This window comes from Staphylococcus sp. MSU001, assembly GCF_052976705.1.
In genome coordinates this window covers 57,672-115,342 of the sequence record NZ_JBRIKK010000004.1, presented here as the reverse complement: position 1 = coordinate 115,342, position 57,671 = coordinate 57,672, and the positions used below count along the sequence as shown (strand labels likewise).

General features: G+C 32.8%; 51 protein-coding genes, 1 pseudogene and 1 riboswitch (1 of these 53 only partly in view). Of the genes and pseudogenes, 23 read left to right on the top strand and 29 right to left on the bottom strand.

All coding sequences use genetic code 11. The features are described from left to right. From ACVBFA_RS03195 to lrgB, 4 genes are all read left to right on the top strand, one after another. A protein-coding gene (locus ACVBFA_RS03195) for a sensor histidine kinase (protein ID WP_002495949.1) crosses the window boundary here: on the top strand, positions 1–321 show its final stretch. Its footprint begins 1,455 nt before the window's first position; only the last 321 of its 1,776 coding nucleotides appear in the window; the start codon falls outside the window, past its left edge; it ends in the stop codon at positions 319–321. Beyond that, on the top strand, positions 302–1,060 hold the full coding sequence (locus ACVBFA_RS03190; RefSeq protein ID WP_002447167.1) for a response regulator transcription factor LytR: 759 nt from the start codon (positions 302–304) through the stop codon (positions 1,058–1,060). The genes ACVBFA_RS03195 and ACVBFA_RS03190 overlap by 20 nt, the downstream gene beginning before the upstream one ends. Positions 1,061–1,203: 143 nt before the next feature. Further along, the gene (gene lrgA, locus ACVBFA_RS03185; protein WP_001831627.1) at positions 1,204–1,653 is read left to right on the top strand and encodes an antiholin-like murein hydrolase modulator LrgA; all 450 of its coding nucleotides are present in this window, start codon (positions 1,204–1,206) and stop codon (positions 1,651–1,653) included. Between the two features lie 3 nt (positions 1,654–1,656). Beyond that, entirely contained in the window at positions 1,657–2,358 is a 702-nt protein-coding gene (lrgB, locus tag ACVBFA_RS03180; protein WP_001831408.1) for an antiholin-like protein LrgB, read from the top strand. Between the two features lie 181 nt (positions 2,359–2,539). Here the strand turns inward: lrgB and ACVBFA_RS03175 are convergent, their stop codons facing one another. Genes ACVBFA_RS03175 through ACVBFA_RS03160 form a run of 4 tightly spaced genes read right to left on the bottom strand, consistent with a single transcriptional unit; the run spans position 2,540 to position 6,090 of the window. Next, the gene (locus ACVBFA_RS03175; protein WP_002447165.1) at positions 2,540–3,235 is read right to left on the bottom strand and encodes an ABC transporter permease; all 696 of its coding nucleotides are present in this window, start codon (positions 3,233–3,235) and stop codon (positions 2,540–2,542) included. Continuing rightward, a complete protein-coding gene (locus ACVBFA_RS03170) occupies positions 3,235–4,179 on the bottom strand; it encodes an osmoprotectant ABC transporter substrate-binding protein (protein ID WP_002496295.1) in 945 nt (314 codons plus the stop codon). Before ACVBFA_RS03170 ends, ACVBFA_RS03175 begins: the two co-directional genes overlap by 1 nt. A 16-nt stretch (positions 4,180–4,195) precedes the next feature. Beyond that, a complete protein-coding gene (locus ACVBFA_RS03165) occupies positions 4,196–4,831 on the bottom strand; it encodes an ABC transporter permease (RefSeq protein WP_001831629.1) in 636 nt (211 codons plus the stop codon). A 2-nt stretch (positions 4,832–4,833) separates the two neighbouring features. Beyond that, on the bottom strand, positions 4,834–6,090 hold the full coding sequence (locus ACVBFA_RS03160) for a betaine/proline/choline family ABC transporter ATP-binding protein (RefSeq protein WP_002447162.1): 1,257 nt from the start codon (positions 6,088–6,090) through the stop codon (positions 4,834–4,836). A gap of 488 nt (positions 6,091–6,578) precedes the next feature. Between ACVBFA_RS03160 and ACVBFA_RS03155 the strand changes: the two genes are divergently transcribed. Next, positions 6,579–7,631, top strand: a complete 1,053-nt coding sequence (locus tag ACVBFA_RS03155) for a 2,3-butanediol dehydrogenase (protein WP_002447161.1) — start codon at positions 6,579–6,581, stop codon at positions 7,629–7,631. 62 nt (positions 7,632–7,693) lie between these two features. On the opposite strand, the gene ACVBFA_RS03150 is transcribed toward ACVBFA_RS03155, so the two are convergent. After that, the gene (locus ACVBFA_RS03150) at positions 7,694–8,290 is read right to left on the bottom strand and encodes a YdeI/OmpD-associated family protein (protein ID WP_070593088.1); all 597 of its coding nucleotides are present in this window, start codon (positions 8,288–8,290) and stop codon (positions 7,694–7,696) included. A gap of 183 nt (positions 8,291–8,473) precedes the next feature. Between ACVBFA_RS03150 and ACVBFA_RS03145 the strand changes: the two genes are divergently transcribed. Both ACVBFA_RS03145 and ACVBFA_RS03140 read left to right on the top strand, forming a co-directional pair. After that, complete coding sequence (locus ACVBFA_RS03145) at positions 8,474–10,156, top strand: APC family permease (RefSeq protein ID WP_002499888.1); 1,683 nt, start codon at positions 8,474–8,476, stop codon at positions 10,154–10,156. A 315-nt stretch (positions 10,157–10,471) separates the two neighbouring features. Further along, positions 10,472–11,827 carry a carboxylesterase family protein gene (locus ACVBFA_RS03140; protein ID WP_447158779.1) on the top strand — a complete coding sequence of 452 codons (1,356 nt, stop codon included), beginning with the start codon at positions 10,472–10,474 and terminating at the stop codon, positions 11,825–11,827. An 82-nt stretch (positions 11,828–11,909) separates the two neighbouring features. Here ACVBFA_RS03140 and ACVBFA_RS03135 read toward each other — a convergent pair whose 3' ends face one another. The 5 genes from ACVBFA_RS03135 to lnsB all read right to left on the bottom strand — a co-directional run bounded on the left by ACVBFA_RS03135 (position 11,910) and on the right by lnsB (position 16,535). Next, on the bottom strand, positions 11,910–13,088 hold the full coding sequence (locus ACVBFA_RS03135; protein ID WP_046044377.1) for an MFS transporter: 1,179 nt from the start codon (positions 13,086–13,088) through the stop codon (positions 11,910–11,912). A 138-nt stretch (positions 13,089–13,226) separates the two neighbouring features. Further along, positions 13,227–14,003, bottom strand: coding sequence for an ABC transporter permease (locus ACVBFA_RS03130; RefSeq protein WP_002458165.1), 777 nt, complete (start codon positions 14,001–14,003; stop codon positions 13,227–13,229). Beyond that, the gene (locus ACVBFA_RS03125) at positions 13,996–14,658 is read right to left on the bottom strand and encodes an ABC transporter ATP-binding protein (RefSeq protein WP_164539699.1); all 663 of its coding nucleotides are present in this window, start codon (positions 14,656–14,658) and stop codon (positions 13,996–13,998) included. The genes ACVBFA_RS03130 and ACVBFA_RS03125 overlap by 8 nt, the downstream gene beginning before the upstream one ends. A 295-nt stretch (positions 14,659–14,953) precedes the next feature. Continuing rightward, positions 14,954–15,724 (bottom strand): CPBP family intramembrane glutamic endopeptidase, encoded by a 771-nt coding sequence (locus tag ACVBFA_RS03120; RefSeq protein WP_046044375.1) that lies wholly within the window; start codon positions 15,722–15,724, stop codon positions 14,954–14,956. 28 nt (positions 15,725–15,752) lie between these two features. Then, positions 15,753–16,535, bottom strand: a complete 783-nt coding sequence (gene lnsB, locus ACVBFA_RS03115; RefSeq protein WP_046044374.1) for a CPBP family lipoprotein N-acylation protein LnsB — start codon at positions 16,533–16,535, stop codon at positions 15,753–15,755. Positions 16,536–16,679: 144 nt separating this feature from the next. Here lnsB and ACVBFA_RS03110 point away from each other — a divergent pair, with 144 nt between their 5' ends. Beyond that, positions 16,680–18,257, top strand: a complete 1,578-nt coding sequence (locus ACVBFA_RS03110) for an FMN-binding glutamate synthase family protein (protein ID WP_046044373.1) — start codon at positions 16,680–16,682, stop codon at positions 18,255–18,257. Between the two features lie 52 nt (positions 18,258–18,309). On the opposite strand, the gene ACVBFA_RS03105 is transcribed toward ACVBFA_RS03110, so the two are convergent. Then, positions 18,310–18,777: a YehR family lipoprotein gene (locus tag ACVBFA_RS03105; protein ID WP_002447151.1), complete on the bottom strand. Its 468-nt coding sequence runs from the start codon at positions 18,775–18,777 to the stop codon at positions 18,310–18,312. A gap of 183 nt (positions 18,778–18,960) precedes the next feature. On the opposite strand from ACVBFA_RS03105, the gene ACVBFA_RS03100 reads away from it, so the two are divergent. Next, positions 18,961–20,037 (top strand): M42 family metallopeptidase, encoded by a 1,077-nt coding sequence (locus ACVBFA_RS03100; protein WP_126122623.1) that lies wholly within the window; start codon positions 18,961–18,963, stop codon positions 20,035–20,037. A gap of 16 nt (positions 20,038–20,053) precedes the next feature. Then, the gene (locus ACVBFA_RS03095; RefSeq protein WP_002447149.1) at positions 20,054–20,242 is read left to right on the top strand and encodes a hypothetical protein; all 189 of its coding nucleotides are present in this window, start codon (positions 20,054–20,056) and stop codon (positions 20,240–20,242) included. A gap of 191 nt (positions 20,243–20,433) precedes the next feature. On the opposite strand, the gene ACVBFA_RS03090 is transcribed toward ACVBFA_RS03095, so the two are convergent. Then, positions 20,434–21,252 carry an SDR family oxidoreductase gene (locus ACVBFA_RS03090; RefSeq protein ID WP_002447148.1) on the bottom strand — a complete coding sequence of 273 codons (819 nt, stop codon included), beginning with the start codon at positions 21,250–21,252 and terminating at the stop codon, positions 20,434–20,436. A gap of 318 nt (positions 21,253–21,570) precedes the next feature. Here ACVBFA_RS03090 and ppx point away from each other — a divergent pair, with 318 nt between their 5' ends. Both ppx and ACVBFA_RS03080 read left to right on the top strand, forming a co-directional pair. Then, the gene (gene ppx, locus ACVBFA_RS03085) at positions 21,571–23,103 is read left to right on the top strand and encodes an exopolyphosphatase (protein WP_126122624.1); all 1,533 of its coding nucleotides are present in this window, start codon (positions 21,571–21,573) and stop codon (positions 23,101–23,103) included. A 62-nt stretch (positions 23,104–23,165) separates the two neighbouring features. Further along, positions 23,166–25,331, top strand: coding sequence for an RNA degradosome polyphosphate kinase (locus ACVBFA_RS03080; protein WP_049386239.1), 2,166 nt, complete (start codon positions 23,166–23,168; stop codon positions 25,329–25,331). Between the two features lie 166 nt (positions 25,332–25,497). On the opposite strand, the gene ACVBFA_RS03075 is transcribed toward ACVBFA_RS03080, so the two are convergent. Both ACVBFA_RS03075 and ACVBFA_RS03070 read right to left on the bottom strand, forming a co-directional pair. Continuing rightward, positions 25,498–26,754 carry an acetylornithine deacetylase gene (locus ACVBFA_RS03075; RefSeq protein ID WP_126122625.1) on the bottom strand — a complete coding sequence of 419 codons (1,257 nt, stop codon included), beginning with the start codon at positions 26,752–26,754 and terminating at the stop codon, positions 25,498–25,500. A gap of 88 nt (positions 26,755–26,842) precedes the next feature. Next, on the bottom strand, positions 26,843–27,535 hold the full coding sequence (locus tag ACVBFA_RS03070; RefSeq protein WP_447158778.1) for an SDR family oxidoreductase: 693 nt from the start codon (positions 27,533–27,535) through the stop codon (positions 26,843–26,845). Between the two features lie 212 nt (positions 27,536–27,747). Here ACVBFA_RS03070 and ACVBFA_RS03065 point away from each other — a divergent pair, with 212 nt between their 5' ends. After that, positions 27,748–28,047 carry a DUF1413 domain-containing protein gene (locus tag ACVBFA_RS03065; RefSeq protein WP_002447143.1) on the top strand — a complete coding sequence of 100 codons (300 nt, stop codon included), beginning with the start codon at positions 27,748–27,750 and terminating at the stop codon, positions 28,045–28,047. Positions 28,048–28,329: 282 nt separating this feature from the next. On the opposite strand, the gene ACVBFA_RS03060 is transcribed toward ACVBFA_RS03065, so the two are convergent. The 4 genes from ACVBFA_RS03060 to ACVBFA_RS03045 form a co-directional block, all read right to left on the bottom strand. Next, on the bottom strand, positions 28,330–28,521 hold the full coding sequence (locus ACVBFA_RS03060; RefSeq protein ID WP_001831457.1) for a hypothetical protein: 192 nt from the start codon (positions 28,519–28,521) through the stop codon (positions 28,330–28,332). Between the two features lie 271 nt (positions 28,522–28,792). Continuing rightward, positions 28,793–30,031, bottom strand: coding sequence for a DNA (cytosine-5-)-methyltransferase (gene dcm, locus ACVBFA_RS03055; RefSeq protein ID WP_126122627.1), 1,239 nt, complete (start codon positions 30,029–30,031; stop codon positions 28,793–28,795). A gap of 98 nt (positions 30,032–30,129) precedes the next feature. Beyond that, positions 30,130–31,596 carry a Sau3AI family type II restriction endonuclease gene (locus tag ACVBFA_RS03050; protein WP_002489488.1) on the bottom strand — a complete coding sequence of 489 codons (1,467 nt, stop codon included), beginning with the start codon at positions 31,594–31,596 and terminating at the stop codon, positions 30,130–30,132. Positions 31,597–31,954: 358 nt separating this feature from the next. After that, entirely contained in the window at positions 31,955–33,445 is a 1,491-nt protein-coding gene (locus ACVBFA_RS03045; RefSeq protein ID WP_049386236.1) for a glycosyltransferase, read from the bottom strand. Between the two features lie 217 nt (positions 33,446–33,662). Here ACVBFA_RS03045 and ACVBFA_RS03040 point away from each other — a divergent pair, with 217 nt between their 5' ends. Then, on the top strand, positions 33,663–35,303 hold the full coding sequence (locus tag ACVBFA_RS03040; protein ID WP_002490683.1) for a phospho-sugar mutase: 1,641 nt from the start codon (positions 33,663–33,665) through the stop codon (positions 35,301–35,303). A 213-nt stretch (positions 35,304–35,516) separates the two neighbouring features. On the opposite strand, the gene galU is transcribed toward ACVBFA_RS03040, so the two are convergent. The 4 genes from galU to ACVBFA_RS03020 form a co-directional block, all read right to left on the bottom strand. Further along, positions 35,517–36,383 (bottom strand): UTP--glucose-1-phosphate uridylyltransferase GalU, encoded by an 867-nt coding sequence (galU, locus tag ACVBFA_RS03035; RefSeq protein WP_126122248.1) that lies wholly within the window; start codon positions 36,381–36,383, stop codon positions 35,517–35,519. A 248-nt stretch (positions 36,384–36,631) separates the two neighbouring features. Further along, complete coding sequence (locus ACVBFA_RS03030) at positions 36,632–37,990, bottom strand: gluconate:H+ symporter (protein WP_002486442.1); 1,359 nt, start codon at positions 37,988–37,990, stop codon at positions 36,632–36,634. A gap of 49 nt (positions 37,991–38,039) precedes the next feature. Then, entirely contained in the window at positions 38,040–39,581 is a 1,542-nt protein-coding gene (gene gntK, locus ACVBFA_RS03025; RefSeq protein ID WP_126122249.1) for a gluconokinase, read from the bottom strand. A gap of 22 nt (positions 39,582–39,603) precedes the next feature. After that, positions 39,604–40,284, bottom strand: a complete 681-nt coding sequence (locus ACVBFA_RS03020) for a GntR family transcriptional regulator (protein ID WP_126122250.1) — start codon at positions 40,282–40,284, stop codon at positions 39,604–39,606. Positions 40,285–40,651: 367 nt separating this feature from the next. Between ACVBFA_RS03020 and glpT the strand changes: the two genes are divergently transcribed. Then, entirely contained in the window at positions 40,652–42,010 is a 1,359-nt protein-coding gene (glpT, locus tag ACVBFA_RS03015; RefSeq protein WP_002477035.1) for a glycerol-3-phosphate transporter, read from the top strand. Between the two features lie 157 nt (positions 42,011–42,167). Here the strand turns inward: glpT and ACVBFA_RS03010 are convergent. Further along, positions 42,168–42,884 (bottom strand): annotated as a pseudogene (locus tag ACVBFA_RS03010) (MerR family transcriptional regulator). Positions 42,885–42,969: 85 nt separating this feature from the next. After that, positions 42,970–43,845: an alpha/beta fold hydrolase gene (locus ACVBFA_RS03005; RefSeq protein ID WP_046044367.1), complete on the bottom strand. Its 876-nt coding sequence runs from the start codon at positions 43,843–43,845 to the stop codon at positions 42,970–42,972. A gap of 310 nt (positions 43,846–44,155) precedes the next feature. Between ACVBFA_RS03005 and ACVBFA_RS03000 the strand changes: the two genes are divergently transcribed. Then, positions 44,156–45,073, top strand: coding sequence for a phosphatase PAP2 family protein (locus tag ACVBFA_RS03000; protein WP_126122251.1), 918 nt, complete (start codon positions 44,156–44,158; stop codon positions 45,071–45,073). A gap of 119 nt (positions 45,074–45,192) precedes the next feature. Here ACVBFA_RS03000 and ACVBFA_RS02995 read toward each other — a convergent pair whose 3' ends face one another. The 5 genes from ACVBFA_RS02995 to ACVBFA_RS02975 all read right to left on the bottom strand — a co-directional run bounded on the left by ACVBFA_RS02995 (position 45,193) and on the right by ACVBFA_RS02975 (position 50,442). Beyond that, entirely contained in the window at positions 45,193–45,894 is a 702-nt protein-coding gene (locus ACVBFA_RS02995; RefSeq protein WP_002438184.1) for a GTP pyrophosphokinase, read from the bottom strand. Between the two features lie 263 nt (positions 45,895–46,157). Beyond that, positions 46,158–46,571 carry a DUF2188 domain-containing protein gene (locus ACVBFA_RS02990; protein ID WP_002458190.1) on the bottom strand — a complete coding sequence of 138 codons (414 nt, stop codon included), beginning with the start codon at positions 46,569–46,571 and terminating at the stop codon, positions 46,158–46,160. Between the two features lie 77 nt (positions 46,572–46,648). Further along, the gene (locus ACVBFA_RS02985) at positions 46,649–48,562 is read right to left on the bottom strand and encodes an FUSC family protein (RefSeq protein ID WP_164539700.1); all 1,914 of its coding nucleotides are present in this window, start codon (positions 48,560–48,562) and stop codon (positions 46,649–46,651) included. Between the two features lie 161 nt (positions 48,563–48,723). Continuing rightward, entirely contained in the window at positions 48,724–49,014 is a 291-nt protein-coding gene (locus ACVBFA_RS02980; RefSeq protein WP_002458192.1) for a putative quinol monooxygenase, read from the bottom strand. A 153-nt stretch (positions 49,015–49,167) separates the two neighbouring features. Then, positions 49,168–50,442 carry an MFS transporter gene (locus ACVBFA_RS02975; RefSeq protein WP_002458193.1) on the bottom strand — a complete coding sequence of 425 codons (1,275 nt, stop codon included), beginning with the start codon at positions 50,440–50,442 and terminating at the stop codon, positions 49,168–49,170. A gap of 492 nt (positions 50,443–50,934) precedes the next feature. After that, positions 50,935–51,044: riboswitch (TPP riboswitch) on the top strand. Between the two features lie 69 nt (positions 51,045–51,113). Here ACVBFA_RS02975 and ACVBFA_RS02970 point away from each other — a divergent pair. The 7 genes from ACVBFA_RS02970 (at position 51,114) to ACVBFA_RS02940 (ending at position 57,637) form a co-directional block, all read left to right on the top strand. After that, positions 51,114–51,713: a thiamine phosphate synthase gene (locus ACVBFA_RS02970; RefSeq protein ID WP_126122252.1), complete on the top strand. Its 600-nt coding sequence runs from the start codon at positions 51,114–51,116 to the stop codon at positions 51,711–51,713. Then, positions 51,706–52,824, top strand: a complete 1,119-nt coding sequence (gene thiO, locus ACVBFA_RS02965) for a glycine oxidase ThiO (RefSeq protein ID WP_002486460.1) — start codon at positions 51,706–51,708, stop codon at positions 52,822–52,824. The genes ACVBFA_RS02970 and thiO overlap by 8 nt, the downstream gene beginning before the upstream one ends. Next, positions 52,808–53,008, top strand: a complete 201-nt coding sequence (gene thiS, locus ACVBFA_RS02960) for a sulfur carrier protein ThiS (RefSeq protein ID WP_058649726.1) — start codon at positions 52,808–52,810, stop codon at positions 53,006–53,008. Before thiO ends, thiS begins: the two co-directional genes overlap by 17 nt. A 1-nt stretch (position 53,009) precedes the next feature. Continuing rightward, positions 53,010–53,777 (top strand): thiazole synthase, encoded by a 768-nt coding sequence (locus tag ACVBFA_RS02955; protein ID WP_002447124.1) that lies wholly within the window; start codon positions 53,010–53,012, stop codon positions 53,775–53,777. 1 nt (position 53,778) lies between these two features. After that, positions 53,779–54,777, top strand: a complete 999-nt coding sequence (gene thiF, locus ACVBFA_RS02950; RefSeq protein WP_126122253.1) for a thiazole biosynthesis adenylyltransferase ThiF — start codon at positions 53,779–53,781, stop codon at positions 54,775–54,777. Positions 54,778–54,884: 107 nt separating this feature from the next. Further along, positions 54,885–55,499, top strand: coding sequence for a DedA family protein (locus ACVBFA_RS02945; RefSeq protein WP_447158777.1), 615 nt, complete (start codon positions 54,885–54,887; stop codon positions 55,497–55,499). 173 nt (positions 55,500–55,672) lie between these two features. Then, the gene (locus ACVBFA_RS02940; protein ID WP_126122255.1) at positions 55,673–57,637 is read left to right on the top strand and encodes a fructose-1,6-bisphosphatase; all 1,965 of its coding nucleotides are present in this window, start codon (positions 55,673–55,675) and stop codon (positions 57,635–57,637) included. Positions 57,638–57,671: the final 34 nt, after the last annotated feature.

Genomic DNA, 57,671 nt, shown 5'->3' with positions numbered 1-57,671 from the left:
AAACATGCATTTAAAAATCGTAAAGTGAATAATCATATTGATGTGAATGTTAGCATGAAACAAGACTACTTAAGTATATCTGTTCAAGATAATGGGCAAGGCATACCAGCTGATCAATTAGATATCATTGGATATACGACAGTGACGTCTACCACTGGTACTGGTAATGCCTTAGTCAATCTTAATAAAAGACTTACTGGACTATTTGGAACAACATCGGCACTAAACATTCAATCTTCTCAATCAGGCACGACTGTAAGTTGTTTAATTCCGTATAAATCTTCTAAGGAGGAACACTTTAATGAAAGCGTTAATCGTTGATGATGAGCCACTTGCAAGAAATGAATTACAATATCTTTTAAATCTTAATGATGCTATAGATGAAATTGAAGAAGCAGAAAACATAGAAGAAACATTGGAGAAGTTACTCTACAACACATTTGACTTAATATTCTTAGATATAAATTTAATGGATGAAAGTGGTATTGATTTAGCTCAAAAAATTAATAAAATGAAGCAATCACCACATATTATCTTTGCAACCGCTCACGAGAAATTCGCAGTCAAAGCTTTTGAATTAAATGCAACCGATTATATACTAAAACCTTTTGAAAAAGATCGTATTAATCAAGCTGTAAATAAAGTTGGCATGGCTAAAGATAAATCAAAAAACAAAGATAAAACTATCACACCTAAATATATTGATTATAGTGATGATGAGCACGCTCAAACACATGTACTACCAATTGAAGTGGATGAACGTATTCACATCTTAAATTTCACAGACATTATCGCATTATCTGTTAATAATGGGATTACTACGATAGATACAACAAAACAAAGTTATGAAACGACCGAAACACTTAATCATTACGAGAAAAAACTACCTTCCTCACTATTTATTAAAATACATCGCGCTACTATCGTTAATAAAGAACATATCCAAACAATAGAACATTGGTTTAATTATACATATCAGCTGACGTTAACCCATGAATTTAAATATCAAGTTAGTCGTTCTTATATGAAGACTTTTAAACAACAACTCGGTCTTCAATAAAATTTAAATCATGCTTTATGAATTTCACCTTTAAAATGGTGCACCTCACCCTAAAATATTTGTAAGTGAGCTATGAAACTACATATAGTAAACGCTTTCATTCTATAATATAACCATGAAGAAAACAGAGGGGAATGGTTATTTTGGAACAAACGCATCTCGTTAAAAACAAAGCGGTTGATAACAAGAAGTCAATGAAATACAGTATTTTTCAACAAGCATTAACGATTGCAGTGATTTTACTTATATCAAAAATTATTGAATCATTTATGCCTATACCAATGCCAGCTTCAGTCATTGGACTCGTACTATTATTTATCGCATTGTGTACAGGCATTGTGAAATTAGGTCAAGTTGAGACTGTGGGAACTGCATTAACCAATAATATTGGATTCCTATTCGTACCAGCTGGTATTTCAGTCATTAACTCTTTACCAATCCTTAAGCAAAGCCCTATTTTAATTATTTTACTTATTATTATTTCAACACTTTTATTATTAATTTGTACTGGCTTTGCGTCACAATTATTAGTGACGAAATCACTTTTCCCTTCTAAAGAGAAAAATGAAGAAACAAGTCACATAGGAGGGTAATCAATGATTGAACATTTAGGAATCAATACACCTTATTTTGGGATATTAGTATCATTAATACCATTTGTCATAGCGACTTATTTTTATAAAAAAACGAATGGTTTCTTTTTACTAGCACCTTTATTCGTAAGTATGGTTGCAGGTATTGCTTTTTTGAAATTGACAGGAATTAGTTATGAGAATTATAAAATCGGTGGCGACATTATTAATTTCTTTCTAGAACCAGCTACAATATGCTTTGCGATTCCTTTATATCGCAAGCGCGAAGTATTAAAAAGATATTGGTTACAAATATTTGGTGGTATAGCTGTTGGTACAATTATTGCCTTGTTATTAATTTATCTTGTTGCAATAACATTCCAATTTGGCAATCAAATTATAGCATCTATGCTACCTCAAGCTGCAACGACAGCAATTGCATTACCTGTATCTGACGGTATCGGTGGTGTCAAAGAATTAACCTCACTCGCAGTTATTTTAAATGCAGTTGTCATTTCTGCTTTAGGTGCTAAAATAGTTAAATTATTTAAAATATCTAACCCTATTGCCAGAGGACTTGCACTAGGGACAAGTGGACACACTTTAGGTGTCGCGGCAGCTAAAGAATTGGGTGAGACTGAAGAATCAATGGGAAGTATTGCAGTTGTCATCGTTGGCGTTATTGTTGTAGCAGTAGTTCCTATCCTTGCTCCAATCTTATTATAATTACCCAAAACTATAAATATATCTAAAATACCCCTGAAAACTAAATATATTAAACAAACAATGCCTGGAACATTATTTTGTGTTCCAGGCATTGTTAATGTATAAGCAACTGTTGACTAAAATAATCTCTGTTTCAGTCACTGTCTATGCTTTTTATATTAATTAAGTTTATTGATATCTATTAACGTAATTTTTGTACTTGATGTTTTTGCATTGAATCTTTTTTGTTTTTACGAGTAGGATCTAAACGTTTTTCTAGATAACGTAATCCTATATCTATAATAATTGCTATTAAAGCAATTGGTATGGCACCTGCTAAGATGAATGTTGTTCCATCTGTTGAATTTGTACCACGAATAATAATATCACCTAGTGTTGGAGCACCGATAAATGACCCAATCGCTACTATTCCGATAGCAACAACAAGTGCAATTCTAACACCACCAATAATAACAGATAAAGATAATGGTAACTCTATCATTCTTAATATTTGATTCCCCGTCATTCCCATACCTTTACCAGCATCTTTAATATTTTCATCAACTTCTACAATACCAGTATAAGTATTTTTAATAATAGGTAATAACGAATACAGGAATACAGTTACAACAACAGTTGTTGGTCCTAATCCCATAGCCAACATAAGTATGGCCAACATAGCGATTGCTGGAACAGTTTGTATAATATTTGCAATTGTAATCACCGGCCACGATAAACGTCTATACTTAGCTATGAAAATACCAATAGGAATTCCAATTATACAAGCAAACAACACACCATATACCGACATTAATAGATGTTTGAAGAACAGTTCTAGAAGAAAGGCCCAGTTCAGTGAGTAATATTCGATGATTGAATGTAACAAATTACCTTTCATTACTTATGACCACCTTTCTTTTCTTCAAAGTAATGATGTTTCTTTAAATATTCTTCAGCTATCACTGCAGGTTCCTTACCTTTTCCATCCGCTTCATAATTTAACTTCTGCATTTCTTCTGTTGAGATTTTACCTTCTAATTTTTTTAGTGCCTTATCGATTTCTGGATTATCCTTTATTAATTGTTCATTTGCAAGTGGACTACCGTCATAAGGCGGGAAGAATTTACGATCATCTTCCAATATTTTCAAATCATAAGCTGCAATACGTCCATCTGTTGAATACCCAACTGCTACATCTAATTTATTATTTTTTAATGCATCATATACTAAACCAATTTGCATTGGACGCGCACTATCAAATTTAAATCCATAATCTTTAACAAAAGCTGGATATCCATCACCTGCACGGTTCATCCATTGGGTATCCATTCCAAGACGTAGTTCATCTTTATATTTCTCTAAATCTGATACTTTTTCTAAGTGATACTTTTTAGCCGTTTCTTTTGTCACCATGAATGCGTATGTATTCGCAAACCCAAGTGAATGATAAAACTTTTCATCATATTTCTTTTTAAATAAGCGTTGTGTTTCAGACATGGCTTTTTCAGGATCTTTAGTAGGTTTAGCTGCTAATACACTCGTCAATTCAGTACCTGTGTATCGTACAGCTGACATATTTGCATCTCCTCGTTGTAACGCATTATGTTGAATAATGCTAGAACCTAGGTTCCCAATCAACGTCGGTTTGATTTTTCCATCAGTTTCATGTTCAATTAATAATTTTTCCATATGACCTATAATCTTAGTTTCACTTGTTTCAGTCGTTGTAATTTTCACATCATCTTTTGCATTTCCATCACCTAAGCCTGGTAAACTGCATCCAGATAACACGATGAGAGATAATGCAATCAGAATCAGTGTATAGTTAAGATACTTCTTCAATGTCAATTCCTCCCATTTATCTAGATACTTTTAATCCTTTAGGTACAACCCATTTTTCAACTAATGAAAGTATAAAGTCAATAACTAATGCTAATAAAGTAACAACAATCGCTGCACTAATAATCATAGGTGGTTGATAGAGATTTAATCCATTAAATACAAGATCCCCAAGTCCACCCGCACCTACATAACTTGCGAGAGTTGCCCAACTAATGACGTATACACTTGATAGACGAATACCACTAATAATAAGTGGTAAAGCTAAAGGCATCTCAACATCTTTCATTAATTGAAATTTAGTCATTCCCATACTTTGACCAGCTTGAATAACATTTTTATCGATATTTTTAACACCTAATACTGTATTATTTAAAATTGGTAATAATACATAGATAAATAATGCAACAATAGCTGGTGTTTTTCCTACTCCAAATATTGGAATCATGATGGCTAGCACAGCCAAAGTAGGAATGGTTTGAAGCACGCCAGCAACTGTTAATACCACATTAGCAGTGCGTTGCGTTTTTGATAATAAAATACCTAAAGGGACAGCTACTACAATCGCTAACAATAATGCAAACATAGAAATATAAAAATGTTCTACCGCTTTCGATAAAAGTTGGCTACCGTATTCTTGTAAGAATGCTTTCATTATTAATCCTCACCTCTATGTTGGGCATCATGATAATCATTCACATCTTCATTTACGTTTGTTCGTGCATCAGTTTGATTTTGCGGTAAATCATGATTATTTTCATCTGAGCTTTCAATTGGGCTCTCATGACTATCAGAATCTTCTTCGCCCCAAATTGAGTCATACACAATATCGACTAAGTTTGCACGCGTAATTAAACCAATGAGATGTTCATCATTATCGACGACAGGTACATTTCTAACATTACGTTTTAGAATTGTACGCACAGAGTCTTGTAATTTTGAATTGATATGTACTTTGTAAACATCCCTTTGCATGGTATCAATTAATTCTTTACGCGCACGTAATCCTTGATTGATATCTTCAATATCTAAAAATCCTAATAATTTATTTTGATTATTGACTACAAAAATAGTATCTACACGACGTGTTCTCATAATATCTACAGCATCATTCAATGAATCATCTGCTTTAACAGTGACGGGTTTGATCATAGCACTTTCTACAGATTTCATATTAGGACGATCCTGAATCAAGCGATTTTGCCCAATAAAATCTCTAACAAAGTCATTTGCTGGATATCGTAAAATATTGTCAGGTGTATCGTATTGAACGACTTTTCCCTTAGACATAATACATATTTTGTCTGCTAATTTGATGGCCTCATCCATATCATGAGTGACAAAAATAAATGTTTTTCCTAATTTTTGTTGTAATTCCTTTACTAAATCTTGTAATGTATCGCGTGTAATAGGGTCTAATGCACCGAAAGGTTCATCCATTAATATAATATCTTGTTCAGCTGCTAAAGCGCGTACAACACCAATTCGTTGTTGTTGCCCTCCTGATAATTCAGCTGGATAACGATCTAAATATTCTTCAGGTAAATCTACCAGTTTAATAAGTTCTTTAGCTTTTTCATCTTTCTTCTCTTTAGACCATTTTAAAAGTTTAGGTACTAAAACAATATTTTCTCGAATAGTCATATGTGGCATCAAACCAATTTGTTGAATGACATAACCGATACTTCTCCGCAATTCAACAGGATTCATATTACGGACATCTTTTCCATTCATCATAATCTGGCCATCTGTCGCCTCAATCATACGATTAATCATGCGTAGTGCAGTTGTTTTACCACTACCACTCGTCCCAATAAAAGCGATAAATTCACCAGATTGAATATCCAAAGAAATATTATCTACCGCTTTTTTATTCCCTGAATAAATCTTGGTTAAGTTTTTAATACTTAACATAATTGTCTTCCCCTTCCTATATAAAGAATGTCTTGTTCCATGACCTAAAAAAGACCTCTGATGCAATTGTTAAACAAATAATGACTAAAGTTAAACAAAAGACAAAGGCCTTTGCTTATATATTTTTACGTTAAATTAATAGTCTTAAACATTAACCATTAATATGCTATACATGAAAACAGAGACAGATACTAATATATACCCAATGAGTTGAAAATAAACACTTTTCACAGAATTTTTATAATTATTTCTATGTTAAAAAAATTATAAATTAAGAAATCTACGGTTGTTTATGTAAATGATTCACTATCTACGAATTAAAAGTTTAATTTTTATAATATTGTGAAAAATATCACATTATATGTCGGTGTTCTCTTGAAAACAGAGCATTTTAGTATTATGCTCAAAATGTAATAAGAATTATTACATCACATTAAAGACTGATATTCATATTTTGCAGTCAAATTTATATTTAAGGGGTTTTTATTATGAAAGCAGCAGTATGGTATGGACAAAAGGATGTACGCGTTGAAGATCGCGAACCCAAAGTAATAAAAGACAATGAAGTTCAAGTTAAAGTCTCTTGGGCTGGTATCTGTGGTACAGATTTACATGAATATTTAGAAGGACCTATTTTTATTTCAACTGATCAACCGGACCCACTACTTGGTCAAACTGCACCTGTGACTCTAGGTCATGAATTTTCTGGTGTCGTAGAAAATGTTGGTAAAGACGTATCACGTTTTAAAAAAGGGGATCGTGTGGTAGTTAATCCAACAGTGTCTAGAAGAGAAAAGCCGGAAAATGTTGACTTATATGATGGTTATTCATTTATAGGACTAGGTTCTGATGGTGCGTTTGCCGAGTTTACCAATGCTCCTGAAACAAATGTTTACCATCTACCAGATAATGTTTCAGCACGAGAAGGTGCTCTTGTAGAACCAACAGCAGTTGCTGTCCAAGCAGTTAAAGAAGGCGAATTATTATTCGGTGATACTGTAGCGGTATTTGGCGCTGGGCCAATTGGTTTGTTAACTATCGTTGCAGCAAAAGCTGCTGGTGCAAGTAAAATATTTGTCTTTGACTTATCAGAAGAACGTTTAGCGAAAGCTAAAAGTGTAGGTGCGACTCACGTGTATAACTCAGGTAACGTTGATCCAGTACAAACAGTTTATGAACACACTGACAACGGTGTAGATGTGTCATTTGAAGTTGCTGGTGTAGGTATTACTTTACAACAATCTATTGAAGTAACACGTCCACGTGGTACTGCTGTCATCGTATCAATCTTCGGTCATCCCGTAGAATTCAATCCATTATTACAAATGAATAAAGGTGTCAAATTAACAACTACAATTGCTTATACACCAACTACATTCCAACAAACAATAGATTTAATCGCTAATGGTAGCTTAAATGTTAAAGATGTCGTAACAGATCAAATTGAATTAGAGAATATTGTTGAAAGTGGCTTCAATCAACTTGTAAACGATAAATCTCAAGCTAAAATTTTAGTGCGTTTAAATGGAGACCAAAAATAATTCTAAACAGAATATCATTCATTTTATACGAAAGGTTGGGTAATCCCAACCTTTTTGTATATCTATTTATCGTTCATGCCCTTACCTTGTAGTATAGCGTTCATATATTTATCAATACGATTATATCGCGTCTGACTACGTTTAGCCTGTGAAAAATAATATAGATATTGATGTTGACGTCCTGGCGTTAATTGATAAAATGCTTCTTTTAAACGGGGGAACTCTTCAAATTTTTGTTGTAGCTCCTCAGGTACTTCATAATCTTCATTCTTTTTCATTGGTACATTTTTACCAGCTTTTTCAGTTTTAATTGCTTCATTCAAGTAGTATTTTATTTCATCTTTACGCTTTTCTATTTCTTCTAAACTGTTAAAACGTAATTGTCGTGCTGCCTGTACTCTTTCAGTTTGTTGAATCAATGTATGATACTTATCTTCAAGTATTGCTCCTTTTTGAAAAAGCAACGCTACATAATCTTTAAATCCATGTATTAGCACAACATTTTTATTGTTTATCGTATAACAAGGATGCATCCATTTATAATTTTCTTCAAGTTCAGTTTCATTAAAAATTAAATTTCTCAAAAATTTATAACAATCTTGCCATTGGCTTTCTTTAGCTAAAAATTGATCAACTTGCTCATTTTTTTGTTTATTCATTCATTACTACACCTCTTTTAATTAACATTACCTTCTCATATTATATATTTGTTATTTATTCATATTTAATTAAACAATATTAATTGTATTATTACAAAAATTTAGTTTGACTAATGTTTTAACTAGCGTATAATTATAGCGTAATATTTTTGTTGATTATTCAACATATATAAAGGAGTATTTATGAAAAATAAAAACAAATCAAAAAGTAATAAGATAAGCCTTTCTCAACTTGTCCTCCTTGGTCTTGGTTCATTAATAGGATCAGGTTGGTTATTTGGAGCGTGGGAGGCATCTTCAATGGCCGGTCCAGCCGCCATCATTTCCTGGGTTATCGGTTTCTTAGTAATTGGAACGATTGCCTATAACTATATTGAGATAGGAACTATGTTCCCTCAATCAGGCGGTATGAGTAACTACGCACAGTATACTCACGGCTCATTACTTGGTTTTATTGCAGCTTGGGCGAACTGGGTATCATTAGTAACAATTATCCCTATTGAAGCTGTGTCTGCTGTTCAATATATGAGTTCTTGGCCATGGGATTGGGCTAAACCAATGGGATCTTTAATGAAGGATGGCTCAATCAGTACTTACGGTTTGATCGCTGTTTACATCATTATTGCAATCTTTTCATTATTAAACTATTGGTCAGTAAAATTATTAACATCATTTACAAGTTTAATTTCCGTATTCAAATTAGGTGTCCCTATTTTAACCATAATTATGTTAATGGTTTCCGGTTTTGATACAGGTAATTATGGACACTCTATCGGTACATTTATGCCATACGGAAGTGCACCTATTTTTGCTGCAACAACAACATCTGGAATTATCTTCTCATTTAATGCATTCCAGACAATTATTAACATGGGATCAGAGATTAAGAATCCAGAGAAAAACATCGCACGTGGGATTGTTATTTCACTTACATTAAGTGCTATATTATATATTGTTTTACAAAGTACGTTCATTACATCAATGCCAAGTTCGATGTTGCATGAACATGGATGGAGCGGTATCAATTTCAATTCACCATTTGCAGATATGGCAATTTTATTAGGTCTTAACTGGTTAGCAATATTACTTTATATGGAAGCAGTTGTGTCACCGTTTGGTACTGGAGTTTCTTTTGTTGCCGTTACTGGACGTGTGTTACGCGCTATGGAAGAAAATGGGCATATTCCTAAATTCTTAGGTAAAATCAATAAAAAGTATAATATCCCACGTGTTGCCATTGCATTTAATGCAATTATCAGTATGATTATGGTGACATTGTTCCGCGACTGGGGTACACTAGCTGCAGTTATTTCTACTGCAACATTAGTTGCATATTTAACTGGTCCAACAACGGTTATTTCATTACGTAAAATGGCTCCAAAAATGACTCGTCCATTCAAAGCTAATATTTTAAAATTTATGGCACCTTTATCCTTTGTTTTAGCATCATTAGCTATCTATTGGGCAATGTGGCCAACGACAGCAGAAGTTATTTTAATTATTATTTTAGGTTTACCTATTTATTTCTTCTATGAATATAAAATGAATTGGAAGAATACTAAAAAACAAATTGGCGGAAGCTTATGGATTATTATCTACCTTATTGTTCTCGCATTCTTATCATTTATTGGAAGTAAAGAGTTCAAAGGCTTAAATTGGATTCACTATCCATGGGATTTCTTAGTCATCGTAATCGTTGCATTAATCTTCTATCAACTTGGTACGACAAGTTACTTTGAAAGTATTTATTTCAAACGTGCAAACAAGTTGAATAAAAAAATGGGCGACAAATTGCGTAAAACACGAAAAAAAGCGCGTCATAAAGATTGGAAAGAACGCGATAGACAAGAACAACAAAATCAATAAGACGACAGCTTATAGAACATAAAATATTTATAATAAAAGCTTGGGACTATCATCATTGTCTCAAGCTTTTTAATATACCAGTAAATATGAATTAAATTCAAAAGTTTATATAATTCTATCTGATATCATTCGTTAAATATTCAGTTATACACTTAATATCATTTTTACTTCGTTTGTAAATTTAATTTTTTAACACATTATTCAAGTCAATCATCAACAGTTCTTTTCACTTTGTTACTTGGTCACATTTCATCTAAATATTATTTTTCATGTTATAGTTAAGCTACGACTTTATATGTAAAGGTGTGTTCAAACATGGTTCAAGTCAAGATAGGTAACTGTACCATCAATGGCTTACACAAAAAGAATATTGATGTATTCTTAGGTATCCCGTATGCCAAACCATTCAATAAGATATCTCGATTCCAACATTCAAAGCTTATGGAACTAAGCAAACCAATGATTGATGCAACTCATATTCAATCCATCCCACCACAACCCTACAATTTACTTGAAGACTTTTTTTCGACGACAGATTCATCGTTTAATTCTTTTAAACAAAATGATTATTGCCTGTTTTTAAATATTTGGAAACCATCATCCAATCAAAATCATTTACCTGTAGTGATTTACTTTTATGGTGGTAGTTTTCTTCAAGGACATGGTACAGCTGAACTATATTGTCCTGAACACATAGTAGAACAAGAAAATATAATAGTAGTTACTTTTAATTATCGCTTAGGTGCACTCGGCTACCTAGATTGGTCTTATTTTAATCAACATTTGAACTATAATAATGGGATTTCTGATCAAATTAACGTTTTAAAATGGGTACATCAATATATCGAACATTTTGGCGGTGATCCAAATAACGTGACACTAATAGGTCAATCTGCGGGTAGTATGAGTATCATGACATTAATGCAAATGCCCGAACTTGATGATTATTATCATAAATTAATGTTATTAAGTGGAACGTTAACAACTGATACACCACTCAATGCACATACTAAAGTACAACATTTTTCACAACTCATGAGACATTATTTTCCTAATAAAACACTTAAGACACTTACCAGTGATGACATTTTATATCTAATGGAGTCTCAAAAAATAGAGCGCGGAAGATCTCGTGGACTTGATTTGATTTATCAACCTATTAAAGATCATCATATGTCACGATCCATTAAAAAATTCTCCAAGCCGACATTCATGAGTTATACACACGATGAAGGTGATATTTATATTGAAGACGCAACACGCACCTTACCTTCTGAACGTTTTATTCACTTGATGACTCAATATGGTGCACACGTCGAAAAAATTGATGTCATCACAATGAAACAACAAAGAAATTTAATAACAGAGTATTGTTTTGTTCGTCCGACTTATCTATTTTTAAATCAAATGAATAGTTGCGACACTTGGCTAGCACGTTTTGATTGGCATCAACCCCATACCTCCTACTTTAAAAGTGCATATCATATATTGGATTTAATATTTTGGTTTGGTCACCTCTCTATTTTGACTAAAAATCATTATTCTGTAACCCAACATGATATGAATTTAAGTCGTAACATGATATCTGACTTAGCTTATTTTGCCCGAAAAGGTAGGATGCCATGGAAATGTTATGAACCTCAACATCAAGCGTTACATATCTATAAATAAAGACTGGAAAAGGCACTGATAACATACACGAATCTAATACCATAAAGATACTTCTATATGCTATCGTGCAAACCTTTTCCAGTCATAAATTTTTAGCATAGTGTCTATTTTTTAAAGTGAATACAATGATAAGACTAATTAAACCTATCAATGCACTAGTATAAGTAACATATTCCACTGATAAATGTGTCATAACGAGTCCACCTACGATTCCGCCAACGCCAATACCGGCATTGAGACTCGACATATTCCAACTCATCACTTGGCTTGTATCACCTTCGACGTGTTCAATAATACCGCTTTGAATAGCTGGATTTGTACTCCACTGCATTAAATTCCACATAAATAAGCCGACTAATAATAATCCTGTTCCTGGTAATAATAAGTTAAGAATTATCATCATTATTATAAATATTGAAATCGAAATTATTAACCAACGCTTACTAGTAAACTTATCAGATAAAACACCGCCTAATGAAGTACCAATCACACCTGCTACACCATTAACAAGCAGTGCTAAAGAGACAAAAGACATCTCATGTCCATTTGATAAAATTAATGGATTAATAAACACGAATGTTACAGAATTAGCAACCAGCACTAAAAATGTAATCATCAGATATTTAATAACCTCTCGAGGTCTTATGACGCTTGAGCCAGTTTGTGATTCACTACTAGCTGAACGACGTGTTTGATTTGGATGTGATAATTCATCTTCTTTTGGTAGATATATTAACATCAAAACACCAACAAATACACTTACAATAATAATAAATAAAAATGTAAATCGCCATCCTACCCAGTCGCCAATCACTGTACCGATGGGAACACCAAAGACATTCGCCCCACTAAAACCTGTATAAACAATACCAATCATTTTACCTCTGTTTTTTGCTGATGTGAGCATCGCCGTGAGTGCTAAAACTTTCACAATAATGAGTGAAGCTGCGGCAGAAGATAAAATACGTCCTACAACTATTATTGCAAAATGAGGCGCAATGGCAATCATACCATTCCCGAAGATAAAGATAATTAACGTCCATAATAATACTGATCGCGAAGCAAACCGATGAGTCAATTTCACTAATAACGGACCACATATCGCAAAGGTAAGCGCGTACAACGTCACCAGTTGCCCAACCACCGCTTCAGAAACATGAAGATCTTGACTCATTAAATTCATAATACCTGCAACCATCATCTCAACCATACCTACGATAAAAACACTTAATATAAATGTTGTTGTGCGTGCGACAGTCATAATATCTAGATGCCCCTTTCAAAGTAATGACGTAACTATTGATTTTGACTAAAATAAAACAGCTACAAACTTATCATTGTTTATAACTGTTTTATTATATAATATTTAAAGCTGTACTGTGTAGATTAACAACGATATTTAACTACTTTGTCTTGTGCGTTGCGTTCTAGCAATGAGTTGATGACGAGCATTAAAGAACTGGCCGTAACTCATATACGTTGCAATGAGCGCAGACATAATCGTCGCTGTTGTATGAATAAACACGACAAGCAATTGAAATTTAATTGCTTGAAGTGGGTCAACGCCTCCGATAATCAATCCCGTCATCATACCTGGAATTGAAACTAAACCATATGTTTTTACAGAATCAATTGTAGGAACAATCGCTAAGCGTATACTTTCTCTAATAGATGATTTTGATGCGAGCTTAGGTGTCGCTGCTAACGTAAGTTTGGATTCAATATCAGAAACATCTTGAACAAATGCTCTTTCTAAATTCTGATAAGCGAGATTAATCGCGATTAAACCATTATTAGCTAACATACCTCCAATTGGAATCACTTCATTCGCTGTAAATTTAATTGCACCTGTAGCAACAGTTGCCGCCAATGGTAGTGCTGTTCCCACAAATATAGCCACAAATGATATCCAAAAGACATGATGCATGACAGGTGAAGCACGACTTATTGTATTCCAAGATGCATTAATAATAATGACTAACACACAAAGCACTAATAACCATTTTTCATTAATTTCGAAAATATAATGTAATAAAAAACCTAAAATCAATAATTGTATGGTTGCTCTAATTGTAGCAATAACTAAATCTTTGATAATATGTAATCCTTCTTTATAAGAAATAAAGATAGGGATTAGTAATAAAAGTGCTGTCAGACAAAGTGCTGTATTACTCATTACCATTCAACTCCTCATCACTCGATATCTTACCGTCAGTAATTGTGATTCTACGCTTAAAATGACGCATACTTTGGTCATCACTATGCGTAATCCACAAAATGGCAATCCCTTTATCCGCTAGTTTAAATATAATTTCTTCAATTTTCTTTTTATTATATGTATCTAAAGCGCTAGTAGCTTCGTCCAATAATAAAACTTCAGGTTCATACATGAGTTGTCGTGCGATGGTAATACGTTGTTGCTCTCCCCCAGACATGTGCTCAATTTGAGCATCTAACTGATAATTACCTAGTCCCACTTGAGAGATGAGCTGTTTCGCTTTATCACGGTCATAAGCTTCATTTCTAGCCTCAGCAGGAAATTTCATATTATCTTCAATTGTATAACCAATTAACTCACTTTGTTGCATTAAATAACTCACACGTGTTCTTATCTCTTCCGGCTTATAATCAAAGTAAGATTGATCATTCAAATATAAATCTCCACTCGTAGGACTAATTAAATGATTCAATTGTTTGAGTAAAGTACTCTTACCGCTTCCAGAAGGACCTACGATAGCAATCGTGTCTCCTTTATTAATATTCAAATTAATATCATCTAAGATCGTACGATTATCAACCTTGTATGTAAGATGTTCAACCTTAAGTAGCAATTTAAACACATCCTTATATCGACATTACTAAACTCTATTCCCTATTTTGACTATTTTATTATTATTAAATTTAAGTTTGTACCTGTTAAATTATAGTACTCAATCACTCACTTATATTATAGATGTATATACACTTATAAATGCAACCACACTTAAAATCATATGCATTAGTATAGCAACTGCTAAATTTCTACCACTAGAATAATTATTATCTGAACTAGTTTATTTGAGAGTGTTGGGTTCTAATATGAAGTAATAGTTTACTTAAACGCAATCGTATAAGTAGAAGCACTGTTCAAAATGCTATTAAATTTGTAATCATATGCAAAGCAATTGGTACTGCTAAATTACGGTGGCTAAAATGGTAACCTATAACAAATACGACTGCTGCAATAAAGTAAGGTCCTGCTTCAAATGGTGAAACTGCATCGGTACAATGAAAATATGTAAATCCCACTACTGACACAATATACATCAAACCATAAGTTAATTTTTTACCTAGTTCATGAATGATTAAATGACGAAATAAAAGTTCTTCAATGATTGGTGTAAAAATAACAATATCTATAAATAGTATGGGTGTTATCCACGTATGTGTAAATAACTCTTCAATTCCCTCTTCATTAACTGTCTCATAATATTGATACTGTTCAGGTAAAAAATCAATTGAATATTCCCAAAGACTTGTAAAAATCTCTGTACTTAACGCACAAATAATAAGTAAAGGTATATATTTTTTTAATTCTTTAATTTTAGTCATTGCAGTCGTTATCATCGTACTTTTATGTAATAAATAAAAAATAAGAATAACAATTGCCTCTCCGACAAACGCATATACAGTACTTGCATCATTATAAAAGCTATTTAAATAATCTTCAGATAAATAACCATTAACTATAGCTAATATCCACGTTGTAATATTAGCGAACAAATCTGGTAAAATAAAAATTGCCAAAATATATAGAGGAACAAGCAAAAAATCCCTTTTGACTATTTTCTTTAATTTAAATGTTCCCTCAACGGTAGTTTGAGTTTGACAATAACAATGTTGTACTTCCTTTGACATAATAAACTCCTATTTCGAACTTTTCTTCTTAAAAGTTGGTATACTTACTTAAAATTTCTATAAAAAGGATACATTGCAAAATCACTTGAAATATATAAGTGACAATTAAATTATCCCGCGATTTAATATATAGTATTGTAGCTGCTGAAGCAATAACGATATATGGAAGAATTTCAAAAATCGATGCCATGTCGTAAACATGTACGATCGTTTCAATAACAATAGACAAACCAATTACAAATTGTCTATTCCATACTTTTCCTAATTCATGGATGATGAGATATCTATAAATGATTTGTTCTACCATTGGACGTAAGAATACCATGGATATAAAAGTAACTAACAACACATAAGGTGATTTAAATAGTCCTAATGTACGTTGTTCGTATTGCGTGAGATAATAACTTAAATGATAAGGTAATGCTGTTCCAATCACCCGAACTATAAGTAATAATAAATATACGACAATCGCAACTATTACAATTTTAATTATTTTATTCTTTGCAACTATCCATTGTTGCTTCATCACATCATTTATTACAGATTGATGCATTTTATAAAAGATAACTAATATTAGACCTTGAGCAATCACAAAACTTAAACTCAATGAAAAATGATACAACCATTGTGGTGGTGCTTGTTGTGTTATCATTGCAGTAATCCCTAATGAGCCGAAAACAACAATGATTGGTACGATACTTTGTAATAAAATATAAGCTGGTATTAATATAAAATTTCTTTTTAAAACTGTCCCACTGTCTGATAAATGATACGGTCGACCTTGTTTCTCTGAAGATTGTTTAATATCCATGTTGTCCCTCTTCTCGCATAAAACATATATTTTTATCTTAATACAGCCGCACAATAATTTTAATGTTTTTCTATTAGACTTTCATTGTAAAACGCATACAGTGTTGTATCATAATATTGAAAACGTTTTTAGGGGGTATTGTTTATGTCAGTTTTAACTGTCATGCAATTCATAGTCAATATTATCATCATGATTGTGTTATTAACGATTATGATTCTTGGGGTTATTTGGTTATTTAAAGACAAAGGTCAAAATCAACACAGTGTACTAAGAAATTTTCCTGTTTTGGGTCGAATACGTTATATTTCTGAAAAAATCGGTCCCGAATTAAGACAATATTTCTTCGCAAACGATAATGAAGGAAAACCTTTTTCACGAAGTGATTATAAAAATATTGTTTTAGCTGGAAAATATAAATCACGAATGACTAGTTTCGGTACAGGTAAGGATTATGAAGAAGGGTTTTATATTCAGAATACGATGTTCCCACTTCAAGCAACTGAATTACATATCGATCATACTGAATTCATTTCTACATTCTTATATCATATTGAGAATGAGCGCCTATTTAGTAGAGAAGAACACAGAAAAAGCGCTCAGGTTGATCCGTTTTTCTTAACTGATGAACATGCAGTCATATTAGGCTCTAACCTTAAACATCCCTTTAAAATTAAACGATTAGTTGGTCAATCTGGGATGAGTTATGGCGCTTTAGGTAAAAATGCAATTACTGCACTGTCAAAAGGATTAGCTAAAGCTGGTACTTGGATGAATACTGGTGAAGGCGGACTATCTGAATATCATTTAAAAGGCAATGGCGACATCATTTATCAAATAGGTCCGGGACTCTTTGGTGTTAGAGATCATGATGGTAATTTTAATAAAGATATGTTTATCAATCTTGCCGAACACGACAATGTACGTGCATTTGAAATCAAGTTAGCACAAGGCGCTAAAACACGTGGTGGACATATGGAAGGCAACAAAGTCACAGAAGAGATTGCACGCATTAGAAATGTGAAACCATATGAAACTATTAATTCACCTAATCGTTTTGATTTTATTAAAAATCCAACAGATTTACTGAATTTCGTTAATCAATTACAATCAATAGGTCAAAAACCGGTAGGCTGTAAAATTGTTGTTAGTAAAGTTGAAGAAATAGAGACGTTAGTTAAAACAATGGTAAACATGGATACATACCCAAGCTTTATTACTGTTGACGGTGGCGAAGGTGGTACAGGCGCTACTTTCCAAGAGCTTGAAGATGGTGTAGGTTTACCATTATTTACAGCACTTCCTATCGTTTCAAGTATGTTAGAAAAGTATGGTATAAGAGATAAAGTTAAAATTTTTGCGTCTGGCAAATTAGTGACTCCAGATAAAATCGCAATTGCATTAGGATTAGGTGCAGATCTCGTCAATATTGCTAGAGGGATGATGATAAGTGTAGGATGCATCATGAGCCAACAATGTCATTTAAATACATGCCCAGTCGGAGTAGCAACAACCGATCCTAAAAAAGAAAAAGGACTTATTGTTGATGAAAAACAATACCGTGTTACAAATTATGTTACAAGTTTGCATGAAGGATTATTTAACATCGCTGCAGCTGTAGGCGTTCATAGTCCAACGGAGATTACTTCCGATCATATTATCTATAGACAATTAGATGGCACTACAACGTCCATTCAGGATTATAAACTTAAATTAATTTCTTAAATCACAACATCGAAAAGGAGCGAGACAGAATGCTGTCTCACTCCTTTTCAATTTAATTATCTTCATTCATTTTACTTTTATCTTTTAAACCATTACGTTTGAGTTGTTTAACAACCCTATCCATACTCACATGGTCACCTTTTTTGGCATCGGATGATATGAAACCTAAATTTTTCTTAAGCTGATCGATATCCGCATCTTTATAATCAATATCGATATGTTCGATGGCCTTTCGATCTTTAAAATCAGCTTTATATGTGACACCTTCTATCCCTTTAAAGGCTTGCTCATCATTTTTAAACATTTGTTTCGCTTCATCTTTAGTAATGCCTAAATCATCATATTTAACTGTTGCTATAGTAGATTGTTTGAGAACTTCATCATCTTTGTATGTCAAAGATGTAATCACTTGCTTTCCGTTGACTTCGCCTTCATAAGTTTTTGTGCGTTCCTTCCCACATGCTGAAAGAGATACAGCACTTATCACTATTACTACTAAAAGCGATATGACTTTTTTCATAGTAGTCGCCTTCTCTCATCTTTAATCATGTTAATTATATCATCTTTAATTTGAATATGTTACTTATATGAAGATAAATATCTTTTTATTTTGAAAATTTAAACATCTATAAACATGGGATTCAGAATTTCACTATTTAGAATGTTATACTACTTTTAAAGACTTATTAATGGAGGAATGACTATGCCAGAATCTAAAGCATTACTTAAATCTTTGACAGATGTTAATGGCATTTCTGGACATGAAATGCAAGTTAAATCATTGATGAAAGATTATTTAACACCTGTCAGCGACGAGATTGTTGAAGACCGATTAGGAGGTATTTTTGGTAAAAAGAATGCTACTCATGGAACTAAATCTTTAATGATTTCCGGTCATTTAGATGAAATTGGCTTTATCGTTACACAAATTGATGAACAAGGATACATTTATTTCACGCCCATTGGTGGCTGGTGGAATCAAGTCATGTTATCTCAAAAAGTGACGATTACTACTGAAAATGGTAAAGAGATACGTGGAATTATTGGTTCTAAACCACCACATGCCCTCTCATCAGAAGAGCGTAAGAAGCCTGTTGATATTAAAAATATGTATATCGATATTGGTGTAGGTAGTAAAGAAGAAGCGAAAGAAGCAGGAATTGAATTAGGTAATATGATTACACCTTATAGCGAATTCGAATCGCTAGCCAATGATAAATACTTAACAGCTAAAGCGTTCGATAATCGATATGGATGCGCACTTGCTGTTGATGTACTTCAACAACTTAAAGATGAAAACATAGATATCAATCTATATGCCGGTGCAACTGTACAAGAGGAAGTAGGTTTACGTGGTGCTAAAGTTGCAGCAAATTTGATTAAACCTGATTTAGCAATCGCTGTGGACGTCGGGGTTGCATACGATGTTCCAGGTATGACGAGTGAAAAAAATGAAGGTAAGTTGGGTGATGGCCCGTTAGCAATATTGATGGATGCCACTAGTATCGCTCACGATGGTTTGCGCAAACATATTAAAGATGTTGCTGAGCATCATAATATTCCTGTACAGTGGGCAACAACACCTGGTGGTGGTACAGATGCAGGTAGCATTCATGTAGCCAATGAAGGTATCCCAACAATTACAATCGGCGTGCCATTAAGATACATGCACTCTAATGTATCAGTGCTCAACATTGATGATTATACAAATTCAGTGCGCTTAATTACTGAGATTGTTCGCTCATTAAATGATGACAGTTATCAAGCACTTATGTGGTAAATGAAGGAGGTATATCATGTTTTCTACTGGTAATAAAGCTAAAAAGACTATATTTGGAGCTATGACTTGTTCAAAATGTGGTAAGACACTCAATAATGATGAAAACATTACCATTAAAATAAATACTAAAGAATTAAAAGGTTATACTCACTTATCAAGTTGGGCTGATGCACAGTATAAATTGTGTGAAATCTGCTCAGAATAATCATTACCAGAGCACAAATGAATTAAGTTAACATTCATATTAGAATTTACTGCCACATCTCAATAACAAAAATTAAATTTGTTAAAATGCTTCAATAAAAATAAACCTTATTTCGGTGATTGCCCGACAATATATTAAAACATGCCTGAGACAAGAAATGATGTCTTAGGCATGCTTTATTTTCAATAATTTTATTTAGTAGAGTTTTTCCAACTTTCATCACTTAACATTTCTCCAGGCCATGTATAAGCCATCACGCCACCATCGATACGAATAGTTTCACCAGTTATAAATGAACTATCATCAGAAGCTAAAAATGCTACAAGTTTCCCGACTTCATCCGGTGTTCCTAGTCGACCTAATGGTGTTACCCATTTTTGATTTTCTCGGAATGTTTGTCCGGCCTCTTCATCTGATGTACCTGCTAAATTATCAACAAGTGGTGTTTCGATTGTTCCAGGTGCTATGGCATTAGCACGAATATTTTCACGTCCATATTCTATAGCGATAGATTTTGTGAAATTAATGACACCACCCTTTGCAGCATTATACCCTGAACGGTATAAATCGGCAGCTTGTCCAGAGAATGAAGCTGTATTAATAATAGAACCACCTTGTTTCATCATTAAAGGTAATAAAAATTTAGTTACTAAAAACGTTCCTCTCATATCAACAGCCATAATTTTATCAAACACTTCAACTGGATACTCATGAATACGTCCGGCGCCATTATCTACACCCGCATTATTAAAAATAACATCTACATGTCCAAAGTCTTGTGCTATTTTTTCTGAGAATTGTTTGACTTGTTTATCATCTGAAATATCTACGCGATATGCAGTTGCTTTCCCACCATTATCATTAATAGACTGTACAGTTTCTTCTAATTGATCTGATATATCAAGCGCTAACACATGTGCGCCTTCTTTTGCTAACGCCACGGCTGATGCTTTCCCAATACCAGTACTCGCACCAGTAATCACTGCGATTTTGTTTTCTAAACGTTCCATCCAAAGTCACTCTCCTATCACTTGTACATACTTAATACAATTAAGTATCATGTTAGTTTAATTTTTCCACGATGTGAATCAACTTAAACAGTGATAAAAATAAGACACACGAAAAAAATAAATAGCTGAGTTAAGTTATACACTTATATACTTTTCTTTTTACTAAAATTATATTTTTAAAAATTATAATTACTAATCAATCATCTTAAATATTTCAGAAAAATTAACTGTAAGTTCTTTTCAATTTATCTATATCATGTACAATAAAATTAAATAGGGATTATTTTAAACGCATTGTTTGAATAATAGGAGGCACACATGGAAGAAAGAATTGGTTTGATAGACATTGGTTCCAACACGATTCGACTTGTTATATTTGGCTACAATAAAAAAACTGGACTCAATGAAATACTGAATATAAAAACACCTGCACGATTAAGTCAATATCTCACAAAGTCCAATGAAATGAATGATGAAGGTATTCATGTTTTAAAAGAGACATTAAGCAGTTTTAGAAAAGTTGCAGATAAATTTAACGTTGATGCATTATATCCCATCGCAACAGCTGCTATTCGTCAATCTAAAAATCGTGAAGCTATCATTAAAGAAATTAAACAAGATATTCATATCGAAATTCAAATTGTACCTGAAGAAGATGAAGCATTTTACGGTTACTATGCGATTACACATACTACCGATATTGAAAATGGAATTTCTGTCGATATCGGTGGCGGTTCTACCGAAGTTACCCTTTTCAAAGATAAGCAACTTAAAGAGTCTCACAGCTTTCCATTCGGCGTGGTATCACTTAAGCGTCAGTTTTTTGGTGATAAAGAACATAATGACAAAACAGCCATTAAAAATATGGAACAGTTTTTATGTGAGCAATTTAGTCAGTTAGACTGGCTATCCAATCAACATATTGCGCTTGTAGGAGTAGGTGGTTCTGCACGTAATGTTGCACGCATTCATCAATCAGCACATGCATACCCTATCGGTGGCGTTCATAACTATACGATGACTTCGAAAGATATTAACAATGTTTATGATTTAATCCGTAAAAGTTCTCGCGATGAACTAACAAATCTAGACGGTTTAAGTCGCGACCGCGTCGATATTATTCTGCCGGCAATTTCCGTCTTTAAAACGCTTTTCAAAAAAATTGACGCCACACAATTCACCTTCTCAAGAAAAGGGATTCGTGAAGGATTTATTATGAACCACATCAGCAAACGATATCCTGATGAGTTTAATAAAAGTCACGTACGTAAAGATGCATTACGTCATTTAGCTAACGAATATCATATTGAAGAAACGAGTGCTAATCGTCGTGTGAAATTAGCTGAATCCTTATTGAATCAAATTATAAGTGAACGATCACTTAATATTTCGGAAATAGAAAAAGAATTATTTATTGAAGGTGCCTACATCTATTACCTAGGTAGTTTCATTGATTCAGACTCAAGTTCACCACATACGTATTACTTAATCGCAAATTCAATGATTAACGGCTTTTCACATAAAGATCGTGTGAAATTAGCTTTGTTAGCTAGTTTTAAAAACAAATCTTTACTTAAATTTTATTGCAAAGAAACAAAGTGGTTTAGTAGTAAAGAAATAGATACAATACAAGCTTTAGGAGGGATTATTAAATTTGCAAACACCTTAAATATCTCACATACTAGCTTTGTAGAGGAAGTTAAACTAAAAGCAAAGAAAGATGACAAATACGATTTAATAGTTTATTACAAAGGATCACCTATTGCAGAAGAATACCAAGCAAATCGTCAGAAAAAGCATATTGAGAAAATTTTAAAAGGTAAGGTTTCTATTATATTTACAAAATCTTAAAATTATTATGATATTTTAGATTGGTGCATGATAAAGATTAATTAATGAGGTGTATGTATAGTATGCAAACTCGATTGGGAGAAAAAGATATTAATTTACCGCAGTATTACAACAATAGGGAGTTAAGTTGGCTAGATTTTAACTACAGAGTATTACAAGAATCATATGATAAAAATAATCCGTTGCTTGAAAAACTTAATTTTATTTCTATCTTTAGTTCAAATTTAGATGAATTCTTTATGGTTCGAGTGGCTGGGTTAAAAGACCAAGTCAAAATGGGATATGACAAACCTGAAAATAAAGCACAAATGACGCCTCAAGAACAACTTGATGCTATTAAAATTAAAAATACAGACTATGTGAACACTCAATATCAACGTTATAACGAATTAATTAAAGAATTAGCCAATTACGATATTGAGATGGTAAAACCTGAAGACTTATCAGATGCATTGATAGAAAAATTAGAACAAGAGTTCAAGTTAAGTGTCTTACCAACACTCACTCCGTTAGGTATTGATGCGTATCATCCATTTCCAAAGTTAAATAATAAAAGTTTAAATATTTTTGTTGATATCGATACGGAAGATGCCATTAATTCAGCTATCGTTCAAATTCCTTCATTAATTCCACGCTTTTTAACTTTAAATGAGGGTACAAAACAATACGTTGTCATGGTCGAAGATGTGATTACGTATTTCATCAATTATCTATTTACAGGATACGAAGTACTAAATACTTTTACTTTCCGAATAACACGTAATGCAGATTTAACCATTCATGAAGATGGCGCTGAGGACTTGCTTATAGAAATTGAACGTTTTTTAAAAGAACGTAAGAGTGGTTCGGCTGTACGTTTAGAATTAGATTGTCGCACTTCTGAAAAAGAGAATGTAGAATGGTTAATCGATCAATTAGAAATTGAAGAAAATGATATTTATTATTTAGATGGGCCACTTGATTTAACATTCTTATTTGGATTGGTTGACCATCTATCTCATAAGCTCAAATATTTAACATATGAGAAATATACGCCTCAACCACCTAGATCATTAGGCAACAAGAATATCTATCAATTATCATTAGAAAGAGATATATTCTTCCACCATCCGTATGAATCTTTTGAACCAATAGTTGACTTTATTCGACAAGCAGCAGATGACCCAAATACAATCGCTATCAAACAAACCTTGTATCGAGTGAGTAAGGATTCGCCGATTATTAACAGCTTAAAAGAAGCTGCTGAAAACGGCAAGCAAGTAACGGTGCTCGTAGAATTAAAAGCACGCTTTGATGAAGAAAATAACGTACATTGGGCACGTATGCTAGAAGATGCTGGCTGTCATGTTATTTATGGTATGACACATTTAAAAACGCATAGTAAAATTGCGTTAGTCGTTAAACGCGTCAATAATGAACTTACGTCATTTGTTCATTTAGGTACAGGTAACTATAACGATAAAACTGCTAAATTATACACAGATATGGGTATCATCACGACAAATAAAGATATCGCTGAGGATGCAATTAACTTCTTTAATTACTTGAGTGGTTACTCAACAAAACCAGAATACAATAAATTGATTGTAGCACCATACGATATTCGAGACGTCTTCATTGATCGTATCGATAAAGAGATACGTAGTCATTTACAACATGGTAATGGTAAAATTATGATGAAAATGAACTCTTTAACCGATAAAACGATTATCGAAAAGCTCTTCGAAGCATCCCAAGCTGGTGTTAAAATACAACTCATCATTCGTGGTATCTGTTGTCTTAAACCAGGCATTCCAGGTATTAGCGAAAATATAGAGGTTGTTAGTATTGTGGGTCGTTTGCTTGAACATTCACGTATTTATTACTTCCATAATAATGGCGAGGCGCATATTTATTTATCTTCAGCTGACGTTATGACACGTAATATGATTAAACGTGTCGAAATATTATTCCCTGTTGAAGATAAATCAATAGGACAACGATTAGTTAACTATATGAATTTACAATTATCTGACAACCAAAAAGGTCGTTACCAAGATGCACAGGGCGTTTATCATTACGTCGAAAACAATTCATCACCTTTAAACTCTCAATCTTACTTGATGCAAGAAGCAATTAAGTATGGAGAAGAACTAAAAAAACAATCAGTACAACCTTCAGGACAACCCGTTCATTCTAGACGTGGTGGTAGTTGGATGCGAAAATTAAAAAACACATTTAAAAGATAAACTCACCTTGACAATTGTATTTTATATGAAATGAACACGAAAATAATAAATATCTTTTTATAACTATTCAACTTGTTATTCTTTATAATAATTAAGAGGTACAGAACACATCACTTTAACTCAACATTTTGAGAGTATAAAAGTCGTTCTTGTACCTCTTTTTTATCTATGATGATTTATAGGATTGTGGGTGTGCATACCACTCTTTTAAAAATGTATATAAAACATCACTATATTGTGCTAATTCCCTTGCTTTTATTTTCTCATCTACGCTATGTGCTTCTTCTAAACTACCTGGGCCATATAGTATTGTGGGAATGCCAAAATGTGCTGTCCAACCTCCATCAGTTACAGTTGTACTCATACCATGTTCAAGCTTTTTATTATGAATATATTCATGTGCTTTTTCTAATTGCTTAAAACCTGGAAGATGTGTCGGCACAGTGAAACTTGGGAAGATTTCTCCTTTATCCTCAATCATGGATGTACCACCCCATTCAAATTCAAGTGGATTCTCTCTGAGCCATACATCTGCTTCTGCAACCTTATTTAAATATTTCTCTATTTCATCAACTACAGATTCATAACTTTCGTTCGGTAAGTAATGAACAGTAATCCATAATCGACATTCATCTGCAATAAATGCAGGATGACGTCCACCTTCTATGACAGCTGGGTTAATTGTATTCGCACCTGGCGGCATTCCAGGACTCTTCTTCATGACAGCCCAATGTCTTTCAAGTTCATTAAGCGATTGAATCACCTTTGTCATTTTTTCAATGGCACTTGCACCAAACAAGCCCCCACCAGCATGTATCGTTTGACTACGCGCACCATCATGTATTGTATTCTTACTTTTAACTGTAATCCATCCGGTAATCACACCACCTTGCCCAAGTGCTTGATTCTCGCTCGTATCTAAGACAAGAGCTAAGTCACCTTTAGGTCCTATTTCACACGCACGTTTAGTTCCCGCTTCACCTACTTCTTCACCGACTACTGATTGAACAATAATATCCCCTTCTGGGCGTAGTCCTTCTTGATGTAATTGCTCCAGGACGTAGAATAACGAAGACATACCACCTTTCATATCGCTAACACCACGACCGTATAACCATTCATCTTTGTTGGTAAGTTTAAAAGGTGGATACTGCCAATATTGATCGTCATCTACAGAAGCTACATCAACATGCCCATTCAATATCAGTTTTGGCGCTTGAGGATTGTGTCCTTTTAAGGTTGCTACTATCACACTATCATTGTCATATAACTGTTCTCTTTGTATTGAAAAATCCAGTTGTTTAAGTAACGTTTCAATTTCATCTTGCAATGGATCTGTATTACGTCCAGGTGGACTTTCAGTATTAAATTTAACTAGCATATCTAAAATTTCAAATTGACGTTTATCCAATTGATATCCCATCCTTTGTATAAAGTGGTTGAATTCAAACGTAACAATTTAAGTGTAACATGAAACGAAAATGCTATTTTAAATAGAGAAATGTCATCATTTAAACATGTCTTATCGTTACTTCATTAACATTAACGTGACTAGGTTGTGTTAAAGCATATACTACAGCATCAGCAATGTTCTGTGCTTCAAGTTTTTTGTGTTCTCCAAAATCAGTACCTTCCGTCATAGGGGTATCAACCATTCCTGGTGAAATACTAGTCACTTTAACACCTGTACGTGCTAATTCTTTTTCAAGAGACTGTGTGATTGCATGTATTGCTGCTTTTGTCGCACCATAAACGGCATTCGTCTTTGTTGGTTCAAATCCTGATACCGATGCAAGATTGATGATATGCCCACTAGATTGTTTTAACAAATAAGGCAATGTTGCTTGTAAAACATGGAGTGTACCTTTAATATTTACATCTATCATAGTATCCCACTGCTCAACATTATAGTCTGTAATTTTAGATGATAAACTTTGACCTGCGCTATTCACAACAATATCGATATGACCGAAATGGTCTATTACAGCTTTTAACATATCATCTATGTTCGATTTTACAGTGACATCCGCTGAAACAACTTTAGCCGGGGTATTTAATTGCTGGGCTATTTCGTTTAAGCGTTGTTCGTTACGACCAACCAGAACTATTGATGCACCTTGTTGACTTAACTTTTTGGCAATCGCCTCTCCTATACCGCTACTCGCACCTGTAACGACTGCAACTTTCTCTTTTAATTTTGTCATACATCACTACTCCTTATCATAGAATTATTTTGAATATCTTTCTCATAACGTTTTGTTAGAGAATAGGACATTAATGTGATTTATAGATCAACTTTAAACAAAACGAATCAAACATATATTTAATTATAAAAATCATTTTATATTTAGTCATTTTCATTATAAAGTAAACATAGTAACTAAAGAATAAAAGTCAAGTTTTAGGAGGAACAGTAATGTCGTTTTATGAACGGGTATTAAAACTAAGTGAAAATAATCATCGTACTGCTTTTGAATTTCGTTTTGAAGAATTATTTTCAAAGGAAGAATGGTGCGCATTATCGCTAGCTGAACGTCAGGAACAAGAAAAAGCATTTAGATGCGAAGTGAACAAGCGAGACGATATACGTATACCATTTTCAAGTGAAAACGATGCTAAAAATAAGTTATATAATATTGTTTATGCTTACAATTCCGTAAAAAAGAACTTTAAACAGGCTGAACACTCTAGAAATCCTAGAGGTCGAAACGTTTAATAATTATCAAGACAGTTTGCATTGTGATGATTAAAATATGTTGGGAAATGAAAGATTCGATGTAATCATAGGATACTTCGTGTGAGACAATATGACACATTAAAAGAAATGTAAATCATCGTTGAATCACAAATCAAAAATGAAGACCATAACTCACAGGGGTAGTAAGTTACGGTCTCCTAACATATTAATTTAGATTTTAGGGGTATATAGAGTGTCAATTTTGCCCTCAATTACTCTTTGAGAGCAAGCGAGTTCAACATTGTGGGAGTTCGTCAAAAATCAACTTGTAACGAGGGCTTTGCGCTCTAAACTATAATAGTATAATCTTTCAGCATCAATATACGGGATAGAATCAATCGTCAAATAACCATCCTTGATGTCTCCAACCAACCCTTGGTTAACGCCTGTGTTTACATAGATGTCATAACTACTTACATCGGAGAAGATCAATTCTTCTATAGCATTTCTCATAGTCATCACCTCAATAATTTACTCTTTCCTTACACTTCATATACTACATCATTTTATGTAAATTAAAAGTATTTTGTGATACATTTCACAAAAGTATCACTAATTTGTTTATAGAGAAAAATAATTATCCAAGAATTTAGCTACTTCTTTTTAATTCTGTAAATCTTTATTCCTCTCTGGCTCTTTCATATCTACGCCTCCTTTTTATTTATCTGTAATATATATTTATTATATTAAATAAAATAAAAAAACAGAGGACTACACACCTCTGTTAAAATAATTCTAATTGGCTATATTTATCATTATTATTTATTTCAATAATTTCTATCTGATTAGCAATTCTAGTAATTATTGGTACAACCAAAGCATTTCCCATACAAAAGAATCTCATTCTATCAGGCATTGTATCAGTCCAATTATCCGGGAATCCATTCAGTCTTTCTGCTTCTATCGGAGTTAGTGTTCTATAAGTATCATTAACCTTTAATAGATGGCTACTTCTATTTACAGAAGCTTCACTAGTTAACATGGTTCTTGCAGGCAAGTCTAAAGAATCAGTTTCAGACATTCCTCCTTCTGAAAAGTAATATTCATGACCATCCTTAGATGTTCTTTTAATTTTTTTAGGACCTCTTAAATACTTAAACTTATTTATTTGATCTATGTTCAATTCATAATTATCAGTTACTTCATCTTGAATAACATCTTTTAGTGGAGTGGGTTTTTCATATTTAGGTATAGTATCAATGGTAAGTATTTCTCCATTTCTCATCACTCCACTATTAAAAAAACTGAAACTAAAATTATTAGAAATTTCTACTATATCATTATCAATTTTTATATTATTTATTCTTTCTTTATTAGGTACTTTTTCTACTGGAAACCCTGAAGCGAACAATCCTTCATCATAAATAATATTCTCTAAGCTAAATTTACTCATTTTTCTACCATATTCAAGATTTTTTTTGTAACCAAAAATAAATACTCGTCTTCGTCTTTGCGCATTTCCATAGTCAGCAGCATTAATCACTCTCCATTCAACTGAATATCCCAATTCATTCAGAGTTGATAACATTACTGCAAAATCTCTTCCTCTCTGTCTTGAAGGTGATTTTAATAACCTATCTACATTTTCTAATAATAAATATTTTGGATAAGTATTTTGAATAAATCTTATAATTTCCCAAAATAACACGCCTTTTTTTCCTTGTATACCCAGTTCTCCACTAAGACTCCTAGCTACAGAGTAGTCTTGACAGGGAAATCCACCTACTATCATGTCAGCTCTCGTATTAGCCATTTCTTCATTACTTATTGTCGCTATATCTTGATTAATATGTACACCGTTTTTAAACCTTTTATTATAACAATCAAAGGCATGTTGTACTTTCCTTGAAGGTTCCCATTGATTAGCCCAAGTAATTTCAAACATTTTATTTTTTGTTCTCTCTAAACCTAGACGAAATCCACCTACCCCTGCAAATAATTCTGCTACTTTTAAATTATTCAATTGGCAACCTCCTCACTTTTGAATATCAATAATTATACCACAAAACCGAACGATCGTTCTACTTAAAAGACAACAAAATTAATTGTAACATAAATAGCCTAAAGAAATTCTTTGACTTGTTCTTTAATATAAGTATTATTTATCCAAAAACATTGTTTCGTCATCCATTTATCTGAATATTTTAATGTATCATTAGGTCGATTAATCCAATTTGCACGAGATGGCAATTCATCTGCATATTTACCGTTCACCCTATAGTCAGAGTAGCTTTCATGTGGTCGTATATGACATATCATTTCATCTGATTTATTAATAAAATTATTTTCAATTCTATATACGTTACCATCCTTTTTATAAGTTGCTTTGAGACACACCCCTTTTAATAACTTATCTTTTGTGTCTTCCCATACTTTTTTTACAGGACCTTCGATATCGTCTTCTGGCATTGAAAAGAATTTAACGCCTTTAAACACCTCAGTACCTTCTTCTTCTTTGACGATAAAAAAGAGAAATCTCGTTTCCAGAAGAAAATTATGCCATTGAGCTAATGGATTACCATCTTCATCTTCCCATTTTTCTTTAATTAAATCTTTAAATCTGAAAGCAGGAAATGACATACTCTCTTTATTAATATTATTTTTATTAAATTTTACTGTTTTAACAACTATAGATGCTTTTTCAAATTCGTCTACCTTTGGAAAAGTCTCATTTCCTTTAATTTTGCCTTTTAAATTTAAAATAGCAGAAGCAATGCGATTATGGTAATTTTTCCCACCTCTATCTACATTAAATTTTTCTCCTATGGAATCTATAGTTTGATTATAATATGGTTTGAATTTTTCAAGCACTATATCTTCAATAGATTTATTTTTTAGCTCAAACGGTGATTTAACAATAGAATCAATCTCTTCATTGCCTAAAATATACTTTCTCAATATCGATGTCATGTATCCAGACTTCAAAGAAAATGCTCTCTGTTTAGCTTTTATGTTTGAATATGGTTGAGTTCTAACAGATTTAGCACTTGCTCCTTTCGTACAAGGGGATAAATAAGTTGTTAAGCTCTCACTTAATTCATGTGCTTTACCATCATTAATATAGTTATGTATTAATTCCCAATCATTTTTTATTACTTCATAATCAATTGGATTTTTTTTCATTTCATATAAAACAGCCTCATGTATAATCCAGTCATCTCTAGATACATCTTTTTTATACTCATAAAACGCTAGCTCTATAGTATTATTTTTATTTAAAAATGAACTAGTCTCGAATTTTTCATGTGCTACTTTTTCATAATTAATAATATTTAAAACCAATCTTTCTTTGGCGCTATATTTACCACTTTTTAATTTTTTAAAAGGTGTTGCCTTTAATTCAACACCTGCCTCTTCCATATCAGGTCTACTCTCACTATCTTTACTTTTCCCAAACCAATTTTCAAAAGCATCCCCCACAGAACTCTTAGTTTCTGAAACAGAAAAGCCATCATTTAATTCTTTTATTGTCTTACCTACAGCTTCCTTTGCTCTATTATGAACTTCTTGTTTAGTTAAAAATTCCATATTCCATCATCCTTATTTAATTATCATGCGATACTAAAATTCTATGACATAATTATCTTTCAAAGATATATATTCTAAAACAATAAAATTATTATTCTTTGAAAATAGATTACTTTTCTTTAATATTATATCGAATTTATTAGACAAACAATATCACTTTTAATTGTTCCAACCATACTATTCCTTCTCTATTATTAGTGAATATATGAGAAAAGATTAGATAAATTATTAAATTAATTTATCTTAATAATCTAAAAATACACGCTGTTTTTGATTATTAACAGCGTGTAGTTCAAAATAAATTGTAATTTAGTCTTATTGTTATTAATATTTTCTTATCCTATGAACCTTATTTAAATTACTTTACTCTCTCAAACAACTTCTGATAGTTATTCTTTGCTTGTTCATACTTGAGTGCATTTTTTGTTTCAACTTTTGTTAGTGGATTTTTAATTATTTTATCCATATAGGCTGCGAATGCTTCAATGTTATCTGGCTCAACAAGATAACCATTTTCACCGTGCTCTATGATTTCACCAGGACCGTATCTTACATCATAAGCAATGACTGGGCAACCTACTTCAATACTTTCCATAACGGTTAAACCAAAACCTTCGTATTCACTGGTTAATAGTGAGGCTTTAGATTTTTTGAATTCTTCAAGTGGATGCTTGGTAAAATCATTTAAATCAACTTTATCTTCAATTTGATATTCTTTAACTAAATCTAGTATGACTTGTTTTTGATTTTGTTCATCTGCACCATAAATCGCTAATTTCGTTTGATGTCCATATTTTAAGAATTGATTATAAGATTTGATTAAATGGTCCACTTGTTTTTGTTTGCCTAGTCTACCAATAAATACGAATCTATCCTCTTTGTCATGAGTATCTTGTTGTCCATAGCTTTTAATAAAGTGAGGTACAATCGATATTTTTTCATCGCTGATACCATATGCATGTTGAATATCGTCTTTTTGCATATGTGTGAGCAAGAGGTATTGAGCTACTTTATCAGAATTTTCCAGTGCAATTTTGTATGAAGATTTAATATGATCTCCATCGATGTGGCTATTATGAAATACAAGCACATTTTTTGTGTTCATACAGTTATTTAAAAGTGGTTTATCTAGAAGTCTAGCATCATTAAAAACAATATCATTTTGCTTAAAGCGATGTTCGAAATAATATTTAAAGAGATCTTTTTCGTTTTTAAAAGCCTTCATGATACGTTGATTTTTAAAAATTTGAATGAAATCTAATTCATTTGCCTTTTGAGAATTGAAAAATTTTTTACAGTAAATACTTCCCTCTGTGTCAAAATATTCTTCCAAAATTTTGTGATATGTGCGACTTGAGAAGTAAATCTTTCTATGCAATTGACCGAAGTGATTATATTCTCTACGTTCAATTTTTTTCTTAGAAATTGGTGACATCACGTCTTCAAATTCTATGATATTTGTATCTTCATAAAATTTTCGATATAAAACATAAGTTTCTTGATCATAATATCTCATCACATTGCCATCATTGAATACTTTAGAAGTTAAACCTTCTATGTCTCTATCTTTTTCAGAGTAAAGAGTTTTTTTCTTAAATCTTGTTTTAGGTATTGAAAGTAATTTGAAATCAGATAACCAATCATATATATTTTCGATTTGCGTATTTTTCGTTATGAGTTGATTCTCTTCGAACTTTTGATAAACTTCATTATAATTAGCGTTATAATTCGTTGTTAGTATTTTATTGTGAATGCCCATTTCTTTATCAAGAAATCGAATTCTTGTTAATAATGATTTAGTTCTTCCTCCGTGCACTAGGGGTAATGTGCTTGTTACCGTATATATCATTGTTTTAATCCTCACCTTTTAAGATGTATGCTATTTTATAGTTAATTATAAAAATATTGATGCATTTTGAAGCTAGAAATTTTATAATGTGATTTAAGAAGTATTTTATATGTTGTTTTAAAATAAGCTAAGAACTTTTTATGTTTTCGAAAATAAACGTAAACTAAAAATATAGTATAATGTATATTTTAATTTTAATAAAGAGGAATTTGTAAATATGAAAAATAATTGGATAGATGTATTAGACGAAAGTTTAGTCAAAGATTTTTATAATAATCAAACTTCCGAAGAGCAACAAGAAGGACTCAATACTACACTGTCTTTTGGTACGGCTGGTATTAGAGGGAAATTCGGTTTAGGTGAAGGCCGATTAAATAAGTTCACAGTATCTAAAGTAGCGTTAGGCTTTGCCCATTATTTAACATCAAGTATCGCACATCCTGTCGTCGTCATACATTATGACACAAGGCACTTATCACCTGAATTTGCTCAAATTATCGCTAATATTCTAGCAAGTCATGATATTAAAGTTTATCTTGCTGATACATACAGAACAACACCTGATTTATCATTTGCAGTCAGATACTTACAAGCTGATGCGGGTGTTATGATTACTGCTAGCCATAATCCTAAAGATTACAATGGAATCAAAGTATATGGAGAAGATGGTGCTCAATTATCAACCGACGCTTCCGCACAATTAAGCACATATATCGATAAATTAGGTCATCCACTTCATATTAATGTACCTAGTTTAACTACTGAACAACAATCATTAATTCATTCAGTCCCGAGTGAAGTCAGAGAAGATTATTTCAAAAACGTACAAGACTTAGTTGGAACGATTCCACAGTCCGATTTAAAAGTTGTCTTTACAAGCTTGCATGGTACGAGTGTGCCAATTGTACCTGACATTTTATCTTCTCTTAACTTTAATCAATTTGAGTTAGTTGCATCACAATGTGAACCTGATTCAGATTTCAGCTCTGTAGCCAGTGCAAATCCAGAGGATCATAAAGCGTTTGATCAATCGATAGAACTTGCTAATCATATTGATGCTGATTTACTTATTGGCACAGATCCTGATGCAGACCGCTTAGGAATAGTTGAACGTGATGCTGAAGGTAACATCTACTATTACAACGGAAATCAGATTGGTGCACTTTTGTTAAATTATCGCATCAAACAAACAGAAGGATTGCCTAACAGAATCATGTTCCAATCAATTGTAAGTGGTGGCTTAGCTAAATCTCTTGCTCAATATCATAATGTTAATTTCAAAGAAGTTTTGACAGGTTTTAAATATATCGCAGCTGAAATAAGACATCTGTCTCCTGAACAAAACTTTATTTTTGGCTACGAGGAAAGCTATGGCTTCTTAGCTCGTCCTTTCGTAAGAGATAAAGATGCGATTCAAATCGTGCCATTAATGATTAAGTATGCAGCTGAATTAAAAAATGAAGGACGCATGCTTAAAGATGAATTAGAAGACATTACTCGAAATGTCGGTAACTTTAATGACAAGCTCTTCTCACATACATTTGAAGGTACTCAAGGCAAGGCAAAAATCGAAAATATTATGACTCAATTCAGAAGTGAAACACCTACGGAAATGTGCGGTCTTAAAGTCATTGCAATCGAAGATTTTGAAACAGGTAAAAAGACTGACTTACAAAATGATGAAGTCAGTGATATAACTTTACCTAAAGCGAATGTAATAAAGATATACTTTAATGAAGGATTTATTGCTTTGCGTCCTTCTGGTACAGAACCTAAAATCAAACTTTATGTATCACTTTCTTGTGATCATTTTGACGTAATTGCACAAAAAATGAACGATGCTATATTTAACTCTTAAGTAGAAAAAGGTAGAAATGTATTCTCTTTGCAATCTTAATATCGAAATAGAATTAACATGGTTAGTAGAATCTCTAGGTTGAACTCTCGATATTGGGTACTATCCTTTCTAATAATCAAAATTTGATGACAGTGAATACTCAATCCAATCATCCACTATAAATACGTAAAATGCCTGGAACAACTATTTTGTCCCAGGCATTTTTGATTGAATTTAAATATCTAATTGCTTAATGAATGCTTTTAAGTCTTGACTCATTTCTGGATCTTTTAAAGCATATTCAATCGTTGTTTTAACAAATCCTAATTTTTCTCCAACATCATAACGATTACCCTCAAAATCATATGCATACACTTGTTGTTTGCTATTCATTCGTTCAATCGCATCAGTTAATTGAATTTCATTTCCAGCACCTTCTTGTTGTGTTTCAAGATAATCAAAAATTTCTGGTGTTAATACATAACGACCCATGATTGCTAAATTAGACGGGGCAGTACCTTGTTTCGGCTTTTCTACAAATTGACGTACTTCATATCGACTTCCCTCTTTAGCAGAAGGATCAATCACACCATAACGATGTGTATCAGATTCTGACACTTCTTGAACACCTATTACTGAATGGCCTGTTTCTTCATAAACATCCATTAATTGTTTAATAGCTGGTGTATCAGACTCTACAATGTCATCTCCTAATAACACTGCAAATGGTTCGTTACCGATAAACTGTTTTGCAGTATGAATTGCATGTCCTAGCCCTTTTTGTTCTTTTTGTCGTACGTAAAAAATATTAGCTAAATCTGTTGAATATTGTACTTTTTCAAGCAGGTCTGCTTTTCCTTTATTTTCAAGAACCATTTCTAATTCTTTTTGATTATCAAAGTGATCTTCAATTGCACGTTTATGCTTACCAGTCACTATAATAATATCTTCAATCCCTGCTTTAGAAGCTTCTTCTACAATATATTGGATTGTTGGTTTATCTAATATTGGTAACATTTCTTTTGGCATCGCCTTTGTTGCTGGTAAAAAACGAGTACCTAAACCAGCGGCAGGAATTATTGCTTTTTTTATCTTTTTCAATCTATAAACTCCTTTACCTATTTACGTAATTAAACTCTTAATAAAGTGTATCACTATTTAAAATGCTTTCATAGTAGTGTTTTTTCACCACAATCTTTTTCATTATTAACATTAACTTAATCAAGAATTGAGTTAGAAATTAAAAATACTCGAAAAGAAATTAACTTTATTTTAAATATATCGGTGACAGACATCCACTGAAAAACACTCGCTATATTTTTAAAATGAGAGCGGCAGGAAATTTTTCTCTATACAAATAAACTAATAAACAAAATAAATAAAATACCTGATACTGAAATAATTGTCTCTAATAACGACCATGTTAAAAATGTTTCTTTAACTGTCAGCCCGAAATATTCTTTAAACATCCAGAATCCTGCATCATTGACGTGAGAGAGAATTACGCTACCTGCGCCTATTGCAAGAACGACCAAAGCAACATTAACATCTGAATGTTCTAAAAGTGGTAACACAATGCCTGTTGTTGATACGGCAGCAACTGTAGCTGATCCTAATGAAACCCTTAAGACTGCAGCTACAATCCATGCTAATAAAATGGGTGACATGCTTGTTCCTTCAAACATCTTAGCGATTGTATCACCTACGCCACCATCAATGAGTACTTGTTTAAATGTACCACCACCACCGATGATGAGTAACATCATGCCGATTGGATAAATAGCTTGCGTAACTGATTTCATAATGTCTTCCATTTTTCGTTGTTGCTTCGTTCCCATCGTAAAGATTGCAAATATCACTGCGATAAGCATTGCAGTACCAGCAGTTCCTATAAAGTAAACAATTTGTTCGAATACATTTGTTGCTTCTTCGTGTCCTGTAATCAGTTGCACAATTGTAGAAATCAACATAAGAATAACAGGTAACATAGCAGTCAATAAACTTATTCCGAAACCTGGCATCTCTTCTTCTTTAAATTCCTTTTGAGTACCTAAAGAAGAAATATCCCCTTCTCTCGTATACGCTGTTGGAACCATCTTTTGTGCAAATCGATTAAAGAGTGGACCTGAAATAAGTGTTACAGGAATAGCGATAATCATACCATATAACAAAACTTCACCAATATTCGCTTTAAGCTCTTTAGCGATGACAACAGGTCCAGGATGCGGTGGTAAGAATCCGTGTGTAACGGATAACGCTGTGACCATTGGTAGCCCCAACTTTAATATTGATACATTTGCGCGTTTAGCTACAGTAAATACGAGTGGGATTAATAGTACAAGACCTACTTCAAAAAATAGCGCAATACCAACGATAAATGCTGCTATCAACATAGCCCATTGAACATGTTTCTGACCAAACTTTGCAATAAGTGTATCAGCAATACGCGTTGCCCCACCACCATCGGCTAATAATTTACCTAATATCGCACCTAAGCCAAAGATTAAAGCAATGTGACCTAGCGTACTACCCATACCATTTTCAATGGTTTCCATAATTTTGTTAAGTGGCATACCTAATAATAACGCAGTTATCATTGAAGTAATGATTAATGAAATAAATGTATTAAGTTTCAATCCAATAATTAATGTTAATAAGATAATAATTCCTAATACAACACTGATGAGTGGCCAAATCTCTCCAAACATCGCATTCCCCTTCTTTCTCTTGTTTATTATTCATATAATATATAATCAATTAATCACTTAAATGTTCTCGTTGGAAATTCGCAATATCACTGTAGTTCTCAGTCATAGAACGACTAATTTTAATAAAAATGGTGACAAGTTGTTGGTAGATGGCAACTGTTTCTTGGTTAGGTTCGTGGGCATGTGTTGTACCTACCATATCTTTAATGACTGAAAAATCATCTATTTCTCCTAGAGCTTTCATTCCAAGTACACATGCACCTAGACATGAACTTTCATAGCTTTCAGGTACGATTAAGTCTGTATCAAAAATATCTGCCATCATTTGTCGCCAAATTTCACTTTTAGCAAAACCACCCGTCGCTTTAATTGTTGTCGGTGTTTCATTCATCACTTCAATTAATGCCAGATAAACTGTATATAAGTTATACAGTACACCTTCCAATGCTGCACGGATCATATGCTCTTTCTTGTGAGATAATGTCAATCCGAAGAATGAACCCCTTGCGTCAGCATTCCACAATGGTGCGCGCTCTCCAGCTAAATAGGGATGAAAAATCAATCCTTCTGCACCTGGTTTTACTCTGCTGGCAATCTGAGTTAACACATCATAAGGATCGACCCCCAACCTTTTAGCCGTTTCAACTTCACTCGCTAAAATTTCATCTCGTAACCATCTCAAAACGACACCACCATTATTGACGGGACCGCCAATCACATATTGATCTTTATCGAGAATATAACAGAAAATACGCCCCTTCTCGTCTGTTTTTGGCTGATTAATTACCGTACGAATTGCGCCCGATGTGCCAATAGTTACAGCAACTTCACCTTTTTGATAGCTATTTACACCTAAGTTAGATAATACGCCATCGCTCGCTCCGACAATCACAGGCGTTTGCTCATCAACACCCATCAACGTTGCGTAGCGTTTTTTCATTCCAGTTAAAATATGTGTGGTTGGAACAAGTTGTGGTAATTGATTTTTTTCAATACCTAACAATTCTAAAGCTTTATGATCCCAATCTAATTGTTCTAAGTTCATCATACCTGTAGCTGATCCTAAAGAATAATCAATGACGAATCGCTCATATAATTGAAACAGTACGTATGTTTTTAAATCTGCAAACATAGCTGTTTGTTTAAATATTTCCGGTTCCTCATGTCTCATCCAAAAGATTTTAGATAATGGTGACATAGGATGAATCGGTGTACCCGTTCGTTGATACAATTCAAAACCGCCATATGATTTTTCTATTAAATCAGCATAATCATTCGCTCGATTGTCAGCCCAAGTGATATTTTCAGTTAAACGTTGATTATCCGCGTTCATAGCAATCAAACTATGCATTTGCGCACTCAAGGAAATAAATTTAATATCTTCTTTTGCGATGCCAGATTCTCTTACAATATATTTAACCGTCATAAGCACAGCATCAAATATTTCATCAGGATTTTCTTCCGACACATCTACGTTTGGTGTATGTAAGTCATAGCCAATATTATGTTTCATTATAAACTTGCCTTTTTCATCATATAGCACAGCCTTCGTACTCGTTGTCCCCATATCTACACCAATCATATATTTCATATTCATCCCTCTTTTCTATAAATTAACGTAACCAGAAAGCTTCAATATTTTCTCCTACATCATCAAAATTTAAATGGAATGCTTTTCTCAATATGGAAGCATCATCGTTCTCAACAGCATCTATAAAAACTTGATGATTACTATGAATTCTCTCGAAATCTTTAGGGTCATTTGCCATTCTTTGTCTCATTGAAATGAGTATGAGTGATTCCATAACAGGTTTAAGATGATTCCAAAACACTTTAAGATACTGATGGTTTGTTGCTTGAATCATCACCTCGTGAAACTCAAAATCATGTTGTGTAAATGCTTCAGCATCCTCAAATTGGACTGCAACCTTCATCATTTCTAATTGCTTTTTCATTTCCTTAACAATATATTGTGTATCTGTTCCACTTAATTTTGAAAAGGCGAATGATTCGAGCATCAAACGCAAATCATACATTTCCTTTTTCTCTTGATCACCAAAAGGAAGTATCTGTGCGCCCATACGTTCTAATTGAATCAGTTGATCTGTTTGAAGTAACTTAAATGCATCTCTGACTGGTGAACGACTCACATTAAATTGTTGTGCAACTTGATTTTCACTTAGTTGTATATGGGATTCAATTTCGCCATTCACTATTCCTAAACGTAACTCAGCAGCTATTACTTGTCCTGAAGTCATGTTTTCCTTCCACTTTTTCGGATAACCATACGTCACGTTCTATCCACCTCAATTCAATGTCCCTCTACTTGTATACAAGTATGTTAATATACAAATTTTTGTTTTGCAAGCGCTTTCTTTTAGGTGTTTTGACATTTTAAACACAATTCAACAAAATATTTCTTAGAATTATTTACATCCATCTTTGATTCGTTCACTTTCCTTCCTCTCAATACAATTTATAAAATAATGTAAAATACACTTAAACCATACTTACTTATTGCTTGTTTCTTATTATTCAATTATATATTTTATATTTCATAAAAAAATATAATTATATTGACAACGCTTACTTGGATACTTAAAATTTACTCGTAATTATTTTTCAGTTTTATACATCATCATACGATTAGGAGGTTATAACATGTTTAATTTCTTAAAACCAGCTAGACATATCAAATCATTGCCATCAGAAAAAGTAGATGATACGTATAAAAGACTACGCTTTCAAGTCTTTTTAGGAATATTTATCGGTTATGCTGGTTACTATTTATTAAGAAAGAACTTCTCTTTAGCAATGCCTTCATTAATTGAGCAAGGCTTTAGTAAAGGGGAATTAGGTATTGCGTTATCTGCAGTATCTATCGCATATGGCTTTAGTAAATTTGTAATGGGAACTGTCAGCGATCGAAGTAATGCTCGAATGTTCTTAACTTTAGGTTTAGTATTGACAGCAATTATTAACTTATTATTAGGATTTATTCCATTCTTTACTTCAAGCATAACTATAATGTTTATCATGCTGTTTTTAGTTGGTTGGTTCCAAGGAATGGGTTGGCCACCATCTGGACGTGTGTTAGTTCATTGGTTTAGTGTTAGCGAACGCGGAAGCAAAACGTCAATATGGAATGTAGCACATAATGTAGGCGGAGGTTTAATGGCACCTATTGCTACGTGGGGTATTTCCATGACTGCATTATACAACTTCGGTTATTTAAAAGGGTTTGAAGGCGTCTTTATATACCCTGCACTATTGGCTATCATTATCGCTATCTTTTCTTACATACTTATTAGAGATACACCACAATCTCAGGGGTTACCACCAATTGAGCAGTATAAAAATGATTATGCCACTTCAACTAAACAAACAATTGAAACAGAACTAACTACGAAAGAAATATTGTTTAAATATGTACTTAATAACAAATGGGTATGGGCGATTGCTTTTACAAACATTTTCGTTTATTTTGTGCGTTATGGTGTTTTGGACTGGGCACCGACATATTTAAGTGAGGAAAAGCATTTTGATTTAAGTGCTTCAGGTTGGGCTTACTTCTTATACGAATGGGCAGGAATTCCGGGCACACTACTTTGTGGTTATCTATCTGACAAACTATTTAAAGGTCGTCGTGGTCCAGCAGGCTTCTTCTTTATGTTAGGCGTAACAATCTTTATCCTTATATATTGGTTAAATCCACCAGGTCACGCATGGTTAGATAATCTTTCATTAATTGGTATTGGTTTCTTAATTTATGGTCCAGTCATGTTAATTGGTTTACAAGCGTTAGATTATGTTCCTAAAAAAGCAGCTGGCACTGCGGCTGGTCTAACTGGTCTATTTGGATACTTGTTCGGTGCAGTTATGGCTAATATTGTATTAGGGTTTGTAGTTCAACATTTTGGATGGCATATTGGCTTTGTGTTATTAACAGTCATCAGCATACTCGCTATGTTATGTTTCATTTTAACTTGGAATAAACGTGGTCAAGAACAAATCGACTAATATCCTGAGTGTGCTCAATCATTAATTACGATGCGCATATGTCCTATTCAGTCGTGTACTATATATAAAAATAGCCTAAGACTATTCGTCTCAGGCTATTTTTATGCTTTTCGTCATGTAGCACAAATGAATTTTTATTAATATATCCAAATTACATTCATTGCTTAGCAATTTCTACACAATAATGTATTTCGTGACAATCAGGACATTGAAGCTTTCTAGTTTTAGGTGTATGTGATGCTGTTACAAAATTAATGACACTAGGATTAAACACATGGTGGCAATTAGGACAGACATATGAAACATTCTTTTTATACTTTTTTGTTAATCAAAGTGAATACATAGCTACCGCAGGCATAATCGACAAGAAAGGCTTTTTCCTTTTAGTTACAATTGAAGTGATCAAACCACCATATTGTAATGAACCAATCAGAGCTATACTTAACCATAATTTCTTTCTAACATATTTGCGTCTATGAGATTCTTCCATATAAGTAGCTATATCTTGTAAATAATAAATTGGAGATATTGAATTTTGATGAACATAGCGCTGAATTTGCTCTATTTTACGTACCTTGTTTTCTTTAACTGTTATTGACTGTTGTATCTCATGCTTTTTGATTTGAAGAAGAGTGTAAAGCGTCTTCATTGATGAGTCTTCTTGTAATAACACTTTAATTTCTTTAATTGTGCAACCTATTTCCTTAAGAAATAAAATCAGTTCAAGTTTCTCCACTTCCTTATCAGTGTAAAAGCGTCTGTTAGTTTCAGAAGTATAATTTGGCGATAAGATTCCTTGTTTATCGTAGTACTGAATAGTGCGTGTTGACACATGGCATTTATGAGCTATATCTCCTGAAGTATAAATCGACATAGACATCTCACCTCCTAGTCAAAGCATACTCGATAACGTTACGTCATTATCAATAACTTTATTCATTTCTAGACGTCCGGACGTCTTATTTTTTGGAAATCCACGCTTTAATTTCATCTACCACGCCAGTTTGTCCATCCGATTGGGTTTCTAAAACACTCGGGAAATCTATATGACCAATTCCTGGATAAATAACTTCTTTAGTTTCTCCACCTAACGCCTTAAATTTTTCTAACGTAGCTTGAGAATCCGTATAAGGAATAATTTGATCTTCTTTTCCAGACATAAATAATATTTTCGGAAATTGTTTAATCTCATCGATATCTGGTAAATAATCTGTATTAATCGTGTAAATCATATCCGTAATTATAGTTTTAATAGGTGCAATAAATTGTACCAAATCAAGTGCGTTTTCCTTTTGTGCATAAATCGTTTTATCAAGTATATATTGAGGAAGATTTTTTACTGCCTTAATTTCATCTTTTAACACTGCTCGCTTACTCTCACTAGTGAATAATCGTGCTAACATACTCTCATCTGGAGTAATTTTCGCTGCGCTATGTAAATAAATAAGATGAGATACTGGTAATGTATTATACTTAAGTAATCGTGTCGCAATCATTCCTCCCATTGAATAACCAACAATACTCAGTTCTTTTATCTGTTGCTCCTTAACAATTTGCGTTAATACATCATATATACGTTCAGCGTAATCATCTAATGTATGAGTGTCACGATCTAAATCTGAACTTTTACCACGACTTGGACAATTAATAAATATTAATTTGTAATCTCTGAAGTAAGGCTCGAACATCGTCATAATTTTATATGTTAAGAGTGCACCATGAATAAATACAATCACATCAGCAGCTTGGCTATCTCCTGCGTAGGCAACTTCACTATATTCTCCCTCAAATTGTTTAAGTGGATAAACTTTAGTTGTAAAATTTTGCTTAATCATATACATCCTCTTATTCTTAATACATTAATTAATATAATAATATCATATAATTTAATTTTTTATAATTATACTAATCATATGTCTGTCCTCTTTATGTTACTACATATTTAAAACTGATCTTTCTATTTAAATAAGTTTAAACAATTTGAATCACATTAATGCGCTTAATAAAAAATTAATATTCCCCTCATACTTAATTAACATTTTATTACTATTCTTAATACTAGGAAACGAACGTTGCTTATAAATAATTTATACGTTTTACACAACATCATTTACATTTTCAACATCTAGGGAGGCACATTATTTTATGGTTATTTCAAAGAAATTAGCATTTACAACTTTAGGTATCTTAATATGTATTCTTTTAAGTTCACCTCTTATCGATCAACAGATTTCAAATCATTTCATGAATCAAGATTCCGTTTTTGGCACACTATTCCAAAACTACGGTTTATTTCCACCTACGCTTGTACTAATTATTTCAACTGTAATTTTAAATTATTATATTTTCACTACATTTCAAAATAAATTAGCTAAAATATTAACATTGCTTATATCTTTCATATTCACCCTAATTAAAACCAATGAATTCGTGTCAGAAACTGCTCAATATATGTTATCTACATCAGAAAACATCAAAAATCATAAGCCAATGGGTATGGCAAATAATGAAGGAAACGCCGGAAATGCTTTATCTTTAGGAATGAGTTTCTTTATTTCTTTGATTATCATTATAATTATCACTTTTATTTGTTATCAGTTTTGGTTAAAACATACAAATAACCAAGAACTTGATCATTTATTCAAAGTTTCACTTATTAGCTTTATGATTTTATTTATTGGATTAGAACTTGTTGATAGCTTGAAACATTTGTGGGGACGTTTTAGACCATATGAAATCACTGACAAAGCTGGACATTTCACTCACTGGCTCACAATTAATGGAAACACTGGACATAGTTCCTTCCCTTCAGGACATACTGGAAATGGTGCATTTCTAATGTTTATCGCATTTTACTTTAAAAAATTACGCACTCAAAAAATAGTGTTTAGTATCGGATTATGTTATAGCATTTTAATGGCATTGAGCAGAATTCGTATTGGTGCACATTTCACTAGTGATGTAACAATGAGCTTACTCATTATGATTTCACTAATGATAATTGCAGATTTTATCATTAATCAATTCATATATAGACATAAAAACAAGCTAAATAAAGATTAGAATTAAAATATTAATCATAATTTAAATGAAATAATATAGTAAACGGTAATTTTCTTTGTATTAACAAGAAAATTACCGTTTTTTAATTTCTCCTATATGATTTAAAACAAAAACTCACGCTACTTCTCTCGATTTGAAATTTCTGAATGTATTTGTTGCATTTTACTTTCTACATTTGTAATTTCTGATGCACATTGCTCTAATAATCCTTTATATTTTTCAGTGTCTGTATCATTTTTATAACGAATTTTGTGTTCTAAACTTGCCCACATATCCATGCCGATTGTACGAATTTGTATTTCTACTGGTGTTACTTCTACTGAATCTGCTAAAAATACTGGAATAGATACGACGATATGTAAACTTCGATAGCCGTTTTCTTTAGGATGTGTGATATAATCTTTACGTTTTAATAATTTAACATCTTCTTGTCTTAATAACATTTTTTCAATGACATAAACATCGTCTAAATAGTTACATACGACACGTATACCAGCAATATCCATAATGTTATCTTTAGCACTTTGTGCACTTACTTCAAATCCTTTACGATTCAACTTTTTAACTAAACTGTGCATCTCTTTTACTCGTCGTTCCATATGATGAATTGGATTGTGTTTATATTGATAGTTAAAGTTATCATCTAAAATACTTAATTTTGTACTTATTTCTTTAAGTGCTGAAGAATATAGGTGGTCCAGTTCCACAAATCCAACTAATGTATTAAATGCTTCATCATCATCTTTAAAATGTTTTAAGCTATTTTTGAATTCGTCTCGTAAATCTTCGATATAAAGTGCAGGCTTTCTCTCTACATACATCTTTCTCAACCTCCGATTTCTTTTCAAACCCATTATAGCGAATTAAAATTTAATATAGAAATTTTATGTCATATTACAGTTGTATCATATATCATTTATAGATAAAAAAACTGAGACAACAATAATTGTCTCAGGTAACATTCATTCATGCTTTTAATCATCGATAAGTCAATTTCATATATTTATTAGCTTTTATATTACAATACCAAATGTTTATATGAGGTTATCACTTCAACATACATTCATCATTACTTTGTTTAAAATCACTCATCTTTTCGATGCTCAATCACTTTGGTACCTTTATTCTCTGCGATATGTTGTGCACGGTTAACTGCTTCAGATTTTGTATCAAATGTATCTGAAGCTCGTTTAGCCTCTGTAGATTTTACTTTCCATAACTGATCTTCATAATATACATGAACATTTTCTTCGTTAAGTTTAGGATTAGCTGATTCATCTTCTTGATGTTGCGTGATATGTTTGTTTTTTAACGTCTCTAATTCTTCTTTTGAAGCATGTTGATACCATTTTTCAGCTTGATTTGTAGCAATGGGTATCACATCAGATTCTTTATAGCCATCTTTGAGCATCGCATTACCAATATCAATCGCTTTTTTCCGTTCGAGTTCTTCAAAGTTTTTCCAACTTTGAGGATAATCTTGCATCGTCCAAGGCATCGTCTTACCTCCTCAATAATTTACTACACCTTACCACTAAATTTGTTTAATTAAACAATACGAGACATCTGTACTAATTAATCTTTTGTGATGGCCTGACGTTGTTCAGCACAATTACGTTGTATATTCATAAGGGAAGCACGGATGTAATTGTATTGAGGTAATGCTTGCATGTCTCTAAGATTTAAATCTGCTTGAAATTGGAAATGCTTAGCTATATTTTCAAATACAACTAAATATTCACCCATTAAATCATCATTTATTGTTTGTCGGTGTTTATTATTCATGGCACGCTCTAGCATAAAACTTATTTCCTCTAGAGCAAATATACTTGGATAGTAATACCTTACCGCTTCTTTATTACTAAACAATTCACCATTCGCTGAATTGTAAATCTGTGTCACATTACTGATTTTGACGTTTAAATTTAAACTTTCTACCCTATCACGTTCATTCGTTTCCTGTTTATTTTTTGAAAATAAATAATGAAATAAAATACCTTCTTTACGTACCAATTCGGCAATAGCATCAGATAACATTGAGGATGCAGTTTTACGCGCGAGTATGAATATACCAATAACTGCAATAGCTATACCTATTAGAACGTCAATAATTCGAGTGTATGCTATCTCAATATTTAAATTTTGAGAGGCTAGACCATTGAGCATAATGACCTGTGTCGTAATAAAAATAACTGCAAATGCATAGTTAGATGCCACAAACGCTTCCGTCATCATGGCTGAAAATCCCATAATGATAATAGCGAAAATAGGATCGATATGAAATGCCAAGATTCCCGACAAAACAATAGTCCCTATTATTGTTCCAATACCTCTAGCAATTGACCTGTCTAACGTACGAATCGTTGTCACATTACCTAACATGATGGTATGCGCTGACAATGGCACCCAATACGCTTTTTGAATGTTAAATGCTAGAGCAATAAATATAGCCACTGCCATAATAACTGTATATTGCAAAGCATTTCTAAATACAATTGAGTCGAAAGTTAGATTTTGATATATTCGCTTGCTATATAAAGGCTTGCGAATATCTGCTTCATATTTAATTTGATTATCGTTTGCGTGAATCATTTCATCTATTTTCAAAATATGATCCATTAAATTTTGAAATTCTGGTGCCACATCAACAACTTTTGACCACGGTCGATATTGTTTAGGTTGTTGAACACTTTTAATGATATGATCCATCATTTCAACTAAGTCATTTGGTAATGGACGAATATGATTTTCATTGAGTTCTAGTAATTCTGAATATATCCCTTGTGCTGATGTATGTAATAAAATTAATTTCTGAAACCTTTTACTTAATTTTCCATTACCACCTGATGTTGAAGTAATTAAAAGTTTTTCAGAATTTCTAAATTCTGTAACAGCATTTCGAGCATATGCTTTGAAATCCTCTGGCTCATCAAAATGATGTAGCAAGTTATGTAATGTTTTAAAATCCGTATGAATTGCTCTGTCTTCTGCTTTCTCTTTAGCAAATATGATTGTTAAAATTACTGTTATGGTTGCCAACATACCACCAATGAGAATTGCAGATCCACGTAAAAGCGCTTCTTCTGGGGCTATCGGTAAGTTTATAGATAAGCAAAACGTTACTAAAAAGAATGTCGATGATGGACCAGCGATTTTTAGCGCATTAAACGTATAATATGGGATTGTAACAACAATCAGTAATAGTAATCCAAATAAAATAGGCTGAGATACTGTTAAGGTGCCAAGAATCATGCAAATAGTAAATGATAGTGAACATGTGATGACTGTTTTTAACATAGATTGCGGTGATCCACTAAAAACGTAGACATGTGCTAGCGTACCTGTTGATATTAAAATACCAAACATAGGGAATCCTAATAAGTAACCTATCAATGCTGGTAGTATCATTAAAAATCCTTGTCGTATTCCTTTAGCTATATCAATCTTTGAACGGTCGAAGTGTATCAAAGAGTTAATGATTTGTTGCATCCCAATCTTCCTTTCTCTAACATCCCACAAATTCAATTAAAAAAGGACAGAACATATACTTCATACATTTATTGTTCTGCCCTTCATCAGCATTGTTGAGAATTATGATATTTAGTTATTATTTTATCACATTGTCACTTTAGAGTAAGTACAGATTGTGATTATAATTGAATAGGTTGACTTACATCAATTTGAGGTTCTTCAATTAAATATTGACTAATATTATCACTAAAAACTTTAAAGTGATCTGATTGATTGTGTGCTTGAACCGCTTGTTCGTCTTTATAGTTTTCAACTACGACAAAGACATTTTTCTCAGTTACATCTTCGTAATGATGATAGAATAAATTACCTTCTTCTTTTCTAGAATTTATGACTAATTCCTTCATAAGTTTTAGATAATCTTCGCGTTTGTTACCATCGATTTTTAATTTTGCGTTAATAATAATCATTTTAGTCAACTCCTATACATATTAATTATAAGTTTAGCAGTTTATAACTGATTAAAAAAACAATTCGCTTATCGCTTCCATGTTCTATACCACATAATAAAAGAATAAACACACGCAATGATATGAATGTCATTGCATGTGTTTCAAAAAATATTATTTATTAACATGTTCTTCACTAACAACAAGAGGTTTATCTGGTTTAACGAAGAACCATAAAATTGCTGCTATAATAGCCGGAACGATTAAGAGTTGTAATGTCATTGACCATCCTAAATGATCTACAACAATTCCTGCAAGTAAAGGACTAATAAGTGCGCCAACATTTCCCCATAAGTTCATCCAACCTGACACAGTTCCAGAGAAATTACGACCTAAGTCAGTGGCTGCAGCCCAACTCATTCCCATAGAAATACCTACGCCACCTAAACAAAGTGATAACCAGAAAATGGTTACATATAAGTTGTCTGTATGTACTGCTAAGAAAATTGAAATTGAGAATACCACAAATCCCGCAATCGCAATTACGCCACGTGCAACAAAACGTGATTGACCTGTATTCAAAATCTTGTCTGAAATAGCTCCAGCAAATAAAATTAAGAAGAACATAAATAACCAAGGTAATGCACTGATAGTCATTTCTTTGAAATTCACATGATATTGTTCAGTTAAATATGTTGGTAACCATATTAGGAACAACGCGATAACAAACTGAACTACAAAGTATTGTAATGCGATTGCGTAAAAACTGAAATGACTTAAAAAACGTTTCCACGGTGGTAAAGATTTCTCAGTCGCGACAATATCACGATTTTGAGTAATAAATCTTTTCTCGGCATCGTTTACCATTTTATGTTGTTCTGGTAAGTCTTTAGCAATAATTGCCCAAAGAACTGCCATTAAAATTCCTACAACCCCGAAAATGTAGAAAACGGCTTGCCAGTTAAAAGCGTTGACAATGGCTATCGTGATGATAGGTGCTAAAACTGGACCAAAATAAGAACCTGCTAACAACGCACTAGATGCACGACCTTTTTCATTTTTAGCGAACCAAAAAGAGTTAAAAACCGCATTGGATGGATACATTGGCGCTTCACCAACACCAAATAAGAATCTAATAAAGTAAAGTAAACCATGGTGTTTAATCATCCCTGTTAAGATAGTAAATGCACTCCACCAAACTAAAGCGACAGTAATCATTTTACGTGGTCCAAACTTCTCTGCTAACATTCCCGAAGGTACTTGCATTAATGCATATCCTAGGGAGAAAAATGATGCTAATAAACCAAATTGTGTCTTAGTTAACCCCAAATCTTTCATCATCGGTACTGCAATATAAGATATGTTAGATCGATCCATGTAAGCAATAACCCCAATAAAGAAGAACCCTATTGCAAAATACCAACGAACATTACTACGTTTTTCTTTCATATTTGTTTCCTACTTCCATTTGTATTCTGTTGTTTCTTATTATGATGTCGTTATGTTTCAGAAATCCCCTCTGGTGACTGTTTTAACTTCAATTTTTAAAACAACTATTAAGTTGTAGCGCTACAATTTTTTATTAATATAGCACGTAGTGTAAACGGTTACAATACTTTTTGTGAATTTTTTTTGAACTTTTTAAAATTTTTTGTGTATTTTAGATGCATCTTACACCTTTATATCTTTTACCGCGCCCCTTACACCCTATTCTCACAATATACTAGCAATCATTAGTTATTGATTTTGAAAGATGGTTTCTAAATATGTACTTGGCAAATTAAAGTTTAAAAATGATTCGCAAATGATGATAATAACTTTTAAATGAATACGATATCTACAAATTACTTAATAGAAATTGTAAAGAAATTTGAAGTCTTTTATTAAAGGTAGTAAAATATTGTAAACGAAACATTTAATATCTTGTAAATTAATTTCATATTTAACCACTGGAAGTGCCTTTGTTTAAGGCTGAGAGTAAAGAACTGACTTTATAATTCCTGGAACCTGATCCAGTTCATACTGGCGTAGGGAAGTGGCGACGCTCAATTTTATGAAGTCATACTAAAGCTCAACGCTATTTCCCAATTTAAGGGAAATAGCGTTTTTTTATTGTAGAAATTGGGGGGATATTTATATTTATTGCGATTACACATCATAAACAACTGACTAGGGACGATTTACAGCATTATAAACATATCGAAGAAGCTATTGATGGCTTGTTATTTCGCACTTCCATGAATAACGAAGAAAACAAGGACATGATTCAATCTTTACTTCAATTGGGTTTTAGTAAAGATAAAATAATTATTCACAGTGATACGACACTATTAGAGGAATTAAATCTTAAACGTATTCATTTTAAGAGTAATGATACAACTGCTTTCGCATATAAAGCAGCACATCCTGATATTTATGTAAGTATGTCTACACATGACATTGAAACAGTAAAACGATGTTATGAAAATAATTTAGATTATGTCTTTTTGGGGCATATTTTTCCGACCGCTTCACATCCAGATACGCCACCACGTTCTAAAAAGACCATTCAACAAGCATTAGATGTTCCTATCCCTATTTATGCTATTGGCGGTATCAATGAACATTCGATTCAAAAGATGCCACCTGGATTTAAAGGTATATGTGCCATATCATATTTTAACAATGCTTCACTAGAAGAAATTAAACAATTAAGAAAGGAGTGGTCTACTCATGCATGATGTACTAATCATTGGTTCAGGAGTTATTGGTATGTCAATTGCAAGACACCTCAGTGCAACACACTTAGATATTGCAGTCATAGATAGAGATGTACCTGGAAAGCATGCGTCATATAAAGCTGGAGGTATGCTTGGCGCACAAAATGAATTTACAAAGGATAGTGACTTGTTTCAATTAGCCATCGAATCTCGTGCTATGTTTCCACAATTAAGTAAATCATTATTAGATGAAACAGGCATAGACATTCAATTTAAAAATTCAGGACTTATCAAAATTGCTAATGAACACGATGATATCTCATCTATAAGACGACAATATCAATTTCTGAATAGTCAAGACCGTAGTGTCAAACAATTATCAGATGATGACTTGCTACAACTTACACATGGTGAAGTTAAACCTTCATACGCGGCCATTCATATACCGCATGATGGTCAAATTAATGCACATCATTACACACTGGCATTATTAGAATCATTGAAGTTAAGAGAGATTAAGCGTTATGCGTCTACAGAGGTCACTTCAATAGAACGGCATAATGGCTATTATTCAGTGAAAACCAATCAATCTTCAACAATTGAAGCGCACAAAGTTATCGTTGCAGGTGGCGCATGGTCTTCACAATTATTAACACAATATCATTTACAACGACAAGTGATTGGCGTTAAAGGAGAAGTCATCTTATTAGAAAATAACGATCTTGCACTTACTGAAACATTATTTATGACTAATGGTTGTTACATCGTTCCAAAACAACCCAATCGTTTTTTAATTGGTGCGACGAGTGAATTTAATAATTATTCTGTCGGTACTACAGATGAAGGTATGGATTGGCTTCTTCACCATGCATATCATCGTGTACCTCAACTAAAAGACAGTCATATACTGAAGAAATGGTCAGGAGTAAGACCATACACAGAAAAAGAAATGCCAGTCATGGATCAAATTGATGATGGCTTATACGTGATAAGTGGTCATTATCGAAACGGAATATTATTGTCACCTATTATCGGTCGTGACATTGCCAATTGGCTACTTTCTGGTATTAAACCATCACGTTATTCAAGTTTTACAGTTACAAGGAGGAATAATCATGAAGTGTATCATTAATGGCGACCTCTTCACTTTCGATCAGGATCAATCGATACAAGAGGTTTTACATTCACTTGAGTTAGACCCAAAACGAGTGATTGTTGAACTAAACAAAGAACTTATCAAGCAAGACAAATATGAAGAATATATTGTAAGAGAAGACGACAGATTAGAATTACTAGAAATTGTTGGAGGCGGTTAATATGTTTAAAATAGGAAATTTAGAATTACAATCTCGTTTACTTTTAGGTACTGGTAAATTTGAAAATGAAGAGGTTCAATCAAAAGCAATTGAGGCATCTGAAACAAATGTACTTACATTTGCAGTAAGACGGATGAATTTATATGATCGTAACCTACCTAACCCACTTGCAAACGTTAATTTAAAAGATTTTATCACTTTTCCAAATACTGCAGGTGCCAAAACAGCTCAAGAAGCTATCAGAATTGCTGAAATTGCTAGTCACGCAGGTGTATGTGACATGATTAAAGTCGAAGTCATTGGCGATGACGAAACATTATTACCTGACCCATTCGAAACATACGAGGCATGCAAAGTATTGTTAGAAAAGGGCTACATTGTTTGTCCTTACATCTCTAATGATTTAGTTTTAGCTCAACGTTTGGAAAAATTGGGTGTACACGCAGTCATGCCACTTGCATCTCCTATTGGCACAGGTAGAGGTATTAATAACCCATTAAATTTAAGTTATATTATCGAAAATGCTAGTGTCCCTGTCATCGTAGATGCTGGTATTGGTTCCCCTAAAGATGCGTGTCATGCCATGGAGCTTGGCGCAGATGGTATTTTACTCAACACAGCCATTTCAGCAGCAAAAGATCCTGTGAAAATGGCTGAAGCAATGAAATTAGGTATAAATGCCGGCAGACTTTCATATGAAGCTGGACGCATTCCTGTTAAGTATACTGCACAAGCATCTAGTCCATCAGAAGGTTTAGGGTTCTTGTAAAATGTCGCGTTATGAACGTCAAACACGCTTTGCACCATTTGGAGAAGAGGGACAGCAAAAGCTATCTACCTCTCAAATACTTATTTTTGGTGCTGGTGCTTTAGGAAGCCATATTGTAGATCAACTCGCACGCATGGGGGCTCATCATATTGCAATCGTCGATATGGATATTGTTGAAATTTCAAATTTACATCGACAAACACTCTTCGATGAAGAAGACGCACATACTTTAATATCCAAAGTAGAAGCAATCAAGCATAAGGTTAATCAAATTAATACAAATGTCAATCTAACAACTTATGATTTAGAAGTTACATCATCAAATATCGAAAATTTGATAAAAAATGCCGAACCAGACATCATCATTGATGGCATGGATAACTTCAGAATACGATACCTGATTAATGAGGTTTGTCACAAGCATCAAATCCCATGGGTTTATGGTGCAGCTGTTGGTAGTAAAGGATCAATATATGGAATAGATCACCAAGGACCATGTCTAAAATGTTTATTGCAAACAATTCCTGACACAGGGGAAAGTTGCGCTATTAATGGCGTACTTCCCCCTGTTATATCAATGATTGCAAGCTATGAAGTAGCAGAGGCCGTACGTTATCTTTCAGGAAAAGGATTTTCTAAGCAATTAATCACTATCGATGCATTTAATATTAATTATAAGTCAATGAATGTAGATGCACTCAAAAATAAAGATTGCCCAGTGTGTGAAAAACATGAATATACGTTACTAGAAAGCCAACAAGAACGTACCATTGAGGACTTGTGTGGGAATGCTTATTTATTTAGATTCCCACCTAAAGCTTTTAAACACGCTGTCCATTTCCCAGGAAATATGGTGAAATCTACTTCTTTTGCCAAATTAATTCAATATCAAACTTATGAATTCACCTTATTTAAAGATGGTCGTATGAATGCATATGGTATACACAATGATGAAGAAGCACATCACCTATACAATACGTTGTTAAAATCCATACGCTAATTAAAGTAAGATTGTTACCCTTTCAACCTGTTTCTTGTTAAAATAACTTATACTTAACATCAAGTTTACGACAACTCGATTAATTTAAAAGGAGAAACTAACGTTGTATGGAACAAATTATCACCGATTTTATTAGTAAGTGGGGTTATACAGCGATATTTATTTTAATCTTATTAGAGAACGTATTACCTGTTGTTCCGTCTGAGATTATTTTAACTTTTGCAGGCTTATTATCTGTGAAATCACACTTGTCTATATGGACATTATTAATCATAGCAACAATTGCTTCATTCATTGGTTTACTCATTTTGTATTATATTTGTAGACTTATCTCAGAAGAGAAATTATATCGTTTCGTTGATCGACATGGTAAGTGGATGAAGTTAAAAAGTAAAGATTTGAAACGGGCAAATGATTGGTTTAAAAGGTATGGTGCATGGGCTGTATTTTTATGTCGATTTGTCCCGGTACTTCGAGTATTAATTACATTACCTGCTGGCATTAATCGAATGAACGTTATTCAGTTTACAACTTTATCGTTAATAGGTACTACAATTTGGAATTTTGCTTTAATACTGCTCGGTCGTTTGCTCAGTGACAGTTTTGACGCTTTGATGAATGGTATTCATACATATTCACGTATCATGTATGTCATTATTATTATTGCAGTCATATATTTTGTCGTACGTTATTTAATGAAACGTCGTCGAAGTGTTAAATAAATGTTATGCTAAGTTTTCCGTTTCTTAACGGTTAACTTAGCTTTTTTATTAATTTTAATTTTATGATACGCAATTATTGAAAATTAATTGGTTTTTCAAGATAATCTATGTAAGCGCATTATTATAAATAATCGTATCGTTAGGTCGGAAAATATAATTAGAGGTGACTATGCATGACCCATATTACAGAAAGTGAAATGAAACAAAAATATCTAGATTTACTCTCACAAAAATTTGACAGTGCAGAAAAACTTGCTACTGAAATTATTAACTTAGAGTCAATCTTAGAATTACCTAAAGGAACTGAACATTTTGTCAGTGACCTTCATGGTGAATACGAATCTTTCCAACATGTTTTAAGAAACGGATCTGGAAATGTGCGTGCTAAAATTAATGATATCTTCAAAGATAAATTATCCAAGCAAGAAATCAACGACTTAGCAGCATTAGTATACTATCCGGAAGAAAAACTAAAATTAGTTAAAAATAATTTCGATTCAATCGGAACATTAAATATTTGGTATATTACAACCATTCAACAATTAATTGATTTAATTACATATTGCTCATCAAAATATACACGTTCAAAATTACGCAAAGCATTACCTGAACAATATGTTTATATCATTGAAGAGTTACTTTATAAGAACAATGAATTTCATAATAAAAAGCCTTATTATGAAACACTAGTCAACCAAATTATTGAATTAGAGCAATCAGATGATTTGATCATTGGCCTTTCCTATACTGTACAACGTCTTGTCGTAGACCATCTTCATGTCGTGGGCGATATCTATGATCGTGGTCCTAAACCTGATAAAATTATGGATACATTAATAAATTATCATTCTGTAGATATCCAATGGGGAAATCATGATGTATTATGGATTGGCGCCTATGCTGGTTCAAAAGTATGTCTTGCGAACCTTCTACGAATCTGTGCACGTTATGATAATTTAGATATTATCGAAGATGCATATGGAATCAATCTACGTCCTTTACTTACGCTTGCTGAAAAGTATTACGATGCTGAAAACCCAGCTTTTAAACCTAAGAAACGACCAGATAAAGACGTCAGTCTTACAAAGCGCGAAGAAAGTCAAATCACAAAAATTCATCAAGCGATTGCGATGATTCAATTTAAACTTGAAATACCTATTATTAAGCGTCGTCCTTCTTTTGAAATGGAAGAACGCTTAGTTTTAGAAAAAATAGATTATGATAACAATGAAATCACTATATATGGTAAAACATATCCGCTTAAAGATACTTGTTTCCAAACTGTAGACCCTAATAATCCCGCTGAATTACTAGCAGAGGAAAAAGAAGTCATGGATAAGCTATTACTTTCATTCCAACAATCTGAAAAATTAAGACGTCATATGTCTTTCCTTATGCGAAAAGGAAAATTATATCTACCTTATAATGGCAACCTTTTAATTCACGGTTGTATTCCCGTCGATGAAAATGGAGAAATGGAATCATTTGAAATTGAAGGTGAACGTTTAAGTGGTCGTGATCTACTCGATGTTTTTGAATATCATGTAAGAAGAGCTTTCGACCATAAAGAATCTACCGAAGACATATCTACAGATTTAGTATGGTATCTTTGGACAGGTAAATACTCATCTTTATTTGGTAAACGTGCCATGACAACGTTTGAACGTTATTTTATAGAAGATAAAGCATCTCATAAAGAGGAGAAAAATCCTTATTATTACTTACGTGAAGATGTTGATATGATACGTAAAATGTTAAAGGATTTTGGTCTTAATCCAGATGAAGGCCGTATCATAAATGGTCATACGCCTGTTAAAGAAATTGATGGTGAAGATCCAATTAAAGCTGATGGTAAAATGTTAGTCATAGATGGAGGATTTTCAAAAGCTTATCAATCAACAACTGGTATTGCCGGATACACACTTTTATATAATTCATTTGGTATGCAATTGGTCGCACATAAAGAGTTTAATAGAAAAGAAAAAGTGTTATCAATGGGGGCAGATGAATTGTCAGTAAAACGCGTTGTAGATGAAGAATTGCAACGTAAAAAAATTAGAGATACCAATATCGGTAAACAACTGCAAGATCAAATTGATATCCTCAAAATTTTAATGCACGACCGATATTTAAAATAATATCTTTAAACATATTTAGTAAGTTGATGTGTAA

Coding starts and splice junctions, on each gene's coding strand:
- ACVBFA_RS03190 (WP_002447167.1), top strand. CDS start 302: ATGAAAGCGTTAATCGTTGATGATGAGCCACTTGCAAGAAATGAATTA.
- lrgB (WP_001831408.1), top strand. CDS start 1,657: ATGATTGAACATTTAGGAATCAATACACCTTATTTTGGGATATTAGTA.
- ACVBFA_RS03175 (WP_002447165.1), bottom strand. CDS start 3,235: ATGAAAGGTAATTTGTTACATTCAATCATCGAATATTACTCACTGAAC.
- ACVBFA_RS03165 (WP_001831629.1), bottom strand. CDS start 4,831: ATGAAAGCATTCTTACAAGAATACGGTAGCCAACTTTTATCGAAAGCG.
- ACVBFA_RS03160 (WP_002447162.1), bottom strand. CDS start 6,090: ATGTTAAGTATTAAAAACTTAACCAAGATTTATTCAGGGAATAAAAAA.
- ACVBFA_RS03155 (WP_002447161.1), top strand. CDS start 6,579: ATGAAAGCAGCAGTATGGTATGGACAAAAGGATGTACGCGTTGAAGAT.
- ACVBFA_RS03150 (WP_070593088.1), bottom strand. CDS start 8,290: ATGAATAAACAAAAAAATGAGCAAGTTGATCAATTTTTAGCTAAAGAA.
- ACVBFA_RS03145 (WP_002499888.1), top strand. CDS start 8,474: ATGAAAAATAAAAACAAATCAAAAAGTAATAAGATAAGCCTTTCTCAA.
- ACVBFA_RS03140 (WP_447158779.1), top strand. CDS start 10,472: ATGGTTCAAGTCAAGATAGGTAACTGTACCATCAATGGCTTACACAAA.
- ACVBFA_RS03135 (WP_046044377.1), bottom strand. CDS start 13,088: ATGACTGTCGCACGCACAACAACATTTATATTAAGTGTTTTTATCGTA.
- ACVBFA_RS03130 (WP_002458165.1), bottom strand. CDS start 14,003: ATGAGTAATACAGCACTTTGTCTGACAGCACTTTTATTACTAATCCCT.
- ACVBFA_RS03120 (WP_046044375.1), bottom strand. CDS start 15,724: ATGTCAAAGGAAGTACAACATTGTTATTGTCAAACTCAAACTACCGTT.
- lnsB (WP_046044374.1), bottom strand. CDS start 16,535: ATGGATATTAAACAATCTTCAGAGAAACAAGGTCGACCGTATCATTTA.
- ACVBFA_RS03110 (WP_046044373.1), top strand. CDS start 16,680: ATGTCAGTTTTAACTGTCATGCAATTCATAGTCAATATTATCATCATG.
- ACVBFA_RS03105 (WP_002447151.1), bottom strand. CDS start 18,777: ATGAAAAAAGTCATATCGCTTTTAGTAGTAATAGTGATAAGTGCTGTA.
- ACVBFA_RS03100 (WP_126122623.1), top strand. CDS start 18,961: ATGCCAGAATCTAAAGCATTACTTAAATCTTTGACAGATGTTAATGGC.
- ACVBFA_RS03095 (WP_002447149.1), top strand. CDS start 20,054: ATGTTTTCTACTGGTAATAAAGCTAAAAAGACTATATTTGGAGCTATG.
- ACVBFA_RS03090 (WP_002447148.1), bottom strand. CDS start 21,252: ATGGAACGTTTAGAAAACAAAATCGCAGTGATTACTGGTGCGAGTACT.
- ppx (WP_126122624.1), top strand. CDS start 21,571: ATGGAAGAAAGAATTGGTTTGATAGACATTGGTTCCAACACGATTCGA.
- ACVBFA_RS03080 (WP_049386239.1), top strand. CDS start 23,166: ATGCAAACTCGATTGGGAGAAAAAGATATTAATTTACCGCAGTATTAC.
- ACVBFA_RS03075 (WP_126122625.1), bottom strand. CDS start 26,754: ATGGGATATCAATTGGATAAACGTCAATTTGAAATTTTAGATATGCTA.
- ACVBFA_RS03070 (WP_447158778.1), bottom strand. CDS start 27,535: ATGACAAAATTAAAAGAGAAAGTTGCAGTCGTTACAGGTGCGAGTAGC.
- ACVBFA_RS03065 (WP_002447143.1), top strand. CDS start 27,748: ATGTCGTTTTATGAACGGGTATTAAAACTAAGTGAAAATAATCATCGT.
- ACVBFA_RS03060 (WP_001831457.1), bottom strand. CDS start 28,521: ATGAGAAATGCTATAGAAGAATTGATCTTCTCCGATGTAAGTAGTTAT.
- ACVBFA_RS03050 (WP_002489488.1), bottom strand. CDS start 31,596: ATGGAATTTTTAACTAAACAAGAAGTTCATAATAGAGCAAAGGAAGCT.
- ACVBFA_RS03045 (WP_049386236.1), bottom strand. CDS start 33,445: ATGATATATACGGTAACAAGCACATTACCCCTAGTGCACGGAGGAAGA.
- ACVBFA_RS03040 (WP_002490683.1), top strand. CDS start 33,663: ATGAAAAATAATTGGATAGATGTATTAGACGAAAGTTTAGTCAAAGAT.
- ACVBFA_RS03030 (WP_002486442.1), bottom strand. CDS start 37,990: ATGTTTGGAGAGATTTGGCCACTCATCAGTGTTGTATTAGGAATTATT.
- gntK (WP_126122249.1), bottom strand. CDS start 39,581: ATGAAATATATGATTGGTGTAGATATGGGGACAACGAGTACGAAGGCT.
- glpT (WP_002477035.1), top strand. CDS start 40,652: ATGTTTAATTTCTTAAAACCAGCTAGACATATCAAATCATTGCCATCA.
- ACVBFA_RS03005 (WP_046044367.1), bottom strand. CDS start 43,845: ATGATTAAGCAAAATTTTACAACTAAAGTTTATCCACTTAAACAATTT.
- ACVBFA_RS03000 (WP_126122251.1), top strand. CDS start 44,156: ATGGTTATTTCAAAGAAATTAGCATTTACAACTTTAGGTATCTTAATA.
- ACVBFA_RS02995 (WP_002438184.1), bottom strand. CDS start 45,894: ATGTATGTAGAGAGAAAGCCTGCACTTTATATCGAAGATTTACGAGAC.
- ACVBFA_RS02990 (WP_002458190.1), bottom strand. CDS start 46,571: ATGCCTTGGACGATGCAAGATTATCCTCAAAGTTGGAAAAACTTTGAA.
- ACVBFA_RS02985 (WP_164539700.1), bottom strand. CDS start 48,562: ATGCAACAAATCATTAACTCTTTGATACACTTCGACCGTTCAAAGATT.
- ACVBFA_RS02980 (WP_002458192.1), bottom strand. CDS start 49,014: ATGATTATTATTAACGCAAAATTAAAAATCGATGGTAACAAACGCGAA.
- ACVBFA_RS02975 (WP_002458193.1), bottom strand. CDS start 50,442: ATGAAAGAAAAACGTAGTAATGTTCGTTGGTATTTTGCAATAGGGTTC.
- thiO (WP_002486460.1), top strand. CDS start 51,706: ATGCATGATGTACTAATCATTGGTTCAGGAGTTATTGGTATGTCAATT.
- thiS (WP_058649726.1), top strand. CDS start 52,808: ATGAAGTGTATCATTAATGGCGACCTCTTCACTTTCGATCAGGATCAA.
- ACVBFA_RS02955 (WP_002447124.1), top strand. CDS start 53,010: ATGTTTAAAATAGGAAATTTAGAATTACAATCTCGTTTACTTTTAGGT.
- thiF (WP_126122253.1), top strand. CDS start 53,779: ATGTCGCGTTATGAACGTCAAACACGCTTTGCACCATTTGGAGAAGAG.
- ACVBFA_RS02945 (WP_447158777.1), top strand. CDS start 54,885: ATGGAACAAATTATCACCGATTTTATTAGTAAGTGGGGTTATACAGCG.
- ACVBFA_RS02940 (WP_126122255.1), top strand. CDS start 55,673: ATGACCCATATTACAGAAAGTGAAATGAAACAAAAATATCTAGATTTA.